53 protein-coding genes are annotated in these 56,840 nt (G+C 35.4%); 11 read left to right on the top strand and 42 right to left on the bottom strand.

Features of this window, described 5'->3' with window-relative positions:
- Positions 1–269 precede the first annotated feature (269 nt).
- Positions 270–2,888: an N-acetylmuramoyl-L-alanine amidase gene (locus tag OEV82_RS06885; protein ID WP_263061413.1), complete on the top strand. Its 2,619-nt coding sequence runs from the start codon at positions 270–272 to the stop codon at positions 2,886–2,888.
- Positions 2,889–3,074: 186 nt separating this feature from the next.
- On the opposite strand, the gene OEV82_RS06880 is transcribed toward OEV82_RS06885, so the two are convergent.
- From OEV82_RS06880 to OEV82_RS06860, 5 genes are all read right to left on the bottom strand, one after another.
- A complete protein-coding gene (locus OEV82_RS06880) occupies positions 3,075–4,046 on the bottom strand; it encodes a glycosyltransferase family 2 protein (protein WP_173661734.1) in 972 nt (323 codons plus the stop codon).
- Positions 4,043–5,497 (bottom strand): lipopolysaccharide biosynthesis protein, encoded by a 1,455-nt coding sequence (locus OEV82_RS06875; RefSeq protein ID WP_263061412.1) that lies wholly within the window; start codon positions 5,495–5,497, stop codon positions 4,043–4,045. Before OEV82_RS06875 ends, OEV82_RS06880 begins: the two co-directional genes overlap by 4 nt.
- 77 nt (positions 5,498–5,574) lie before the next feature.
- A complete protein-coding gene (locus OEV82_RS06870; protein ID WP_263061411.1) occupies positions 5,575–6,603 on the bottom strand; it encodes a glycosyltransferase family 2 protein in 1,029 nt (342 codons plus the stop codon).
- Positions 6,604–6,637: 34 nt separating this feature from the next.
- A complete protein-coding gene (locus tag OEV82_RS06865) occupies positions 6,638–7,741 on the bottom strand; it encodes a glycosyltransferase family 4 protein (RefSeq protein WP_263061410.1) in 1,104 nt (367 codons plus the stop codon).
- Between the two features lie 17 nt (positions 7,742–7,758).
- The gene (locus OEV82_RS06860) at positions 7,759–8,478 is read right to left on the bottom strand and encodes a WecB/TagA/CpsF family glycosyltransferase (protein WP_317630454.1); all 720 of its coding nucleotides are present in this window, start codon (positions 8,476–8,478) and stop codon (positions 7,759–7,761) included.
- A 264-nt stretch (positions 8,479–8,742) separates the two neighbouring features.
- On the opposite strand from OEV82_RS06860, the gene OEV82_RS06855 reads away from it, so the two are divergent.
- Positions 8,743–10,125, top strand: a complete 1,383-nt coding sequence (locus tag OEV82_RS06855; protein WP_263061409.1) for an O-antigen ligase family protein — start codon at positions 8,743–8,745, stop codon at positions 10,123–10,125.
- Positions 10,126–10,207: 82 nt separating this feature from the next.
- Here OEV82_RS06855 and OEV82_RS06850 read toward each other — a convergent pair whose 3' ends face one another.
- A complete protein-coding gene (locus OEV82_RS06850; protein WP_263061408.1) occupies positions 10,208–11,269 on the bottom strand; it encodes an MraY family glycosyltransferase in 1,062 nt (353 codons plus the stop codon).
- A 160-nt stretch (positions 11,270–11,429) separates the two neighbouring features.
- A complete protein-coding gene (locus tag OEV82_RS06845) occupies positions 11,430–12,485 on the bottom strand; it encodes a glycosyltransferase family 4 protein (RefSeq protein ID WP_263061407.1) in 1,056 nt (351 codons plus the stop codon).
- Between the two features lie 428 nt (positions 12,486–12,913).
- Between OEV82_RS06845 and galU the strand changes: the two genes are divergently transcribed.
- The 5 genes from galU to OEV82_RS06820 all read left to right on the top strand — a co-directional run bounded on the left by galU (position 12,914) and on the right by OEV82_RS06820 (position 19,635).
- Positions 12,914–13,816 (top strand): UTP--glucose-1-phosphate uridylyltransferase GalU, encoded by a 903-nt coding sequence (gene galU, locus OEV82_RS06840; RefSeq protein WP_263061406.1) that lies wholly within the window; start codon positions 12,914–12,916, stop codon positions 13,814–13,816.
- A 326-nt stretch (positions 13,817–14,142) separates the two neighbouring features.
- Positions 14,143–14,769, top strand: a complete 627-nt coding sequence (locus tag OEV82_RS06835; protein WP_263061405.1) for a stage II sporulation protein M — start codon at positions 14,143–14,145, stop codon at positions 14,767–14,769.
- A 291-nt stretch (positions 14,770–15,060) separates the two neighbouring features.
- Positions 15,061–16,341, top strand: a complete 1,281-nt coding sequence (locus OEV82_RS06830) for a hypothetical protein (RefSeq protein WP_263061404.1) — start codon at positions 15,061–15,063, stop codon at positions 16,339–16,341.
- On the top strand, positions 16,335–16,661 hold the full coding sequence (locus tag OEV82_RS06825; RefSeq protein ID WP_263061403.1) for a hypothetical protein: 327 nt from the start codon (positions 16,335–16,337) through the stop codon (positions 16,659–16,661). Before OEV82_RS06830 ends, OEV82_RS06825 begins: the two co-directional genes overlap by 7 nt.
- Complete coding sequence (locus tag OEV82_RS06820; protein WP_263061402.1) at positions 16,633–19,635, top strand: DEAD/DEAH box helicase; 3,003 nt, start codon at positions 16,633–16,635, stop codon at positions 19,633–19,635. The genes OEV82_RS06825 and OEV82_RS06820 overlap by 29 nt, the downstream gene beginning before the upstream one ends.
- Before the next feature lie 616 nt (positions 19,636–20,251).
- Here OEV82_RS06820 and OEV82_RS06815 read toward each other — a convergent pair.
- Positions 20,252–20,398, bottom strand: a complete 147-nt coding sequence (locus tag OEV82_RS06815) for a hypothetical protein (protein WP_263061401.1) — start codon at positions 20,396–20,398, stop codon at positions 20,252–20,254.
- Between the two features lie 28 nt (positions 20,399–20,426).
- On the bottom strand, positions 20,427–20,804 hold the full coding sequence (ssb, locus tag OEV82_RS06810; protein ID WP_263061400.1) for a single-stranded DNA-binding protein: 378 nt from the start codon (positions 20,802–20,804) through the stop codon (positions 20,427–20,429).
- A gap of 302 nt (positions 20,805–21,106) precedes the next feature.
- On the opposite strand from ssb, the gene OEV82_RS06805 reads away from it, so the two are divergent.
- Positions 21,107–21,538 carry a YwpF-like family protein gene (locus tag OEV82_RS06805; protein ID WP_263061399.1) on the top strand — a complete coding sequence of 144 codons (432 nt, stop codon included), beginning with the start codon at positions 21,107–21,109 and terminating at the stop codon, positions 21,536–21,538.
- 63 nt (positions 21,539–21,601) lie between these two features.
- On the opposite strand, the gene OEV82_RS06800 is transcribed toward OEV82_RS06805, so the two are convergent.
- Positions 21,602–21,931, bottom strand: a complete 330-nt coding sequence (locus OEV82_RS06800) for a hypothetical protein (RefSeq protein ID WP_263061398.1) — start codon at positions 21,929–21,931, stop codon at positions 21,602–21,604.
- A 208-nt stretch (positions 21,932–22,139) separates the two neighbouring features.
- Between OEV82_RS06800 and OEV82_RS06795 the strand changes: the two genes are divergently transcribed.
- On the top strand, positions 22,140–22,454 hold the full coding sequence (locus OEV82_RS06795; RefSeq protein WP_263061397.1) for a hypothetical protein: 315 nt from the start codon (positions 22,140–22,142) through the stop codon (positions 22,452–22,454).
- Positions 22,451–23,995, top strand: coding sequence for an LTA synthase family protein (locus OEV82_RS06790; protein ID WP_263061396.1), 1,545 nt, complete (start codon positions 22,451–22,453; stop codon positions 23,993–23,995). Before OEV82_RS06795 ends, OEV82_RS06790 begins: the two co-directional genes overlap by 4 nt.
- An 82-nt stretch (positions 23,996–24,077) precedes the next feature.
- Here OEV82_RS06790 and fabZ read toward each other — a convergent pair whose 3' ends face one another.
- The 7 genes from fabZ to OEV82_RS06755 all read right to left on the bottom strand — a co-directional run bounded on the left by fabZ (position 24,078) and on the right by OEV82_RS06755 (position 30,165).
- Positions 24,078–24,500 carry a 3-hydroxyacyl-ACP dehydratase FabZ gene (fabZ, locus tag OEV82_RS06785; RefSeq protein WP_263061395.1) on the bottom strand — a complete coding sequence of 141 codons (423 nt, stop codon included), beginning with the start codon at positions 24,498–24,500 and terminating at the stop codon, positions 24,078–24,080.
- A 131-nt stretch (positions 24,501–24,631) separates the two neighbouring features.
- Positions 24,632–24,928, bottom strand: a complete 297-nt coding sequence (locus OEV82_RS06780) for a DNA-directed RNA polymerase subunit beta (RefSeq protein ID WP_263061394.1) — start codon at positions 24,926–24,928, stop codon at positions 24,632–24,634.
- A gap of 247 nt (positions 24,929–25,175) precedes the next feature.
- A complete protein-coding gene (locus OEV82_RS06775; RefSeq protein ID WP_263061393.1) occupies positions 25,176–26,015 on the bottom strand; it encodes a flagellar hook-basal body protein in 840 nt (279 codons plus the stop codon).
- Positions 26,016–26,077: 62 nt separating this feature from the next.
- Positions 26,078–26,905 (bottom strand): flagellar hook-basal body protein, encoded by an 828-nt coding sequence (locus tag OEV82_RS06770; protein ID WP_263061392.1) that lies wholly within the window; start codon positions 26,903–26,905, stop codon positions 26,078–26,080.
- Positions 26,906–27,133: 228 nt separating this feature from the next.
- Positions 27,134–28,135, bottom strand: coding sequence for a rod shape-determining protein (mreB, locus tag OEV82_RS06765; protein ID WP_173661056.1), 1,002 nt, complete (start codon positions 28,133–28,135; stop codon positions 27,134–27,136).
- A gap of 210 nt (positions 28,136–28,345) precedes the next feature.
- On the bottom strand, positions 28,346–28,624 hold the full coding sequence (gene spoIIID / locus OEV82_RS06760; protein ID WP_263061391.1) for a sporulation transcriptional regulator SpoIIID: 279 nt from the start codon (positions 28,622–28,624) through the stop codon (positions 28,346–28,348).
- A 713-nt stretch (positions 28,625–29,337) separates the two neighbouring features.
- On the bottom strand, positions 29,338–30,165 hold the full coding sequence (locus OEV82_RS06755) for a M23 family metallopeptidase (RefSeq protein ID WP_263061390.1): 828 nt from the start codon (positions 30,163–30,165) through the stop codon (positions 29,338–29,340).
- Between the two features lie 233 nt (positions 30,166–30,398).
- Here OEV82_RS06755 and OEV82_RS06750 point away from each other — a divergent pair, with 233 nt between their 5' ends.
- Positions 30,399–30,836, top strand: coding sequence for a VanZ family protein (locus OEV82_RS06750; RefSeq protein WP_263061389.1), 438 nt, complete (start codon positions 30,399–30,401; stop codon positions 30,834–30,836).
- An 89-nt stretch (positions 30,837–30,925) separates the two neighbouring features.
- Here the strand turns inward: OEV82_RS06750 and spoIID are convergent, their stop codons facing one another.
- The 25 genes from spoIID to OEV82_RS06625 form a co-directional block, all read right to left on the bottom strand.
- Complete coding sequence (gene spoIID / locus OEV82_RS06745) at positions 30,926–31,954, bottom strand: stage II sporulation protein D (RefSeq protein ID WP_263061387.1); 1,029 nt, start codon at positions 31,952–31,954, stop codon at positions 30,926–30,928.
- A 461-nt stretch (positions 31,955–32,415) separates the two neighbouring features.
- The gene (murA, locus tag OEV82_RS06740; protein ID WP_263061386.1) at positions 32,416–33,723 is read right to left on the bottom strand and encodes a UDP-N-acetylglucosamine 1-carboxyvinyltransferase; all 1,308 of its coding nucleotides are present in this window, start codon (positions 33,721–33,723) and stop codon (positions 32,416–32,418) included.
- A 34-nt stretch (positions 33,724–33,757) separates the two neighbouring features.
- Positions 33,758–34,510, bottom strand: a complete 753-nt coding sequence (locus OEV82_RS06735) for a YwmB family TATA-box binding protein (protein ID WP_263061385.1) — start codon at positions 34,508–34,510, stop codon at positions 33,758–33,760.
- A 99-nt stretch (positions 34,511–34,609) separates the two neighbouring features.
- Positions 34,610–34,846, bottom strand: coding sequence for a DUF1146 family protein (locus OEV82_RS06730; RefSeq protein WP_173660961.1), 237 nt, complete (start codon positions 34,844–34,846; stop codon positions 34,610–34,612).
- A 567-nt stretch (positions 34,847–35,413) separates the two neighbouring features.
- Entirely contained in the window at positions 35,414–35,824 is a 411-nt protein-coding gene (locus OEV82_RS06725; protein ID WP_173660959.1) for a F0F1 ATP synthase subunit epsilon, read from the bottom strand.
- 23 nt (positions 35,825–35,847) lie between these two features.
- On the bottom strand, positions 35,848–37,269 hold the full coding sequence (gene atpD / locus OEV82_RS06720; RefSeq protein WP_173660957.1) for a F0F1 ATP synthase subunit beta: 1,422 nt from the start codon (positions 37,267–37,269) through the stop codon (positions 35,848–35,850).
- A 50-nt stretch (positions 37,270–37,319) separates the two neighbouring features.
- Positions 37,320–38,177 (bottom strand): ATP synthase F1 subunit gamma, encoded by an 858-nt coding sequence (gene atpG, locus OEV82_RS06715; RefSeq protein ID WP_173660955.1) that lies wholly within the window; start codon positions 38,175–38,177, stop codon positions 37,320–37,322.
- A gap of 48 nt (positions 38,178–38,225) precedes the next feature.
- Positions 38,226–39,740 (bottom strand): F0F1 ATP synthase subunit alpha, encoded by a 1,515-nt coding sequence (gene atpA, locus OEV82_RS06710; RefSeq protein ID WP_173660953.1) that lies wholly within the window; start codon positions 39,738–39,740, stop codon positions 38,226–38,228.
- A gap of 25 nt (positions 39,741–39,765) precedes the next feature.
- Positions 39,766–40,302 (bottom strand): F0F1 ATP synthase subunit delta, encoded by a 537-nt coding sequence (locus OEV82_RS06705; RefSeq protein ID WP_173660951.1) that lies wholly within the window; start codon positions 40,300–40,302, stop codon positions 39,766–39,768.
- On the bottom strand, positions 40,302–40,817 hold the full coding sequence (locus tag OEV82_RS06700) for a F0F1 ATP synthase subunit B (RefSeq protein ID WP_173660949.1): 516 nt from the start codon (positions 40,815–40,817) through the stop codon (positions 40,302–40,304). The genes OEV82_RS06705 and OEV82_RS06700 overlap by 1 nt, the downstream gene beginning before the upstream one ends.
- A gap of 147 nt (positions 40,818–40,964) precedes the next feature.
- A complete protein-coding gene (atpE, locus tag OEV82_RS06695; RefSeq protein ID WP_161919130.1) occupies positions 40,965–41,177 on the bottom strand; it encodes a F0F1 ATP synthase subunit C in 213 nt (70 codons plus the stop codon).
- Positions 41,178–41,257: 80 nt separating this feature from the next.
- Entirely contained in the window at positions 41,258–41,968 is a 711-nt protein-coding gene (atpB, locus tag OEV82_RS06690) for a F0F1 ATP synthase subunit A (protein WP_173660947.1), read from the bottom strand.
- Between the two features lie 5 nt (positions 41,969–41,973).
- A complete protein-coding gene (locus tag OEV82_RS06685) occupies positions 41,974–42,360 on the bottom strand; it encodes an ATP synthase subunit I (protein WP_173660945.1) in 387 nt (128 codons plus the stop codon).
- Positions 42,361–42,852: 492 nt separating this feature from the next.
- Positions 42,853–45,324, bottom strand: coding sequence for a S8 family serine peptidase (locus tag OEV82_RS06680; protein WP_317634303.1), 2,472 nt, complete (start codon positions 45,322–45,324; stop codon positions 42,853–42,855).
- Positions 45,325–45,491: 167 nt separating this feature from the next.
- Positions 45,492–46,022, bottom strand: a complete 531-nt coding sequence (locus tag OEV82_RS06675; RefSeq protein ID WP_173660941.1) for a chromate transporter — start codon at positions 46,020–46,022, stop codon at positions 45,492–45,494.
- Positions 46,019–46,591 (bottom strand): chromate transporter, encoded by a 573-nt coding sequence (locus tag OEV82_RS06670; RefSeq protein WP_173660938.1) that lies wholly within the window; start codon positions 46,589–46,591, stop codon positions 46,019–46,021. Before OEV82_RS06670 ends, OEV82_RS06675 begins: the two co-directional genes overlap by 4 nt.
- 84 nt (positions 46,592–46,675) lie before the next feature.
- The gene (locus OEV82_RS06665; protein WP_173660936.1) at positions 46,676–48,289 is read right to left on the bottom strand and encodes a gamma-glutamyltransferase family protein; all 1,614 of its coding nucleotides are present in this window, start codon (positions 48,287–48,289) and stop codon (positions 46,676–46,678) included.
- A 609-nt stretch (positions 48,290–48,898) separates the two neighbouring features.
- Positions 48,899–49,528, bottom strand: a complete 630-nt coding sequence (gene upp, locus OEV82_RS06660; RefSeq protein ID WP_263061384.1) for a uracil phosphoribosyltransferase — start codon at positions 49,526–49,528, stop codon at positions 48,899–48,901.
- Positions 49,529–50,004: 476 nt separating this feature from the next.
- On the bottom strand, positions 50,005–51,240 hold the full coding sequence (gene glyA, locus OEV82_RS06655; protein ID WP_263061383.1) for a serine hydroxymethyltransferase: 1,236 nt from the start codon (positions 51,238–51,240) through the stop codon (positions 50,005–50,007).
- Positions 51,241–51,423: 183 nt separating this feature from the next.
- Positions 51,424–51,999, bottom strand: a complete 576-nt coding sequence (locus OEV82_RS06650; RefSeq protein ID WP_263061382.1) for a TIGR01440 family protein — start codon at positions 51,997–51,999, stop codon at positions 51,424–51,426.
- Positions 52,000–52,152: 153 nt separating this feature from the next.
- The gene (rpiB, locus tag OEV82_RS06645) at positions 52,153–52,599 is read right to left on the bottom strand and encodes a ribose 5-phosphate isomerase B (protein ID WP_173658077.1); all 447 of its coding nucleotides are present in this window, start codon (positions 52,597–52,599) and stop codon (positions 52,153–52,155) included.
- 185 nt (positions 52,600–52,784) lie between these two features.
- Positions 52,785–54,080 (bottom strand): methyl-accepting chemotaxis protein, encoded by a 1,296-nt coding sequence (locus OEV82_RS06640; protein WP_173658078.1) that lies wholly within the window; start codon positions 54,078–54,080, stop codon positions 52,785–52,787.
- Between the two features lie 67 nt (positions 54,081–54,147).
- Positions 54,148–54,600, bottom strand: a complete 453-nt coding sequence (locus OEV82_RS06635) for a low molecular weight protein arginine phosphatase (protein WP_263061381.1) — start codon at positions 54,598–54,600, stop codon at positions 54,148–54,150.
- A gap of 76 nt (positions 54,601–54,676) precedes the next feature.
- Positions 54,677–55,231, bottom strand: coding sequence for a manganese efflux pump MntP (locus tag OEV82_RS06630; RefSeq protein WP_263061380.1), 555 nt, complete (start codon positions 55,229–55,231; stop codon positions 54,677–54,679).
- A 122-nt stretch (positions 55,232–55,353) separates the two neighbouring features.
- The gene (locus OEV82_RS06625; protein WP_173658080.1) at positions 55,354–56,400 is read right to left on the bottom strand and encodes an L-threonylcarbamoyladenylate synthase; all 1,047 of its coding nucleotides are present in this window, start codon (positions 56,398–56,400) and stop codon (positions 55,354–55,356) included.
- Positions 56,401–56,840: the final 440 nt, after the last annotated feature.

Genomic DNA, 56,840 nt, shown 5'->3' with positions numbered 1-56,840 from the left:
CCAGTGATGGAGATGTATTTTAATAGAATTTGTTGGATAAGAAGGGGAATTTCCAGCCCCTTCCAAATAAGAAGTGTAAAATCTTATTTATCTAAAACTGTTAATTATATTTTATCGGTTAGATCTATTTGCAATTTTTATAACTTATAATTATTTTATATAGAAAGTATCGCCAAAATTTGATAAATTTCTTATAGATGTTTTAAAATAATATTTCTCTTAGACAATAATCATATCATAAAACTTATAAAAGGAGCGGATAGATACAATTGAAAAAATTTCATTTCTCTACTACGTTTTTTATTGCAATTCTGCTTATTTTCGTATTCATTCCGAAAGATGCCGATGCAAATACTAACAAGGATTTATTTGAAGACTCTGAACAGGAACAGATAAATGGAAAATATGTTATTGATTCAGATGGGATAAACGCGGAAATTCCTCTGTATTTACATGAATCAGAAAATAGTGAAGTCATCGCAAAAATACCAATCGGAAGCTACGTAATAGTTACAGAGACTGGAGAAAATTTTAGTCAAGTTCATTTCATAGATAGTGATACTAAAGAAGAATTTATAGGATTCATAAAAAATAACAATCTAGAAGAGATATCTTTAGATGAAGAGTCAAAACAAGAAGAAAATCTTGAAGAGGAACCACAATCTGATCAAAATATAATTCATGATAATAATAAACATAGTGAGAAAATACAAGAGGATGATTTCCACAAAAAAAGTTCTACAGTCGAAGAAGAAACAGCAGATGCCGTTGAAGAAGAAGCAGCGAATAATATAATTAGTGAAAAAAACGAAAAAAATATATACAATACTATAACAAGTCTTAGTAATAAACCGACTTTAACTGGAGCGGTAATAAAACAAATAACAAATGTATATAGTGAACCAAGCACAAAAGCAAATATTCTCAAAAGTTATGAACTTGGGGCAATATTAAAATATAAAACATTCTCAGATAGTTGGTATATATGTACTATATATATAGAAGGAAAGTCCGTAACTGGATATATTCGTGCTGATGATGTTGAAACAAGTGAGCAAAATCAAAAAAATCTGCGTGGAATCGCTCTAAAGAAACAAACACATGTATACTCAAAGGCATCGACAATTTCTAACGTATTAAAATCTTATTCTGAAGGATCAATTTTAAGTTATAAGAGCTTCACTTCAAATTGGTATGAAGCAACTGTTTATATTAATGGGAAGACACAAAAAGGTTATTTACATAAAAATGATGTAGAAACGAGCGAGTCAGACCAAAATAACTTACGTGGGATTGCTTTAAATAACCCTACCAATGTTTACACAAAAGCTTCTACTAATTCAAGTGTATTAAAGTCTTATACAGAAGGTTCAATTTTAAGTTATAAAAGTTTTACCGAAAATTGGTATGAAGCGACTGTTTATATTAATGGAAAACCACAAATAGGATATATTTACAAGAATGATATTGACTCGGCAAGTACTTCGCAAAAAAGTGAAGAAGGAATTGCATATAATAATCCAACTAATGTTTATACTACAGCATCCAAAAACTCAAAAGTACTTAAATCTTATCCTATTGGAAAAGTGTTAAAATATAAAACATTTACAAATGAATGGTATGAAGCAACAGTTTACATTAATGACAAACCAGTAACTGGATATATACATGTAAATGATGTAGGAAAGGTAGAAAATAGTCCAACTTATAAAGGAATAGCTATAAAAACGACTAATATCTACGAAAAAACAGACACATCGTCAAAGATACTTAAATCTTATCCACAAGGCAAAATTTTAAAATATAAGTTATTTAATCTAAACTGGTACATTGCAACTGTTTATATTAATGGTGTAGCTAAAACTGGATATATTTATGCGAATGATGTTGAAACTGCCTTCTTGGAACAAACTCAGGTACGAGGTATAGGGAAACTAAATCCAACTCCTGTTTATGAACTAGCTAATACAGACTCAAAAGTGTTAAAGACTTATGATCAAGGATCTATTATGAGTTATAAAACATTTTCTCCAAACTGGTACCAAGCAACTATATTTATAAACGGAAAAGGAAAAACTGGTTATATACATAAAAATGATGTAGAAAATAGTGTTTCTGACCAAAAAACAATGATCGGTGTTGTAACTAGTAAAAATGGAGGTATTGTTTACTCAAAGGCAAGTACTCTATCCAAAGTTATAAAATCATATCCAACTTACAGTGTGTTAAGATTTAAAACTTTCACCTCAGATTGGTATGAAGCAGTTGTTACCATAAACGGTAAACAAAAAACGGGTTATATACATAAAAATGATGTAAATATAGGGATTTACAATAAAGTGATCGTGCTTGATGCTGGTCACGGTGGTTATGATGGTGGTGCTAGTGGTAACGGTATTATTGAAAAACAATTAAACCTAGATGTTACTCTTGCTTTGAAAGAAAAACTTGAAAATGCTGGAGCTATCGTCCATTTAACTCGTTCTTCAGATGTTTATATTAGTCTAGATGAGCGAGCAGCATTATCAAAAAAAGTAGGGGCAGATATCTTTGTAAGTATTCATGCAAATTCTGCAACACCAAGTGCACACGGGGCGGAAACTTATTATAGTGGTCAACCATATAATGGAGAAACAAATCCATTCCCAACAGAAAGTATGCTGTTAGCAACATATATTCAAAATCACCTTGTTAGTGAAACGAATATGTATGATCGTAACGCCAAACATGGAGGTTACATTGTACTAAGGAGAAATTCGGTTCCTAGCGCACTTGTTGAACTTGGATTTATTACAAATGCAAGTGATGCTGCAAAAATGAAACAATCAAATTACAAATATCAAGCTGCTGAGGGAATTTATAAAGGTATTTTGGAATACTTTAAATAATTTCTTTTTAAGTGAAAGCTATAATGCTTTCACTTTTATTATTGTTAAATAGTACTCATAGGACATTTAACAGAAGATAAACATAATCCTTGTTATATCGGAGACGAGTGCCTGCAAAATAAAAAGTAATTACCTTATTACATGTTTTATTGCATGTCTAATATTTCTAGCTTTACCATCTCATCATCAGCGAGAAACAGTCAAACGAAAATTTAATTGTTTTTTGATCCATTGTCTTGTTTGATATGTATAATACGTATAGATTTTCTCTAACGTTCCTAACCCTGATAGCTCCGACAACTTCTTTCTTTTATACTGCATATCAACATCCTTCGTCCTTAACCCAATGTATATGGATCGTAAGCGACTCTTGAGTAAATCTCTCTCTGCTTTGTTTTTATATTTGGGAAGTAGCTCTGCAATTTCTTCTGTTAAACGTACATAAGAATCAAAAGACTTTTTATTTGATTCGGCTTGAACTTGTGAAGTCATAATCGAACCCGGTCTGTATCTTCTTTTGTAATAGAAATTTCCATCATACATTGCTCGGTTTGTATTTAGATATATCAGTAATGAAAATAGTTCATCTTCATGCATCATTTTAGGCTTAAACAAAATGTTATTTTCGAGTAACAAATTTCTTTTTATAAGATATAAACATGGGCTTGGAGAAAATCCCTTTATATTTGCTTTTAAAAATTCGTCCTTCTTATATACTCTCCCACTTTCAAAAAACTTGCTGTAATCATATAGGTGCTTGTTAAAATTTTTATATTCAACGCCGTCTAAAAATGGTTCAGCCGCAAATCGAATTAAATCAAGAGAGTATTTTTCCATTGCGGTAACAAGATTGTTAATTGTTTCCCTTTCGATAAAATCATCAGAATCAAGAAAATACACATATTTTCCTTTCGCCAAATGCAATCCTTTATTACGAGCTACTGAGTTTCCTGCGTTTTCCTGATTATGTACGATAATATTATCATATTTTTTTTCATAGTTTTTTAAAATATTTGCACTCCCATCCGTACTACCATCATTGACAGCAATCACTTCAATATTTCTGTATGTTTGGTTAAACACAGAATCTAAACATTCCATTAAATATTGTTCGACATTATAAACCGGTATAATAATAGATACAAGTGGTTCTGTCATCCTGCCCCACCTCCTCTTCTTTTAAAGATTTTCAATAGGTAGCTTAAGTTTCCTGTCAATTTTAATCCAAACAAAAACATGACAAGACTGGCAAACCCTTTTACTATTATGGTTACCCATATAGATACGTTTCCTAAAAAGTATTCAATTAGGACTAACGATATAAGTACTAAAAGTGAAATGATTGATGGACTAATCAGTATTTTGTAGTACTCGATTTGTCTGGCTTGAAACACTTTCTTCATTAATAAATAGTTACATTGAATAAAGTTAATGGCAAAGGAAATGACAAGTCCTAGTGCAACGATCTCAATCTTCCCAAAAAGAATACCGATGACAATACTTGCCACATTTAATATTGTCGATAAAATGCCTGATAATAACATTAAATCTGTTCGGTTCGAAGACTGAAATATTGAACCTGTACTACTTAATATCATCTGTATCCAAATCGATAGTGCAAGAATTTGAAACGTTGGAATACTTCCAGTCCACTGTGAACCAAATAATATTAAAATTACTTCTTCTGCACTTAAAACAAGAAAAACGGTTAAGGGCATGCCCATTAAGGCTAATAATTTAGAAAGCGTCACATAGGTGTCTTTAATTACCGTTTTTTGCTCTTCATATTCAGATAAAACTGGTTGAACGACTGGTGTAATGACACTTGTTAAGATTTGGTTCGGATATAAAGAAAGGGTATAGGCTTTATCGTAGTACCCTAATTGTTTTAATGAAATATATTTACCAATTAATAAGTGATCGAGATTGCGAGAAAAGTAATTCATAATATTAAAGAGGAATTGGTTTTTTGAGAAAGTATAAAGTTCCAATAAACTACTTTTGCGAATTTCTTTCGTTATCCGTAGCCTCGATTTTGTAAACATCATTACAAACATAATGAAGTTCTTCAATATTGTGTTCATTACAAGGGCATAATAACTGAATCCTATGTAAGCCAGAAAAATAGCCACGGTGCCCGCAATCAAACTCGATACGACTTGAGCAATATTGATTTCAAGGAAACGTTTTTGTTTCGCTAAAATTGCTTGAGGAACCATATTCATCCCGGTTGTAAGGAGGGCTATCGACATCGCTAAACTTACGCCAATCAGTTTTGGATTATCATAAAAATTTGCAATAGGTTTAGACATAAAAGCAAAAATGATCGCAATTACAATTGACAGGATGATGGTGAAACTATACACACCATCAATTTGTTTTTTATTTAATGTTTTATTTTGAATGAGTGCAGGACCAATTCCCATATCAACTAACATATTGAAAAAAATAAGAAAGACATTAATAATGGAAACCACACCAAACTCTTCCGGAGTTAACAGCCTCGATAGAACCGCAAGAATAATAAATTGTATAAGAAAATAAGAATAGCGCCCAATGGCACTAATCAAAATCCCCTTTTTTAAGTCGTCATATATTTTACTGATCATTAGTCACTCCCATATGCATACCTGAATACTTCCCACTGTCTCTTACCAATTATTATAAATCTTGTAAACCTAAGATGTTATATTATTTTTTTAAGCTTATAATAATAATGACGTGTCAAAATATTGATGCGATCTTTTCCAGTTCGTTCGCTCATTGTCGAATTGTAAATCGCTAACTTTTCACGGGCAGTCAGCCCTTGATGGTTGATACCTAGTAATATACAGTAATCTAATACTTTTAGAAAATTGTTGTGATTAAACACCCGTTGTTCTAGGTTCCAGTTTTTTATTTTTTCAATAACAGTTTTCAGTTGTTCTAGGCTTTCCACACGACTTCCATAACTTTCGGTAAAAAAATTATTAAAAGTCTGTTTTTCCTCAACCGTTAATGGAATTTGATAAAAATCAATTAAATCATTATGGATCCGATCTATAAGCTGTTTTCTTTTTTCAGCCTTTTCAAGGTTTGATTTTTTTGAAATATTTTCATGACCAAACCGATAGTAAATCAAAAACTCTGGTAAAATAGTAATATTTCCAACCTTTATCAGTTGAGACCACATTTGATAATCTTGAGCAACAAAAAAATCTAGGTGATATGTTAAGTTGTGCTCTTGGAATGTTTTTTTCCGGATTGTTACTGATGGATTAGCTATTGGATTATAAAATAACAACATCATTTTTAATTGTTCTGGTGCAGTAAAGGGTGTCGTAATTTCTTTTTCTGCTCCTTCACCGAATTTATAATAAAAACTTCCAACGGCATCAATCCCCTTATTATTTTCTAAATAGGTAACTTGTCTTTCAATGCGGTTGCTACAAGCGATATCATCAGCATCCATAATCGCGATATAGTCTCCCCTTGCCTCCTGCAGACCGACATTTCTAGTATAAGGAATCCCCATGTTTTTCTCATTTTGAATGAGACGTATTCTTTGATCCTGATACTGTTGTATAATTTCAATCGAACGATCGGTTGAACCATCATCAACAATCAATACTTCTAAATTTTTATACGTTTGATTCAGAATACTGTCGATCGTTTCAGAAATATATTGCTCACTATTATATACAGGTATAAAAACTGTAACAAATGGATTAGACACGTTTCCACCTCAATTTCTCCATAAAACCACTTAATTAACTAGTTTTTTTATATGTTTTCCGAACACTATTGGCGAAAGATTCCAATGAGAAATTTGTACGAGCATGTAAATAAAGATTCTCACCCATTTCTTTTAACTTTCCTTTTTGCTTCAGTTCGTATAAATCCGATATTTGTTTCACTAAGTTTTCAACATCACCCACATTGATGATGCGTCCATAATTTTCATTCGGAATGAGCGATTGAATGCCACCAACATCAGTGGTAACAACTGTCCTTTTTGCCCTTGCCGCTTCTAATAATACTAGAGGAAAGCTTTCACTTTTTGACGTTAACAATGAAATATCACATAACTCGAGTAATTCTGGTATATCTTTACGATATCCTAAAAATTTTACATTTTTTGTCAAGCCTTTTTCTTTAACCATAGATTGCAATTCATCCATACGAGACCCATCACCAATTAAAACAAGTTGGAACTTGCTAGACAATTTGACTAACTGTTCCATTGCCTCAATAGCTGTTTCGTGATGTTTCACCGGTTCCAGTCTTGCCACCATCATGATGACAAAATCATCTTTGGAAAGTTGAAACTCTTCACGAGAGTAAGCCCGTTTCGGACATACATTAAAATCAATTCCATTTAATATAGTACAAATTTTCTTTTTATCTGCACCTAATTTAATTAAATTCGTACGGAAACGCTCGGATATTGCCAAGATTTGATCTGCAGATTTGATAGCAAACACGTTTAAACGGGTAAAAAATCTCCCCTTTAAACCATAACCGATAAAATCATCTAGCGGATTACTATGAACCGTCGTATACCAAATGAAATTCACTTTTCTTTTTAGCATATAGGAAATGACATTCGCCCTTGGCCCATGCGAATGAATAATATCGATATTATTTTTTATCACATATTGTTTAATTTGATTGATAATTGAAATATCGAATTGATGTTTCTGTTTAAAAATCACAACATGAATGTTTTTTTCACGGGCACGCTTCGCCATCTCACCTTCTGAAAAAAGCCCGAGCGTAATGTTACCAGTCTCTTTTAATTGACCTAGTAAAGACAAAATATGGAACATTCCGCCGCCAGTCTCATTACCTGCATTTAAATGTAAAACATTCATTGTCAACAGATCACCCTTTACTTTCGATTGACTAATACTTTTATAAGAAATTTTGGTAAAACTAACATTCGTTTGAAACGTCTTGGCTCTTGTATTAATCTGTATAACCATTCTAAGTTTAATTTAATCCATATTTCCGGTGCCCGTTTTACTTCACCTGCCCAAACATCAAAGCTCCCACCTAAACCGATAAAAAGTCCTTTACTGAAACGATGCATATGTTTAGTAATCCAATATTCTTGTTTCGGAAATCCTAAGGCAACAAATATGAGATCTGGCTTTAAATCCACAATTTCTGTAACTAGATCTTCATTTTCGATATCAATATAACCATGATGGCGACCAACAATATTGATCTTTGGATGTTTCGCTTTAATATTTTTATATGCTTTTTCTAACGTCGTGTCCTTCGCACCTAGTAAATACACTTTAAGATTTAGTTGTTCAGCCTTATGTAATAGTTTTCCCATTAAGTCAAATCCCGAAACCCTCTCTTTAAGAGGTGTTTTTAATATTTTTGAAGCGATGACAACGCCAATACCATCAGCTGTAATAAAGTCAGCTTTGTTAAGCGTTTCACGATAAACGGGATCTGTATTCGCCTTTGTAACAATTTCTGGGTTTGCTGTGACAACGAATGTTTTTTCTTCGTTTAATAAACGTTCTTCAAAAATTTGTAAAAATTCTTCCATCGAATAGTTATCGAATTTAACATTTTGTACATGTACCGTTTTCAAGTAAATTCCTCCGATAATAGTATAAGAAATCTCTCATATACTATTTTTTATTATAATGGAATGTCATTAATACATTTTTGTAAAAACATTAATTTTTTGTAATTTTTTATAAAGTAGTTAGACTTTCCATTTGAAATAATGTACACTTTTAACTGTTTATAATAAGTAAGTATAACACTTGCCATACTATTTTAAAGAACTACATTTGTTTCCCCTTGGTTTCATTTTGTGTAAAAGGAAATTAAGTCCATGCGAGGTGTCTTTATGTTTCAATCATTCAAATCTTATCCCTTTCATCGGCTCGTAAAACTTTTTATTGTTTTACAACCTATTCTTGATATTTTAACATATTTTTCTATTACGTATTTACAACTCAATGTGACGATTGGAATTCTTATTCGCGTGCTTTTTATGACTGTTTCCATATTTTATATCTTTTTCGGCAATGAACATCGTTATAAAAAAATGGTTACGATTTATTTGTTTGCATTGTTTATCGCGATCGGCATCAGTTTTATTTTAAACTTGTTTACAAAACCATACTTTCATTTCTTCTCAGAAGTTCAATATGTTGTAAAGGCAGTATATTTCCCTACTATGTTCTGTGCTATTATGCTAATGTTCTCTGAACAGTCAAAAAACACAGATCGTAAAAAAGAGCTTCTATCTGCTGTCACCATTGCAATGACAATCACTGCCTTGTCGCTGTTTACTTCAATTATTACAAATACCTCTAGTAATACGTATACATACGTAAAACTTGGATTCACAGGTTGGTTTTTTGCAGGAAACGAATTAAGTGCCATCGTGGCCGTCTGTTTTCCGTTACTGTTTGTGTATTCCATTATACAGACAAAGGCTTGGAAAGATTTCATTTATTGGATACCGACGATATTTTTAGCCGTCTGCGCTCTGTTAATTGGGACTAAAGTCAGCTATCTTGCTATTTTAGCTACCATTATCATTGCAGTCATTTTTACTTTTGTGTATTGGCTGATCAATTTAAAAAACGAGAAGCGAAGGACTATTTACCAACGTACTTTTATTATTTCACTATGTTTAGCCATTTTTTATATTGTGATCACCCCTATCACACCTGCTTATTTAAACTTAACAGGGGACTATCAAACAATTAATGATGCACTGCAAGCAGAAGTAAAAGAACCTGATCTTTCAAATGAAGACGTGATACAAATAGAAAACGATCAAGAAAAAGACCCTTTCCTTCAATCACCGTTGTTGAAAATTTTATTAAGCTCTCGCAACGTTTATTTCGAACAAGTATATACTGATTATGTTCATTCGAGTATGTGGCATAAATTCTTTGGTCTCGGTTACGCAGGCATTTACGAACATAGTCCCAAACTAGTTGAAATGGACTTTTTTGACTTATTCTTTTCCTTCGGAATTATTGGATTTTTGTTACTGATTGTACCGATTATGATTGTGTTCGCTTCAATGATTAAACATATGGTTACCCGTGTTAAAACATTCTTCCAGCCTGAAAACATTTTATTTATCATATCTATTGGACTTGGCCTTGGTGTTGCATTTTTTGCGGGGCATGTATTATATGCACCGGCAGTTAGTATTTACTTAGCGGTAGCTTCTGTACTCCTGATTTACAATTCACAACAGAAACAGTAAATTTTATATCATAAAGAAGGATTGTCTTTGAATTCGTGCTTTTTAAGTACAAATTTCTCAGACAATCCTTCTTGATTATTCTTTAACTAAATAACCTTCTAAAAAAATTGATAAGTGGCTGTTTTCCTCTCCCTACAATTCCAACAACCTCAGCCAATCCATAAACCAAAAACATCCAAATCGAAAATATAATCATGGAATATTCGATGGACGTGCTTGAAAAAATAATCGCTAACAAAGCAAACATGCTACTAATCCCGTATATGATGAGAACCGTGTTTCGGTGACTGAATCCAGCTGCCAAAAGTTGATGGTGAATATGCTTCTTGTCTGGTTTCATAATTTTTTCTCCATTAACCAACCTTCGTATAATGGCAAACAATGTATCAAAAATCGGAAACGCTAACAGAATGATCGGAACAATAAAGCTAAATAGGGTGATTTTTTTAAACAAACCTAATATGGAAATTAACCCAATTGAATAACCGAGAAAAAGCGATCCTGTATCTCCCATATAAATACTGGCAGGGAAAAAATTATGATATAGAAAGCCAATGTTACTTCCAATTAATACAATACATAAACATGCTACAAATAGTTGACCATCCATGATCGCCATAATAAAGATACTAAGCAACGCAATAGCTGAAGTGCCTGAAGCTAAACCATCCAATCCATCGATTAAATTAATTGCATTTATAATACCGATCATCCAAAGAAAAGTAAGGATGATGCTTAATAGGGGGCTTAGTTCAACAATCCCCAAAAATGGAAGTGTAATCTTTTCAATGATAACTCCAGCCAAAATTAAGGAAAGAATGGCTACGAATTGACCAAGTAACTTCATAACAGGTTTTAATGTAAAAATATCGTCTAAAATCCCTGTAATCAAAATGATGGTCGCTCCAACTAAATATGAATAAAAAAAAGGATGGTCTGGTTGTAGATAAAATAAACCTAAGAAAGAACCGAAGGCAATGGCCAGTCCCCCTAATAAAGGCACAGGTTCCTTTTGGATTTTCCTTTGATTCGGTACATCCATGATGTTTAATCTTACAGCGATATATTTAATTAGATAGGCAAGTAAAAATGAAATCACAGTCGACAAAGCAAATGCAATGACAAGATCAAGATAAGATATCATAATAAACCTCTGATGTTTTTTTTACTTATTATTTTGGACAAGGAGGGATCTTTTTATGAAATTTTTAAATGATACAGGTGTAAGTAATTGTCGTAAGACATTTTAAGCGTTCCTACTTTTATATTTGTATGAAAAAACCATCCTTATAACAGGATGGTCGTTAACGCTTCGTATTCTTTTTTCCATCGATCCAGTTCAGTAGTGGTCGATAATTTGAACTAATTAAACCAGTTACTTCAACGATTAATTCAATCGCGATTAACAAGATTACGATTAACACTGATGCACCCCATAGTGTTGCACGAGTAAACAAAATTGCAGCTAAACTAAATAACGCACTTAATAAGTAAATTAATACAACCGCTTGGCGATGAGAAAAGCCCAATCGTAAGATACAATGATGTAGATGGAATTTATCAGGCGCAGATATTGGTTTCTTTTGTACTAGACGGCGAATAATCGCAAACGTTGTATCAATAATTGGAACCGCTAATATGATAATTGGGATTAAAAGTGAGAAAATTGCTGCACTTTTGGTTAGTCCAATCACTGATAGCACACTAATCATATAACCGAGAAACATGGATCCGGTATCACCCATAAAAATTTTCGCCGGATAAAAATTGAAAACTAAGAAACCAAGTGTACTACCTAAAAGGATAAGACCTAATAATGCAATTATCGGATGACCTAAACTTAGCGCAAGAACTGAAATCGTAATTGTTGCGATAGAGGATATACCTGCTGCTAAACCATCTAATCCGTCAATAAAGTTGATCGCATTTGTAATCGCTACGATCCATAAGATCGTAATCGGTATTGCTGTCCAACCAAAGTGAATAATATCACTATTTGGTATAGTAATAAAATCAATTTGGATTCCGCCAATTACCGTTACAGTAGCTGCAATCAGTTGGCCGAAGAATTTGACTGGTGCAGATAATCCTTTCCAATCATCCATTATTCCGACAAATACCATAATTGATGCCCCAAAAAGAATTGGCCATAACTTAAATTGACCCGGTATAAATATGAAATAACCAATCATAAAACTTATAAAAATAGCAAATCCGCCTAAACGGGGCATAATTTTTTGATGAACTTTTCGTTTATTCGGTTTATCTACAGCGCCAATTTTAATGGCAAATTTTTTAACAAAAGGAATTAACAGGAGAGATACAATAAAACTTATTGCGATCGGTAAAATGAATACCATTACTATTGTCCTCCTAAAACTTCTATTTTCTAATAGAATAGAAGTTTTATTATATGTTTTCTAGCAAACAAATCGTACCTTCAAATTTTATTTGAATTCATCATAAGTGATTCAATTCTAAAAATCAAGACAGTTCAAATAAATGTAATATAAAGATTATATTAATAAAATGTAAATTGTATGAATGGCTTATATTTATATTGCCAATGATATTTTATCAATTTAATATTTATCTTAATGTTTTTGAATGAATTAATCAATTTTTTTCACTTTAACACTGATGCATCGTAAATTTACCTATGTTATAATACATTTAATTTAAATTAGATAACAATTTAGTTGAAAGTTTCCGAATTCTTGTTATCCTAATGATTAGACGAAATTTTTGATATTTGGTTACATCATAATTTGTTTTATGGAGGTACATAATGAAAAAAATCAGAAAAGCAATTATTCCTGCAGCAGGGCTTGGTACACGTTTTTTACCAGCAACGAAGGCAATGCCGAAAGAGATGTTACCAATCGTTGATCGACCAACAATTGAATATATTATTGAGGAAGCTGTAGAAGCTGGAATTGAGGACATTATTATTGTCACTGGTAAAGGAAAACGCGCCATCGAAGATCATTTTGACCGTGTACCGGAGTTGGAAAAGAATTTAGAGGATAAAGGAAAATGGGAATTACTTGAAAAAGTAAATTATTCTTCCAATTTAGCGAATATCCACTATATACGTCAAAAGGAACCGAAAGGGCTCGGTCATGCGGTTTGGTGTGCTCGCCACTTTATCGGTGATGAACCATTCGCTGTTTTACTTGGTGATGATATTGTTAAAAGCGAAAAACCTTGTATTAAACAATTAATGGAAAAACACGAGGAAACATATTCTTCGGTTATCGGTGTGCAACAGGTACCCGACCACGAAACACATCGTTACGGCATTATCGATCCACTCTCTAATGAAGATCGACTATATCAAGTACAAAACTTTGTTGAAAAACCTGCACCAGGAACCGCTCCTTCTAATTTAGCCATTATGGGTAGATATATTTTAACCCCACAAATCTTCCAATTTTTAGAAGAGCAAGAAGTTGGTGCCGGCGGCGAAATCCAATTAACCGATGCAATCCAAAAATTGAACCGAATCCAACGCGTATTTGCTTACGATTTTGAAGGCCGTCGTTACGATGTTGGTGAAAAAATCGGTTTTATTAAAACAACAATTGAATTTGCATTAAAAAATGACGAACTACATGATGATGTCTTACACTTTATGAAAGAATTAATTGAACAAGAAGAAAAGCAAAAAGCTGAAGTAAATGAAAAATAAATTTTAAACCACGGGACCTATTGTAAGGTCCCTAACTTTTAGATCTATAACTAAAATATTTCCATCCATTCTTCACGCAAAGATACTTTATTCTATAATAATAAACGATTATAATACTAATGATTAATAGGCAAAATTACCCAAATTATAGAATTCTTCCTTTAAAACCAATAGATAGCAAACCTTTTTGGAATCATATTTAATATAAACAACGCTTGTTTGAATAGATTAACGATTTCCTTGCACATAAGTTCATATGTAGGATAGAATTCTAATATATATAAAGTGAACCTGTAATGATAAGACGTGATTTAGGAGGTTTCATTTTGAAAAACATATACCAACAACAATGGCAATTGTTTAAGCAATCTTATTGGAAAACCTTTGTTAGCCTATTCTTGTTATTTATAATAGCAGCGTTCGTGAGTTATAATTATATGTTAAATAATCAAGCTCTCATGAATGAATTTATGTTACAAATCATGCAAATGTTTGAAGAAACGGAGTTATTAAAACCAGGTACGAGTTCACCAGAACTTGCCTTGGGATTGTTTATAAATAACACAAGAGCATCCTTATTAATTGCTTTGACTGGTTTTATTCCCATTTTCTTACCTGCCCTTTCCATTTTATTTTTTAACGGGGCCATTATGGGTGTACTGTTTGCATTTATGAGTACACATGGTGTTGAAGTGTCCATATTTTCAATGCTCATGACCGGAATCGTTCCCCATGGAGTCTTTGAAATCCCAGCCGTTATATTATCAGGAGCCATTGCTTTTTATTTATCTCTTGGCATATTCCGAAAACTGAACGATCGTCAATATTCATTTAAAACTTGTGTACTTAATGCAGGTAAGACTTTCTTATTTGTCGTTGTGCCGTTACTTATCATTGCGGCCATCGTCGAAGCCTTTATTACACCTTTAATTATGACTTCTACAGTGATTTAAAGAAGTTGAGACAATCGTTCTTTGAGTGATCGCTATAGAATAGATGATATTTCACCTTATAAAAAATCGCCTTGAATATAAAAATCCCGAACCATTCAGGTATCGGGTTTTTTTGTGCAATATTATAGAACGACTTATAGCCATTTTTCAATTGTTTCCAAATGTTAACATCCCCCTTTCAACAACCCACTAAAAAAACAAACAAATTATTGGTATAATAAAGGAATAAAATCAGGAGGTTGGCCAAGTTTGGAAACTTACGGCCAAATGATTCCAAGGAGGATTTTTTCTGTGAATTCGGTTCCATCACTGTTTTTACATAAATATAGCGATTATTTGTTGGAACAATTAGATCCACACCAAGCTGAAGATTTACAAAAGGTTGAAGACGGCTTTAGCCTATATCGGGAAGGAATGGTACAAGATTTATATGTGGAAAAGAACTTTGTCATGTCATCCGTCTTTGATGGAAAAAAATTCGATTGTTTATTCCACACCCATTTATTTTCTTTAAATACATGTAATTGTAATCAACGTCTTTGTCAGCATATGATGGCAAGCTTCTTTGCTATGTATAGCGAAACAGGAAATGCAGAAACATGGATCAACGAATGGAAGTTACACCATAATTTTGAGGATAAAGCTTCCCCTAAAACAGTTGTTTCCAATAGCAAAAAAGCAGAAATTGACTTATACAAGCAGTGGATCGATTTAACAGACCATCTTTTTGAAAAGGAGATTTTATCGAATAAATCTATGCCCCCTTATCTATTAAATTTACATGGTTTAGTATTATTAAAGAAGTTAATGAATCATTATGATGCGGGGTATGAATTTCGGAAGCTTTTCCAAATCGTTGTAAATGTGCGACTTTTAGAAAAGCTATTAGATTGGTTTATCTCAAGCCGTTATAGTTATCAAGAAATTGAGGATATGTGTAAACAACTCGTTGAAGCCATTCAAACCAATATCGAAACGGAAACGAATCATTTACCGAATCCTCTACCTTTTTCCTATGATCCCATTTGTGAAAAATTGCGAGGAAATGTTCGGGAACTCCTCTTTTTACAAGGTGCCTTTGACCACGTTGTGTTACAAATTTATCGGTTACTTTGGCAAAATTTGTTTCACCAAAAGAAGCTGCGTAAAGAAGAATTGGCATTTGCAGAAAAGACGGCGGCAAAAAGTGATACAAAGTCGTCATGGCGTGTGGCATATTCATTCCAATTACTCATCTCTGGTCAAGTAAACGATGCCGTTTCAGTCATTGAATCAAGTGGTCCGGAACATTCGATATATATTTTGGACTATATGGACTACTTTGCTAAAAAGAATGATTGGAATAGCGTTAAACGTTTAGCGCATTCTTTTGTTCAACATGTAAAAACCTATATGGAACAAGCAGACAATCCGTGGCGGTTTATCAATTATGTAGATTCAATCTTTGAACAAGTATCTGAACATACGTTATCCTTTGATTTACAGGAACAAGTACTTGTTGAGATGCTGCCATATAGCCGGAAACGTTTAGCCAATTTTTATTTTGAACGAAAAAATATAAACGGATGCTAGAATTTATACAAGTATCAGGATTTTGGGAACCGGATAGAGAACAGCTCCGTTTAATCCAAAAGGAATCACCCGAATGTTTACTGCCTTACTATCATCGTGAAGTCATGAAAGCAATTGAACGAAAAAATCGGAAAAGTTATAAAGAAGCGGTCCGATATTTGAAAAAGTTACGGACCATTTATAAAAAATTGAACAAAGAAACAACCTGGGAATATTATTTAGAAAATCTTTTAGAAGATACGAAACGGCTACGGGCCTTTCAAGAAGAATGTCAGAGGGGAAAGTTAGTACATGTTGAAAATGAAGCAATTCGCAGTTAATTGCATACCGATTAAAAAAGGATTCTTTTTTCTATTTGCCTATGACAACGAAGGTATCGCAGAATGTCACCATTGGGTTGAACCGCTCTTTCAATGGCATAAAGGGACATTCTACGGTTCAACCTTAGAGGCGAACGAGGTCGAGGTTTCCATCGGAAATCGAATGATGCGCGTTGAAGGGGTTACAATTCATACGTTAGATGCGTTAGAGTTGTTTGGCACAGAACCTTTTAATGCGTTTGTTCGTTGGGATTTTGATGACTTTTCTCAAACGTTAATGGCGATATCCCCTGTGATATACGAAAGTATAGTCAAGGGAGCATTTGGTCCGGATTTTGGTGCCTGGCAGAAAGGGATGTTCCAATGGAAAGTACCAGAACGGGTCTGGAATGAATTTTTACCTGGCTTTTGGGAAACAAAGGTTGACGGCTGGTATGATCTTGATGGTAAAACGGAACCTATTCAAATGAAAGATTTTGTTACCTTTTTATTCAATGATGGCGTGGAAATCTTTTTAACTCGGAAGCCCCTTAAAGAACGAAATTGGCAAGAGAAAAAAGAAGTGTTGGAAAATGCGCTAGAACAAGGGATGGATTTAGCTTCCTTCTTTGATGAAAAGCGCTTTTTACAATGGGTGGGAATGGAAGAAAGTCAATTCCCTTTTTCCTTTGGTTTGCAACTGGAAGAACCACAGGAAGACGGGGATATGTGGCATTTGACGACCATTTTACGTGACCGAAAAAAGCAAGATACTATCTTTGTATTAAAAAATCACGCTGGTCGTGGATCACGAATTCCGAAACGGTGGCAGCAATATGCAGATGAAATTGTAGCGGAACAAAAAAGGATTTGCCGGTTTATTCCCTGGTTGGCCAACGAGGAAGTTGATTTTACACTGGAAGATGAAATTGTGTTAGAAGATCCGGCAAGACCACCGCTCCTAATTAAAGAGGAACTTTTTGAAGATGAAGCCCTTGACTTTTTAACAGTAGAAAGTGAAAAGTTATTGCTCCTTGGTGTCGAGATTCTCTTACCATCATGGTGGGAGTCAATGAAAAACGCCAATATGCGCCTGAAAGCTCAAGTGAAGTCCGGTTCTTCGCCATCCTTTGTTGGTTTAGATGCACTGTTAAATTTCGAATGGCGCGTATCAATGAACAACGTCGATTTGTCAGAAGCAGAATTTCGAAAACTGGTGGAAGAAAATCGACGATTAGTCAATATCAATGGGCAATGGATGAAATTAGACCCTGCGTTTATCAAAAAAATGCAAACGTTGATGGAAAAAGCAGAAAAGGAAGGCATGCGGGTTCAGGACTTTATCCAGCAACAATTATTATATGGTGACGATGAATTTGATTTGGAAGATGATGTGGATGAAGACAACGATCAAAGTCTTTTTGCGAGAATTCAAATCGAACTTCATCCAAAATTGCGGGAGTTCGTTGCGAACTTAGTTGATTTGTCTGACTTGCCTGATGAAAAAGTACCAGCTGATTTACAAGGTGAACTTCGACCTTATCAACGAAAAGGGATGAATTGGCTGTACTTCTTAAGACAATACAGCTTTGGTGCTTGTTTAGCCGATGATATGGGACTTGGAAAAACCATTCAGTTGATTGCTTATTTATTGTTAGTGAAGGGACGGGAAACAGAGTCGGGACCTGCGTTAATTATATGTCCAACTTCTGTTTTAGGTAACTGGCAAAAAGAACTGGAAAAATTCGCGCCAAGTTTGAATGTGTATTTACATTATGGATCAAATCGGGCAAAAGGGAAAGAGTTTACCGGTTTGTTTCAAGAGGTTGAAAAGCAAAAAGATCCTATTAAGTTATTTGAGCCAGAACAATACGATGTTGTATTGACAACATATGGTTTGTCTCACCTTGATTTTGATGAACTGTCTACCGTTAACTGGGGAACTATTGTGCTTGACGAAGCGCAAAATATAAAAAATGCGGCAACGAAACAATCTCGTGCCATTCGCAAGTTGCGAGGTAATCATCATATTGCTTTAACTGGTACACCGATGGAAAACCGATTAACGGAATTATGGTCGATTTTTGATTTTATAAATAAAGGCTATTTAGGAAGCCTTTCCCGCTTCCAAGAACGTTTTGTTATACCCATTGAACGGGAACATGATGAGAAAAAGATTGAAGAGTTACGAAGATTAATTCGCCCATTCCTGCTCCGCCGGACGAAAAAAGATGAAGAAGTTGCACTAAACTTACCGGATAAAATTGAACAAAAGGCTTATTGTCCATTAACTGGCGAGCAGGCGGCAATATACGAGCAAATCGTGAGAGACACCTTCGATCGAATCGCAGAATTATCTGGTATACAACGTCGAGGTTTAGTATTGCAGTTGCTTGGTCGGTTGAAACAGCTTTGTGATCATCCCGCATTGTATTTAAAAGAAATGAATTGGGCATCGAGTGAAGATTTAATCAAACGTTCGACGAAATTGGAAAAACTAGTGGAGATTTTTGATACTATTTTAGCCCAACATGAAAGTGGATTAATTTTTACCCAATATATTGGGATGGGTGAAATCATCCAATCGGTTCTCGAAGAACGTTATGGGGTTCGCGTGCCATTTTTAAATGGCAGTACGAATAAACAACAAAGGGATAAAATGATTGCTGAATTTCAAAATGGCGATTTTCCTATTTTGTTATTATCCTTAAAAGCAGGTGGAACTGGTTTGAATTTAACGACGGCAAACCATGTTATTCATTATGACCGTTGGTGGAATCCTGCTGTCGAAAATCAAGCAACAGACCGAGCCTATCGAATTGGACAAACAAAATTTGTCCATGTCCATAAGTTTATTGCAACGGGCACTTTGGAAGAAAAAATAGATGCGATGCTTGAGAAAAAACAAGCATTGAACGAAGAAATTATTCAAAGTGATCAATGGATTGTCGATCTGTCTGATGATGAATTATACGATATTTTACGGTTAGACTAATAAGTAATAAGATAATGTTAGAAGACTTAGAAAGCCTTTTGTTGCTTCTTGCTTCATCATACTCGCAATTTAATGATTGTCCCTGAGAACTTCTTGGGGACAATCGTAATGGATATCAACGTTTTTTAACTCTAAGCCGTCTTAACAAGATGCTTTCCAGATTTCTATTTTCAATATTTAAAATTAACGAAAAAAGCCAGATGACTCGCACCTGGCTAGTTGGAAGGACGCTAGGGGAATATTAAGATTAAGATATTAGTGATGGGCTATTCTGATCTAGTATGATAAAAACTTACCTCATTCTTGCAGTTATCCCTTATTTTGTTTCATTTTTCCTTCAATCTTTTGTCACTCATCGTTCCTTTTCTCAACATGCTTTTGTTTTCCCAGTTTACGTTATCTTTTGATCGCCTATTGAAATCCTCATTTTTGTTTTTGTTAGATTGCCTTGTCTATTTTACCTTGCCTTTTCTACATGTCAGTTTTTTACCTTTTCTCTTTTCAGATGATATTCTGTAGTCTCTATTCACTATCCCTTCCCACAACAAATGGTTCTTCATTTTCTTTTGACTTTTCCCTACAATAATGATTCCTTTTCCTTATACTCCTCAATGGTTTACATTTCTTCCTTTTCTCTTTCAACTTCGAGCCTTCTCAACTTCTCTTCTAATTCAACGATTTTTTCATTTGTTTTGCCAAGTATTCGAATGAGAAATTGGACCATTTCTTCTAGTTGGTGGTTCTGATCAAACTTTACTTGCAACACCACCTCCTCCTTTCTTTAAGATAACTTATGCTTGACCAGCAGCGATCGGTTTTTCACTCTTTTCTTCTTTTTCTTTTTCTTGCGGTTTGCTGCTTAAAAACCGGACATTGTCTGCGACAACATCGGTTACATAAATTTTTCTTCCTTCATGGTTTTCATAACTTCTCGTTTGTATTCGGCCAGTTATGCCAATAATGGTTCCTTTACGACAATATTGGACCGTATTTTCGGCCGTTTTTCTCCAGAGGGTACATTGGACAAAGTCAGTTTCAATTTCTCCATTACTATTTCGATAATTACGGCTAACAGCTAAGGTGACATTCGCTACCGCAGTCCCGTCTTGCGTAATTTTTAGTTCAGGATCTTTCGTTAGCCTTCCAACAAGTGTCACCTGATTGATCAAATGATGTTTCCCTCCTTTCCTTTTGCTGCCTTTATTTTAGTCCAGTAACTATCATTTGTAAAATTTCGATTTTTTAGTTTTTAATGATTTTACCATGATTTTACCTACTTTTACCCATTCAAAATTTAATTTTCAATGTAAAAGTCTACTAGGAAAATCATTTTTTATAATAATTTTTTCTTTTTTTTTATGACGTTTTTATGTAAAAATAACGCTTTTTTATTAAAGAAAATGAAAAAGAATATGCAACGTGATAAAGTAATATTAAGAACAATCCGACATTTTTTGGGAAGGTGATGCGTTTGAAAACGTTTAAATTAGTATCCTTTTATTTAGTAGATAAAAAAGGGGATGTCGTTTCTATCCCGTTAATTGATGCCCTTATTATTAATAAAGAGAATGAAATCAATACGTGGATCATTGAGGTTTTTGTTGATAAAAAATATTTGGACCTATTCCAAGAATATTCATCCGAAGAGAAAATCTCAGTATATACTGTCATTACTAAAAAAGATAACGAACCGGCACCTTTTCTAGTTCAAATTATTTCTCAAAAAGTAATCGGGGAAAACGCTAGTATTTTATTTGAAGGCAAATTGAACCGAACAACGGGATACGCTGAACAGTTGTTAGAGGCACTACTGGAAACGGGGCTTGGTGGAAATGAATTACTTACGTCTTTTAAACAAAAAATGAAAGATAAAACAGAAATCATTCGCAAAAAGAAACTTTAAACCAACACTTAAAAAAATCAGGGGAAATAGTGTATCTTCCCCTGGGCATACTTAAATCATTCATTATTTATTATCTTTCCGATCTTCGTCACGTACATCATCAGGGTCTTCAATGATATCTTCACCATTATTCTTATCATCATCTAAAACGTCATCGTCTAAGTTATCCTCTAATATACCATCATCATCATTCACACCACGATCACGATCTCCATCGTCTGTATCATTATCCTCCATTAACCCATCTTTATCATTGACATCATCATTTAAATCTTGATTTTCATCTACATTATTATCTTCTGGAGGGGCAGGATCTTCCTCGTTATTTGCACAACCAAATAATAAAGCTGAAGCTAGAATTGAGCTTCCTAAAATTTTTAACCAACGATTCATTATTTTACTCCTTTCTAATACATAAGTATTGACCTTATCTACGGTCAATGTTATATTGCCCAAAATTTTAAAGAACTTGCATAGATTAAATTTTTCCTTTCAAATTTTATAACGTGAACTTGCTTGTAAGAACCCTTTCATTTTGGGCAATACTATAATTTACGTATTTATTTTTACAATATTTACCTTGAATAAGAGGAGGAAAAAGATGACTTTTAATGAAGTTATGGCTTTGATCTTACCTTCTTTGATTGGGTTGCTATTTTATTTAAAATTAACTGAGGAAAAACTTAACATTATGGAATTATTCGGAATTTTGTCTTTATTTATGTTTTTGACAAACTTTATTTGTTACACGATTGTATATTATTTTAGAGAAAAACAGCAATTTTTATTTACCCCTTCTTTTACGATTAAATACAGCATGACTGCCCTAGTTATTGTCCTCATCATTGTAATTGTTTACAGATTTTTGGAATTAAACGTAAAAGTGAAACTAAAGGTGGAGAATAAGAAAAAATGATCCATATTGTGAAAACGTTAATTTCTATTATTTTTCTTAGTTGTTCTTCACTCATTATTACCGTTACATTTTATATCCTTGTTCAATTTTCAAATCAAAATGTTGATGAAATTATTTATACGTTAGCAAATGGATTAAAAGGGGCGGCACCAGAAGTTTTCCAATCTGCAATAAAACAAAGTATTGTTCCATTTATTGCCGTTTTTTTATTACTCATCCTACCTTTAAAAAATTTTAGTAAAAGAAAATATATTATTGAGCTTCATTTTAATAAAAAAATGGTCGGTTTCAATGTCAATCCAATTGCTTGGACTTCTCAATATCGAATTTCTTACGGGATTATCTCTTTCCTTATCACGGTCCTGCTTTCATATCAAATTATTGGAATTGATGATTATATAAAAAGACTTTCCGATTATACTACGATTTATGAGGATTATTATATTGATGGTAGAAAAATTGCCATTGAATTTCCTGAGCAAAAGCAAAATCTAATTCTCCTTTATTTGGAATCAATGGAAAACACAATGATGGATCGGGGAAGCGGTGGTGGATGGGACTACAACGTTATACCTGAATTAACTGCACTTGCCGAAAATCATTTGAATTTTTCACATACAGATCAAATTGGTGGAGCATTCCCCATTTCACGTACCCAATGGACGATAGCCGGATTAGTATCTACAACGGCAGGCATACCGTTACATATACCAATCGGTGATAATAATTATACTAATTACGAAAACTTCCTAGCCGGAGCTTATACGTTAGGGGATATTTTACAAAATGAAGGTTATCAATTAGGATTTATCGCTGGTTCTGAAGCAGAATATGGCGGACGGAAAAATTATTTTACAAAACACGGTAATTACGAAATATTTGATTTGAATCGATCCATTCAGGAAGGTCGAATGAAAATTGAAGATAAAGTTTGGTGGGGATTCGATGATTCAGATCTTTTTGCATGGGCTAAAGAAATACTTATTGATTATGCGAGCCAAGATGAACCTTTTAGTTTTACGATATTAACTGTAAATACACACTTTCCTGACGGCTATTTAGAAGATGAAACAAAAGCCCCGTTTCCAACACAGTATGAAAATGTCTATGCCCATACATCTAAACAAGTGCATGAGTTTGTAGAGTGGTTTAAATCACAATCGTTTTTTGACCAAACAACCTTAGTCATACTCGGTGATCATTTAAGTATGCAATCGGATGATTTTTATAAAGTTAAATTAGCAGACAATTATGAAAGGACAACATATAATGTTTTCATTAATACGAAAGAAGAACCCGTTAAAACCAATAACAGGAAATTTACAAATTTAGATTTATATCCAACAATCCTCGCAAGTCTAGGGGTTAAAATCGAAGGGGATCGACTTGGACTAGGAACTAATCTCTTTTCCGAAAAACAAACACTTGTAGAAGAATTGGGCTATAGCTATTTGAATCGTGAATTAGACAAAAACTCACTTTTTTATAACAATTCTATCCTCCAAGATGATTATATAAAAATGTTAGAGCAGGGAAAGTAAAAACAATCATAATCAAAACAGTCCAAGAACTTGCAGTTTATAGAGCCTTGGACTGTTTGTCATACATCGAAATATACTCTTTTTATTGAATCGCAAACATAATATCTGTTTGACATGCAACTTCGCCATCAACGGTTGCAACCGCACGACCTTTCCCAATTGGTCCGCGTACCCTTGTAATTTCTACTTCTAACCGTAATGTATCACCAGGTTTTACTTGACGTTTAAAACGACAATTGTCAATACCTGCAAATAACGCCAGTTTACCACGGTTTTCTTCCTTACCGAGAATAGCAACAGCACCAACTTGTGCTAATGCTTCCACAATGAGAACACCTGGCATAACGGGATATTCTGGAAAATGACCTTGGAAAAAAGGTTCATTTGCTGTAACATTTTTGATTCCAACGGCACGCTTATCCTCTTCTATTTCTACGATTTTATCAATTAGTAAAAACGGATACCGATGGGGAATCACCTTTTTAATTTCGTTTATATCGAGCATCCTATATTTCCTCCTTCATAAATATTGACGCAACTATGTATGAATTTATTAACGCATATGAACCGTAAAAATGCAACCTTGGATAAATGTATGAATAAAAATCACTCACAAAAAATACGGAAGCTTTTTTACTATTCTGCTTCCGCTGGTGTTCCCTCATCAATAATGTCAGTAATATGTGACCATGTTGATGGTTTAAATACGTCTGACGGGCTACCCTCTCCAATGACACCATAACCGATCATTGCACCAATTAAGAAAAATACCACAACAAGAACGAGGACAATGATGATTCTAAGCCAAATCGGTATCAGTTTTACACGCAGTTTTTTCGGCTTTCTTACCCTTTGTTTTTCTTCTTTTGTATTTTCATGTTTTTGTTGACGTCGCTCTTGACGGGTTTCACTTTGAACATCTATATTTTCCACAATCGTTCAATCCCCTTTTTTCAGACTGCATGAAAGCCCACAAACTTTCATTCGAAATGATCTTATGATTTATTTCGCTACCAAACCATTTCAATCCTTTGATATATTAGGGTGTTTGTGTAGAATAACCATTCCAAATCACAGCAGTTGACTAGTATGATTTTTAAAAAGTGAATGAACTTCTAAACTTATGTTTATGATAAGTAGTAAAAATCATGCTTGTTATTATTTACTAAATGAAATGCAACTAACGTATGCCATTCACTAAACCAGACATTTGATCAGCTAAAGTAATGGCTCTTGCTTGTAATTGGTAGGCGCGCTGGGTTTGTATTAAATTCGTCATTTCTTCAATTAAATCAACGTTCGATTGTTCTAATGCTTGATGTTGCAATCCAATTTGGTCACGTGCCGCACCAACGAGTGGAACAATAAGATCATCAGCTGTTATATCATCGTTTTGGAAGTGATCAGGTATTGTTAATAAATTGTTTCCTGTTTTAACAAGGGCTTGCGGATTATGGATTTGTACAATTCCTAAAGCAAAGCTTTCCGAATCACCAGTTTCATTGGAGAACGTAACCATACCATCATCGCCTAAAGCAACTTTTTTTAAATCACCATTAAAAATAATCGGGTTGTTGTCTTGGTCTAAAACATAATGCCCTTCACTCGTAACAAGCGCAACTTCCGAATCATTTATTGGTGATAAATAAAAGGCTCCATCTCTTGTGTAATGAATGTTTAATTCATTTCCATTTGGCGCCAACACTTTAAAATATTGGTTTGGTACAGTTAAAGCAAAATCTAAAGAACGACCGGTATCTTTTAGAGAACCTTGGGTTGCTATCGTTTGAATTTGACTAACTTTTCCACCCGTACCAATGCGAACACCCTCTGGAGTTAATCGTGGGGATCGATCACTTACCGAGTGGTTATTATGTTGCTGTATGAGGAGTTCTTGGAAGCTGGCGCGCTGCTTTTTATATCCTGTTGTATCCACGTTTGCGACATTATTACTAATAATATCTAGTTGTTTTTGCAATTGGCTCATCGTATTCAGTGCTGTATATGTAATTCGACTCAATCTTATTCACCTCAATATGGAAGAGAAAATAACTGAACGCATTTTTATTGAAACCTTGAATTTTAAATTTTACCGATCTCATTAACGGCTTTATCCATACTCCGATCATAAGCTTGTAAGACCTTTTGATTGGCCTCAAACGTACGATAGGCAGCAAGCATTTCTGTCATCGATTCAGTTGCATCGACATTCGAACGTTCAAGGTATCCTTGTTGTATAGAAAAAGAAACTTGATCATTTTCATAAGCAGAAGGTAAAGCTTGTCCATCATTCCATGCGAAAAGACCTTCTCCTGTTTTCGTTAATTCGGTTGGATTTTCAGCATAGCCAATACCAAGTCGTGCTACATTTTGACCATTTTGTTGTATCCAACCATCAGTGGTAACAGTAAACTGGTCACTTGTTAATTGAATTGGATTTCCAGCCGTATCTAATATATATTGGCCGTTTGCATTAGTTAAAAACCCAAAACCGTCTAACGTAAAGTTTCCATTACGTGTATATTGCAGGCCACCATCTGGATTTTCAACGGTAAAAAAAATGCTCCCAACCATTCCGTCCGCATTTGTTGGCATTGTAATATTATTTAATGCCAAATCCGTACTTAATTCCGTCTTATTCAAGTCCCCTTGTTTAAATTTGGGCGTCAAATCTTGTACATACACTCCCGTGTTAATTGAGCCAATTCGCGACATTTTGGTTGTTACATTTCCTGTTGGCGATTTCTCTGTCTCTAACCGTTGCAGTAACATTTCTGGAAAGGCACGTACCGATGATTGATCTGCTTTGTAACCAGGTGTATGAATATTAGCTAAGTTATTGGTTAGCATTTCTACTCGTCTTTGTTGTGTAAGCATCCCAGAAGCAGCATGATAAAAGCCTCGAAACATAATTTGAACCTCTCTTCCATTGTTGCAGTAAGAATGTGATCCATGACATTCTTTTCATCAATCCAACTTCTAGCGCTTTGCCGATCAAAAATCTCTACTATTTATTATAAACGATTTCTTTGTTTTCGGCAGTACATTTTATTTATAAAAAGAAACGCAAAAATCGATTATATTTCTTTATGAAGAAAAGGCAAACTATATTTATAAAACAGCTTGCCTCACAAAACATTAAATTAAGTTCCGTTTTTCAATTTTATCTACATTTTCTAACATGATTCCTGTACCTATTGCTACACAATCCATTGGATTTTCAGCGACGACGACAGGTACTTTTAATTGTTCAGCAAGTAATGTATCAATTCCGTGCAGTAATGCTCCACCACCCGTTAAGATAACACCTCGATCAATGATATCTGCTGATAATTCAGGCGGTGTTTTCTCTAATACATTTTTTGCAGCCTGGACAATAATTTCAACTGATTCACGTAAAGCTTCCTCAATCTCTGCTGAATGAACAGTGATTGTACGTGGTAAACCAGAAACTAAGTCGCGTCCGCGAATTTCCATCGATTCATCGCGAGAATTTGGAAAAACGGTTCCAATTTTAATCTTAATACTTTCAGCTGTACGTTCCCCAATTAATAAATTATATTTCTTCTTAATAAAATTTAAAATATCTGTATCAAACTGATCCCCAGCAATTTTAACAGATTGAGAAGTAACGATGTCTCCCATCGATAATACAGCTACATCGGTTGTACCGCCGCCGATATCAACAACCATATTACCACTTGGTTGGAAAATATCCATTCCCGCTCCAATTGCTGCTACTTTCGGTTCTTCTTCAAGGTAAACTTTTTTACCACCACTTTTTGCTGCAGTTTCACGAATCGCCTTTTGTTCAACACTTGTTATATTCGTTGGACAACAAACTAAAATACGAGGCTTGGATAAAAAGCCTTTTACATTCAATTTATTAATAAAATGTTTCAGCATTTGTTCTGTTACTTCAAAATCAGCAATGACACCGTCTTTTAACGGACGAATCGCTACAATGTTACCAGGAGTACGGCCAACCATTTTTCGTGCGGCTTCACCTACAGCTAAAACTTTGTTTGTATTTGTATCAATTGCTACAACAGCAGGTTCATTCAATACAATACCTTTTCCTTTTATATTTATCACAACATTCGCAGTACCCAAGTCGATCCCAATATCTTTGGCAAACATTTCTCAATTTCCTCCTTAACCTTCCGTTCATAAACTTTACTAATTAACAATTTTAACATAATCGTAATCATTAAGGGAGAGTTTTTTGTCAATAAATTTCGTTTTTTACTAGAATATGTCAATTTTTGTAATATATTAAATTTCCATTTCAATATTTCTAGAATAAAACAAAAAACAGGTGCTATTCTATTTACACCTGTTTCGATTTTATTATTTTTTTACAACTGTTTCTTTTTTCGCTTCCCTCCTTCTATATTTCATTTTTGTGGCTTCTCCTCCACGTAAGTGACGGATCGATTTATGGTAATCTAGAATTTCCTTTACTTGATTTGCTAGTTCTGGATTAATTTCCGGTAACCTTTCCGTCAAATCTTTATGAACTGTACTTTTCGATACACCAAACTCTTTCGCAATAACGCGAACCGTTTTCCTCGTCTCCACGATATATTTCCCAATCTTGAGTGTTCTTTCTTTGATGTAATCGTGCACACCACTCGCCTCCCCTTGGATTAGAGAAGTGTGAAATGAGACACGTGGTTACATTGATGACTGCTATTACTCCGCATAAACGGTTCGGAAATATTTCTACTTACTATATGTACGGTCCTTCTAGGTATATAGTTCTAGAGTCTATGTTATATTGTATTTATGCGGCAGAAAGCGCAAGAGCTTTCTGGAGGTCGAATACTTTTTGTCTACGATTTCAACTAAGCTGCTTAAATACGAAACCTCACCTCAAACACTTTCTCTTTATGTTTTTTCTTGTTGATAAAGTGGGGAAAATTTTCCCCTTTAAGAAGAATTGGCCTTCCATCAAAAATGGTTTTCGACAGCCAAATATGTTTTCTAATTTTGTAACATTGTATTATTTCCGGGACTAGAATATGCACAAAAAAACGAATAAGGACAAGGGTTAGTGGGAAATTTCCATGGATTTGCAAAAGTTCTTATCCAAATGGACAGTCTATATTATAGAATCGTTGTTTTATAGGACAAGTTTCGATGATATTTTTATTGATCTCGGTTTTTCTTTTATGATTAGACATATTTTTTTGATATTTCCTGAGAAATATGTCAGGATTTGAAACTTCATTCATTTTTATGTATAGATTTGGAAACATCAATAAGATCCATGTGAAATAAAAAAACCCGCCAGTATATTTTCTGGCAGGTTAATTTATTTCACAAAGGGGGATTTCTATTTATTCTTGTTCATTTTCATTGGCATCGCGGTTTTCTTCATCTGAAGTGTCTTCTTCACTCGTTCCTGCTTCATCTTGATCTTTAGCCTCTTCAACGGCTTCTTCATTTGCTTGATCGTCTTCATTTAGTTCTTGGTTTTGTAATGTGGTTAAAGATTTTTTGAAGTAATCAAGCGGGTTTACCGGAACGTCGTCTTTACGGATTTCAAAATGAGCATGTACACCTGCTTCTTCATTGATTAAGCTACGGCCTGCTTTACCAAGGACATCTCCTTGTTTTACTTTGTCACCTTCAGATACATTGACTTCTTGCAATGATTGGTAAACTGTTTCAATTCCCTTTGCATGTTCAACGACAACGACATTTCCTAATACAGTATCTTCTTTCACAGATTTTACGGAACCACTCATTGCAGCTTGTACATCAAAGGTTTCTCCATTTTTTGCTGCAATCGCAATTCCTGTACTTGGATAGAAACTGTTTCCGTCATAAATGATTGCTGCTTCTTGTTCTTCTTCAGATGCTGTTGCATCATAGAAGTATGTGACAATTTCTACATCGTCCTCATTTTCAACTGGCCAAGAGAAATCTTCTACAGTTTTACCTACTTCAAGAGCATCTTCATCATCCATTTGTCTTTGTGCATTTTCTTCATAGCTAAAATCTGGTTGTTCAACATTTTCAGGTGCTCTCATTTGCCACACGAGAAATGTGGTGAGTAAAATAGCCGCAGCTCCAATATAGATTGCAGGAAATACCCATTTCTTTTTGAAGAAGTTTTTCATGCCAATTTTGCGAGAAGATTGTTTCTTTTCTTCCTCTCTCATTTTCATCACCTCAAGCATAGTTTGAACAGAAAACGAGAATTATATACTCTTAAAATTGAAATTTTTTTGTTTATTTTGTGCAATTCACGATTATTTATGCATTAACAGCTGTCTTTTTTTGTTGTTTTTCTATAATCGTGATGAATGTAAGATGAAAATGAGTTACGATTGAGCTTTTTTCTTGTAAAATATAGTAGAAACGTGCACAATGATGATGGTAAAAGGGGGTACTTATGAAATTTATTCGAATTGTTTTAAAGGTTCTTCCCTTTACATACATGAGCTTCATATGGTTGTTATCGAGTAAACCAGCCGACGCTTATATTGAATTTCGTGTTTATGATGGATTTATTAAAGAGTCGCTTCATTTAGTAGAATTCGGTATTTTATATGGGCTTTTCGTCTTATACTTTTTAGTAGATGGGAAATTAACGATGAAAACAAGTATTTTCTCTGCTATTGTAGCGAGTATGTGGGGATTGATCGATGAAATTCACCAATCCTTTGTTCCATACCGATCAGCCGATGTCATTGATTTAGTAAAGGATGTCATTGGGGTTATAGTTGGCTTTATAATTGTTCACTTTTCCTATATTAAAAGGAAAAATAGATTAGGTGCGTGGATGGATAGATTAGCATTTACTGTAAATAAAGAGCGAAAACAGTTTTAATTGAATATTTAAAAGCCTGTATGAATATCGTACAGGCTTTTTATATAGGGAATGGTTTATACGCATATTCGTTATAATTTATATAAAGTTTATTTTTTGACAACATATTGTTCAATATATTTTGTAGCGTCAGTAATTTCAACACCTTGATAGTAGTGTTTAACAATTTCATCAAACGTTTTTCCCGACTTGGCCATACCGTTTGCACCATATTGGCTCATCCCGACCCCGTGACCATATCCTTTTGTCGTAATAACGACATTTTGACCTGCAAGTTCCCAAATAAAATCTGTAGATCGTAAGCCAAGTTTATCGCGAATTTCACGACCAGTAAATTCCTTATTACCAATTCTTACCTTCTCCACACGATTACTTTCGGTACGGGATACGATTTCCCCAACATGCTTACTATCGATCTTCACACCTAATGTTGATTCAAACACATGGACAGGAATTGTCGTTTCAACAGTAAATTTTGGTGCCTCGGTATCCCATGGACTTTCAACACTCGTTAAGTAAGGAAATGCACTAGAGTAATAATCGTCACTATTTTCAGTATACCCATTACTCATCGAAAAATATGATGCTGTAATCGGTTCATTCTCATAAACGAGAATTTGCCCCCGCGTTTCATAAACGGCTTTTCTTATCTTTTTAATATTTTTTTCATAGTTTCCTTTCCACTGTTCTTTTAACTGTTCTTCATCTTTATAAACTTGATGTTCAACAGTATCGTTAATATCCGCCCCTTTTAGAATTCCCTTTTGTACGTCTGACATCATTTGTTTAATGACGTACGTTCTTGCAGCAAGAGCTTGCGCTTTTAAGGCTTCTTCATCAAATTCAACTGGCATCTCTGATGCGACGACCCCGACTATATATTGCTCGAGTGGGATCGTTTCCACCTCATCTTTTTCCTTACGGTAAACGGACACATCAATCATAGAAGCCTCTTCTAATAATTTGTTCCAATCTTTGTTTTCCTCTAATACGGCCGAACCCCCTGTTGTTGAATTTGTTTTACCTGATGCAAAAGGGAGAACTAGAATGCTTGGAATGATAATAATAGCTATTAGTAGAATACCACCCACAATCATTATTGGATTTACCTTTTTCAACCGTTTCGCCTCCCATATAAATGCTACATTTATAAATGCTACATTTTATTTATATGGGAATCCGCCCTCTTTTATACCAATCTATTATTCATTTCTATCACTTTTTTCAAAAATCTATCATTTGGAAATGAGTGTTATTTTGTTGAACGTTGGATTTCTATAATCCAAAAGGGTGTTTGTCTTATCACAATCCATTTTGTAAACTTATTTAAAAAATGAATGGTTATAACTTTATTTTTTCAGAATATTTGTTGAGGTAATGCATATTTTTTATAATAAAAATCAGGAATTTTTGGAATGATTTTTTTTAAATTGGATAACATATCATTTGCGGTATATTGATGATATGTATTCCCTTCTGCGTTGTCTTATACGGGCAAGAATATAACAGTGACACTTGTTCGAAACCGCCAAAACACCAATAAAATAAAAATGGACCAAGGGAGATTGCCCCTGACCCATTAGTTCATTGCTATAGATGTCGTTGTACTTGATTCTTCCGATTTTTCTTCAACTTTCACACGTTCAATATCAGCACCTAGGGCAGCTAACTTACCGTGGAAGTTTACGTAGCCACGGTCGATATGTTTAAGTTCAGTAACCCTAGTATAGCCATCTGCCGCAAGTCCAGCAATAACTAATGCAGCACCTGCACGTAAGTCGGTTGCTGCAACTTCAGCACCTTGTAATTCAGCTGGACCATTGACTATAACAGAACGGCCTTCAATTTTTAAATTGGCGTTCATTCGACGAAATTCTTCAACATGCATAAAGCGATTTTCAAATACAGTTTCCGTAATCATACTTGTTCCTTCAGCTGTCAAAAGCAGTGCCATCATTTGAGCTTGCATATCTGTTGGAAATCCTGGATATGGCATTGTTTTAATATCGACAGCTTTCAGTTTTTCAGGTGCAATAACACGTAAGCCATCCTTTTCCTCAACAAATTCAACGCCCATTTCTTTTAATTTAGCAATTAGGGCAGATATATGTTCAGGAACAGCACCTTTAACAAGAACATTGCCACCAGTTATAGCAGCTGCTGTTATAAATGTTCCTGCTTCAATACGGTCTGGAATAATGGTATGTTCAGCACCGTGCAGTTCATCTACACCTTCAATGCGAATTGTTTCAGTACCAGCACCAACAACGTTTGCACCCATACTATTTAAATAATTCGCTAAATCAACAATTTCAGGTTCTTTGGCACAGTTTTCAATGATGGTCGTACCTTTAGCTAATGTTGCCGCCATCATAATATTTTCAGTAGCCCCTACACTAGGGATATCTAAATATATCTTTGCTCCATGAAGTCTTCCTTCAACCTTCGCATCAATAAAGCCATTACCCACTTGAACAACTGCACCCATCGCTTCAAAACCTTTTAAGTGTTGATCGATCGGTCTTGTTCCAATGGCACATCCGCCTGGTAAGGCAACACGTGCGCGTCCTAGACGTGCAAGTAAGGAGCCCATCACAAGTACAGATGCTCTCATTTTACGAACATATTCAAATGGAGCTTCAGAGGTTAGCTCTCGTGAAGCGTCTATATAAACCGTATTATTTTCAAATTTTACTTCAGCATTTAAATAACGTAACACTTCATTAATTGTATATACATCTGAAAGTGCCGGTACATCATGAATGATACTTTTTCCATTACTAGCTAAAAGCGAAGCGGCGATTACAGGTAAAACGGCATTTTTTGCTCCCTCTACTTTTACAGTGCCGTTCAATTTCTTTCCGCCGCGGACGATGATTTTTTCCAAATGTATTCCCCTCCGCGTCCAGTATCTAATTATATTAATATTCAATCGTGATAATAGGTGTTCCAATTATATAGGTTGTTTTATTATCGATGCCGTTTTCCCTTAAAGCAATTTGCATATTAAAGGGGCCATTTTCCGTTTGTATATCATGAGAAAAAAACGGACTATGAACGGTCAACGAAGTAAAGTTTTTTTCTTCTAATTTTTCGATAATTTCCCCATTAAAGCTATCAACAATTTTTTGTGATTTTTTTACAATGACTTCATCAATATTACCATCAAACTCTCCCTTTATACAAGAGAAAAAAGTAGTTGAATCCTGGAATATTTCACCTAAAATAAGCTCTATTTTACCATGTATTTCATTTTTAACTTCATTATTCCATTTTGTTCCATTTAGTTCATACATAATAAAGCCTTGGATTATGTTTTGTTCTTTGAGGTTAGCGACGATTTGAAGGTTTTCAACATAATGAAGGGTATTATCAGAAACGGTCCCACTTATTGTCATACGATCGGAATTGACTTTCTTAGTCCACAGAAATTGAGGAAATCGTTTCTTCCATTTTTCCATCAACATTTCCAAATCATGTATGGTTTGTCCGTCTGGTAGTTCTTCTCTGGCAAATAAGGACCATCCTGTCATTTGTCCATTATGTTTCATAACTTCATTCATTATATTCAAATCAAAATCCGTTGTTACTTTAGCCTCTTTCTCAAAAATATTGAGAATAAAAACGAATAATAGCGTAAAAACTGTGACATATATTCCAAAATTTTTTACCATCTGACCTCTCCCCTTTACTAAAATTGTTGGTTAAATTGGGAGAAGTCATACATGGTAAATGTCGTCAAGTTTTGACAAACTCAAGGGATCAATAGTACTTTAGTCAAATATAAATGGTAATTGTTGGGACCAATCAAAATACTTTAAGAAGAAATCGCTAACCACTGTTCCAATCGCAATTGCCAATAAAATATAAAGCATCCGTGCTTGGCCAACGCGATTTTTTCGTAGAAACTTTTCAAAATCGAGTGCTTGTAGAGCCCACCATGCTAGTCCGATAAATACTAAGTTTGTCACAATCCCAAAGATACTATATAAACTATAATTAAAAAGCATGGTTACACTCCCTTACATACTTTTCGACGCTAACAGTATTTTAACATACCTTTTCGTTAAGTATCTTACTATTTGTTTGCAAACCCATTAAAAGGAAAATACATAATTGTCCGCACCGAAATGTGTAGACAATTCAAAAAAATAATACACAATTTATCCACACGTTGTGAATAACTTTAATCCACATTTACACATAATCGTTTATTTAAACTTCCAACAGTACATTTTATAACATAAAATGTACTTTTTCGACAGTCATTTATTCAAAAATAGGTGGTTTTTACTAACAACCTTGTAAAAATTTTCCACAATCTAACTATAGTTATCCACTTTATTCACCTGTTTATCCACAATATCCTGTTTTGTTGAAAATCAATTGCTGGGAATGGGTAAGTTGAAGTGAAAAGATTACTTTGGAGATTTCTATTTTTTGTAATAAATACGTGACCTTTAGCACTTGACTAACTTGTCATTAATGCAAAATGCCCCCTTAGCCAATTTATACTAAGAGGACATTCTTGTTTACGCTAAAACGTTTGGCACAACTCTTATTATGTTAGAAAAATTTTACTTTTTGCCAAGTTGTGCAACTTGAATTCGGTTAATTGCCCGTTTGAGTGACAATTCAGCACGTTTATGATCAATATTTGCTTCTCGTTTTTGATTCAAACGTTCTTCAGCCCGTTTTTTTGCTCTTAAAGCACGATCCACATCGATATCTTCAGCTCTTTCAGCAGCTTGTGCGAGAACCGTTACTTTATCTGGACGTACTTCAAGAAAGCCACCGGTAACAGCTACAACATCTTGTTCGTTTCCTGTTTTTACGCGTACAGATCCGATTGCTAGTGGTGCAACGAGTGGAACGTGTCCTGCCATCACACCTAGTTCTCCACTAGTTGCTTTTGCTACAACTAATTCCGCTTCCGATTCATAAACTGGGCCATCAGGAGTTACAATACTTACTGCGATTGTTCTCATTTATAATCCCCCTCGGTTCCCAATTAAACTTCAGCGCCCATTTGTTTTGCCTTTTCAACAGCATCTTCAATTGTTCCAACTAAACGGAATGCTTCCTCTGGAAGATGGTCCCATTTACCTTCTAAAATTTCTTTAAAACCGCGGATTGTTTCTTTTACTGGTACGAATGAACCTGGTTGACCAGTAAATTGTTCAGCCACGTGGAAGTTTTGTGATAGGAAGAATTGAATACGACGTGCACGGTGAACAACTAGTTTATCTTCATCATTTAATTCTTCCATACCTAAGATAGCAATAATGTCTTGTAATTCACGGTAACGTTGTAAGGTTTCTTGAACTTTACGGGCAACTTCATAATGTTCTTCTCCAACGATTTCTGGCGCTAAAGCACGAGATGTGGATGCTAATGGGTCAACCGCTGGGTAAATACCCATTTCAGAAAGTTTACGTTCTAGGTTCGTTGTTGCATCTAAGTGAGCAAATGTTGTTGCTGGAGCCGGATCTGTATAGTCATCGGCTGGTACGTAAATCGCTTGAATAGATGTTACGGAACCTTTATTAGTAGAGGTAATCCGCTCTTGTAATTGTCCCATTTCCGTTGCTAGTGTTGGTTGGTAACCAACGGCAGATGGCATACGGCCAAGAAGTGCGGAAACTTCAGAACCTGCTTGAGTAAAACGGAAAATATTATCAATAAATAGAAGTACGTCTTGTCCTTCTTTATCACGGAAATATTCAGCCATTGTAAGACCCGTTAAGGCAACACGCATACGTGCACCTGGTGGTTCGTTCATCTGACCGAATACCATGGCCGTTTTTGATAAAACTCCAGAGTCTTTCATTTCAAAATATAAGTCATTTCCTTCACGTGTGCGTTCACCAACACCAGCGAATACGGAAATACCCCCGTGTTGTTGAGCAACGTTATGAATTAATTCCTGGATTAAAACGGTTTTACCTACACCGGCACCACCGAACAGACCGATTTTACCACCTTTTATATACGGTGCAAGTAGGTCAACAACTTTAATACCTGTCTCTAAAATTTCAACTTGTGTTGATAGTTCTTCAAATTTTGGAGCTTCACGGTGAATAGGTGCTCTTTCCACATCTTTGGCGATTTCTTCATCTAAGTCGATAGGTTCACCTAATACGTTAAATACTCGACCTAATGTTGCTTCACCAACTGGTACGGAAATTGGAGCACCTGTATCAATGACTTCCATTCCACGAACCAAACCATCAGTTGAAGCCATCGCAATTGTCCGAACGGTATCGTCACCTAAGTGTGTAGCAACTTCTAGTGTTAAGTTAATGTCTACTTCAGATGCAGATTGGGCTTTATATTCTACACGTAATGCGTTGTAGATTTTTGGTAGTTGACCGTTTTCAAACTTCACGTCAACAACCGGACCCATTACTTGAAGGATGGTCCCTTTATTCATGTTTTTCCCTCCTGACTAAAAATACTCCATACTCAAGCTACTCGAGTATATTATTCTAAGGCTGCTGCACCGCTCACAATCTCGGTAATTTCTTGTGTGATCTTATCTTGACGAGCTCGGTTATAACGCAACGTAAGTTCATCGATCAGTTCCATTGCATTATCCGTAGCATTTTTCATCGCAGTCATGCCTGAAGCATATTCACTGGCTTTACTCTCTAAAATCGCACCAAAAATCAAACTTTCAGCATATTGAGGTAATAAAACGTTTAATATTTCCTCAATATTTGGTTCAAATTCATAGGATAAGTTGCTACCAGTTGATTCAATGTCTGTAAGCGGCAAAATTTTCTTAGCAATAACTTCGTGAGAAATGACAGTTTTGTAATGCGTATATATTAAGTACAGTTCATCATATGTACCGTCTGAATACATCCCTACCGCTTGGCGAGTAATATTGTTAATCTCATCATAAGTTGGATGGTCGTGTAGTCCGGCAATATCTAATAAAATGTTGTGACCTAATTTTTTAAAATAGTCACGTCCTACTTTACCAATGGCTATGATGCCATATTCATCCGGCGATTTATGACGTTTCTGTATCATTTGGTTCACTTTACGAATAACGTTACTATTGTATGCACCAACTAACCCACGATCAGCTGTAATCACAATATAACCCGTTTTTTTAACTGGACGCTGTTCTAACATTGGATGAGTAACTTCACTTGTACCTGAAGCTACACTGGAAACAACATCCTGAATCTTTTCCATATATGGTAAAAAGGATTTTGCACTTTGTTCAGCCTTACTTAATTTTGCCGTGGATACCATTTCCATCGCTTTAGTAATTTGACTTGTCTTTTGTGTTGATGTAATCCTTGATTTTATTTCTCTTAAAGATGCCACTCAATTCACCACCTTTTTTAAAGTTGGACATCCTGACTGTCAGGATGTCTATTTCGATTCAGATGTGATAAATGTTTTCTTGAAACTATTAATGGTTTCAGCCATATCATCATCTGCAGGTAGTTGTTGAGTTTTCTTAATTTCATCAACAACAGCTGGTTTGTTTTGATCAATCCAGCTATAAAACTCATTTTCAAAGCGACGGACATCTTCCACTGGAATATCATCTAAGAATCCGCGGGTTAGAGCATAAAGGATCATAACTTGTTTTTCAACAGGAATAGGTTTATTTAAATCCTGTTTTAATATTTCAACTGTACGTACACCACGAGCCAGTTTTGCTTGGGTTGCTTTATCTAGGTCTGAACCGAATTGTGCGAAGGATTCAAGTTCACGATATGATGCTAAATCTAGACGTAGTGTACCTGCAACTTTTTTCATCGCTTTAATTTGCGCGTCACCACCAACCCGTGACACAGATAACCCAGCATTGATCGCTGGTCTTACACCAGAGTGGAATAAATCAGATTGTAAGAAGATCTGACCATCTGTAATTGAGATAACGTTCGTTGGGATGTATGCAGAAATGTCCCCTGCTTGTGTTTCAACGAATGGTAATGCAGTTAAAGAACCGCCACCTTTTGCATCACTTAACTTCGCTGCCCGTTCTAGTAGACGGGAGTGTAGATAGAATACATCCCCTGGATATGCTTCACGACCTGGAGGACGACGTAGTAACAAGGACAATTCACGGTAAGCTGCAGCTTGTTTTGAAAGGTCATCATATACAACTAGAACATGTTTTCCGTTGTACATGAACTCTTCTCCCATAGAAACACCTGCATATGGAGCCATGTATAATAATGGTGCAGGTTCAGAAGCAGAAGCTGATACAACGATTGTATAATCCATTGCACCGTATCTTCTTAAAGTTTCAACTGTACCACGAACCGTTGATTCCTTTTGTCCAATTGCAACATAAATACAAATCATGTTTTCATCTTTTTGGTTAATGATGGTGTCAATCGCCACACTTGTTTTACCTGTTTGACGGTCACCGATGATTAATTCCCGTTGACCGCGACCAATTGGTACAAGAGCGTCAATCGCTTTGATTCCTGTTTGAAGTGGTTCATGAACAGATTTACGATCCATAACCCCTGGTGCTGGACTTTCGATTGGACGAGTTTTTGTTGTTTTGATTGGACCTAATCCATCAAGTGGTTGACCGAGTGGGTTTACAACACGACCAATTAATTCTTCACCAACTGGTACTTCCATAATACGTCCAGTACGACGAACTTCAGCACCTTCACGTATATCTGTGAAAGGTCCTAAAATAATTACACCGACGTTATTCTGTTCAAGGTTTTGGGCCATACCCATAACCCCGTTTTCAAATTCCAATAGCTCTCCAGCCATTGCATTATCTAAACCATGTACACGCGCGATTCCGTCACCTATTTCGATAACGGTACCGACATCGGTTACAGTCATATCAGCCTGATAATTTTCAATCTGCTTTTTTATCAGAGCGCTGATTTCTTCTGCCTTAATGCTCAATTCTTTCACCCCTCTTAAATACCATTTATCCGATTAGTTCGCGTTTGAGGCCGTCTAGTTTTCCACGCAGACTTCCATCATAGATGCGATTTCCAATTTGAATTTTTAATCCGCCAAGTAACTCTTCGTTTACGGTATTTTCTATTTCTAACGATTTTTTGTTCAATTTCTTCGCAAACACACTTACTAATGCTTCTTTTTCTTCGTCTTTTAATGGACGAACAGACTCCACATGAGCTTTCGCTATCCCCTTATTTTCATAAGAGATTTGAATAAACTCATCGATTACCGTCAGTATGTATTGTGCACGTTGACGATCTAATAAAAGTAGTAATGTATTAATAACAAATGGATTAAACTCTCCAAATGCTTCGTTTATGAGTTCACGTTTTTTGTCTTTTCCAATCTTTGGAGACGTTAGAAAGGACAGAATTTGTTTATCTTGACTAAAAATTTCTTTTACAACTTTTACTTCTTCTTCAATTTGATCAACAAGATTGTTTGCTTCGGCTAATTGGAAAAGAGCAAGCGCATACTTATGTGCTACAATCGTATCCTTCATTACTCTTCTCCTGCCTTCTTAATATACTCTTGAATAAGTGCTTCTTGATCTTTCTCATCTAATTCTTTCTCAATTACTTTAGAAGCAATTAGTACAGATAAGCTCGCCACTTGTTCACGTAACGCTTTAACTGCATTTTCTCTTTCTTGTTGAATTTCTAAGCGAGCAGATTCTTTCAAGCGCTCTGCTTCTTGCCGTGCAGCCGAGATAATTTCTTCTTTTTGGGTTTCCCCTTGAAGTTTCGCTTGTTCGATAAATTTTTGCGATTCTTGGCGTGCTTCCTTAACCATTTGTTGATGTTGAGCTAACAATTCTTCTGCTTCTTTTCTAGCTTTTTCAGCTTTATCTATTTCACTCGCGACATGTTCCTCGCGTTGTTTCATTACATTCACTAATGGACCCCAGGCAAATTTCTTTAGCAACAACATGAGGACGAGAAATGCAACTAATTGGTAAAGAGCGTCTCCCCATGTAATACCTGCAGCCGCTGCAACTACTAAACCTTCAGATAACACGCTTAGCTTCACTCCCTTCAAAGGCTGGGTTTTCTTTTAAAGAAATCTATATACACATACACTTCGTTGTTTATCGTCATAAAGGAATGGCGAAGGTACTTTTAAAAAATATCTCCGCCATTAAAAATTTATACACCGCTTCTACTATTAAGAGAATAGCGCGATAAATGCAATAACTACGGCCATAATCGGAATAGCCTCTACTAAACCTACACCGATAAACATCGTTACACGCATCATACCTGCTTGTTCAGGTTGACGTGCCATACCTTCTACTGTTTTAGAAACGATTAAACCGTTACCGATACCAGCACCTAATGCTGCTAAACCGATTGCTAATGCTGCTGCTAAAGCTCCCATTTAAAACTTCCTCCTTTTAAATTATGAAAATATATAAAAAAGTTTATGTTGTTCATAAAATGAACTTAATAGATAATATATTAATGGCTCTTGTTCACTTTATGTGACATATAAACCATTGTTAACATAGTAAAGATAAAGGCTTGAATGGAACCTACAAAAATACTGTACCCTTGCCAAGCCATCATTAGAGGGAATGCTAACACCCCAGTAATGATATGACTTATTCCAAGTCCTGCAATTAAACCAAGTAAGACTTCACCTGCATAAATGTTCCCGAATAAACGGAGACCCAGTGTTAAAGTGTTTGCAAACTCTTCAATAATATTAATAGGTGTTAAGAATTTTAATGGTTTACTATATCCCGTAATATATTCTTTTCCACCTTTTAATTTGACACCGTAATAGTGGGTCAAACCAACAACCAAACTAGCAAGTGTTAAGGTTAGTAATGGATCAGCTGTAGGCGATTTCCACCATAATTCTCCATTAACTGAAAAAGCAAATGGTAAACCTAGCATGTTTGAAACAAATATGTACATAATTAAAGTCAGTGCTAGTAGATGGAATCTAGCCCCCGTTTTCCAATCCATGTTACTGTTGATAATCCCTTTCACAAAATCTAGTACCCACTCTAAAAAGTTTTGGGCTCCAGTCGGTTTCATTTGCAGATTTCGACTACATAAAAATGCAATCAAAAACACGATTACACATGCAACAGTAATCATAAGGACATTCGATAAGTTAAAAGGAATTCCGAATAATACAGTCGTTGGGCTTCCATGACTCACTTTTCTCACCTCTCTTCCTGGCTGCGTTTAGTAATGAACATAATGAAAAACTCTGCAAAGACGACACCAACAGATGCCAATAAACCAATGACAGTAGCAATTATATTAAAATAATTTGGAAATTTCATCGCTATAAGTATAGCAAGGGCAGCATAAGCAAATCTGCTCAGCGTCCCAATGGAATAAATTTTTTTACCATATTTAACAGCTTCACTAAATTTAATGGTTTTTTTATAAAGTAACCATAAATTAATGAAACTTACGGTGGTTCCTAGAATTAATCCAAGAAAAATCGTTTTATAAGGAGTAAATCCCCAGCCTAAGACTAATAGGGCAAGTAAGTAAAATAAGAATTGCTTGTATTTCTTAAATAAATTTCCTATATCTGGCATAAGCTCTAGTTCCCCTAAAAAAAATCATATTTCCATTATACAATAGGACCTTGTTACGTTTGTGACTAATTTTTTAATCATATATGTCGTTATGTAATAGAACACTTCAACATTTAGACATATTTTCATAATTTAGTTTAGTCCGATTATTTACACAATTTTTTTGGAAATTACGAGATCAAATCCATTTTTTCTTTTTATCACCGGAATGGAAACCCTATCATTTCCCTACTTTAGGGTACAACAGTAAGCTTTTTCTGTCAATTTATTAAACGTAAAAAAGTAAAAGATAACGTGAAACAGCATTTCCATTTTCATATTTTTGTCACAAATCGTATTTTCCTGTCTATTTTTAAAAAAATTTTGTTAAGTTCTTGAAATTTCATTCACATTTTTCATTCTAACAAAACTTTGCTAGGAAAAACTAGCAAATTGTGAACATTTTATGACCACAAAAAAGCCGTTGCTGTTGCGAAAATAATTAACCATAAATTATTGTGGCTGATTGATTTCAACTACCTGTTCTACATAATCTTCTTTACCTTCCTTTTTCGCAAAAGCAACAGCGATATATACACCAGAATGTATTTTTCTCTTTAGCTTAGCTTTTTTCGTTACAAGCCCTCGTTTCATATTCTTTACGACATCTAGAAACTCGACAAATTGAAACGTGTCCGCCTCAAACAAGGCAATTCCAAATTCATCCGCACCACCAGGTAAATAGACTTCATATTTAACCACATCTGTTTGCTTCGTTGTTTCTAGTGAAAATGCCATAATTCTTGGGTAATTCGGTTCGTTGACAACATATAAATATGGAATTTGAATGGTTTGTGAATTAGCATGCATTGTTAAATAGCCATTAAATATTTGATTTTGCTTATGTTCGTCTTTTACCTCCAAACCGATTTTGATTTTTGTTTTTTGTTTTGGTCCTAATGTAAAAGGCATCGGTAAGTCCCAATTGATCGCATCAGAACGAGGGGGTGTTGAAAATGTATAGTGAACTGGTTCATCACTAATATTTTCTACCGTAATCAGTTTCGTTTTTTCTTCGAATTTTGAACCACTTATCTTACCATACTTTAATGAAGCTGGCTGGATGATAGAATTTGAATGAAATGCTCTTACAAGGTCAATTCGTCCTGCTCCTTGTTCAAACGGTTTATAGGTTTGTGAGTCTTCATCTTGTAAAAGAATACTTGTATTCATAAGTAACGCTTTAATTTGTGCTGGTGAAAAGTCGGGATTCGCTTGTTTTAACAATGCTGCAGCCCCAGCCACATGGGGAGCAGACATACTTGTCCCTTGTAAGGCAAGGTAACCGCCAGGAACGGTACTTTCAATGGCAACTCCTGGTGCGAGTAAGTCTGGTTTAATATCCCATGTGTATGTCACAGGACCACGCGAACTAAAATCAGCTAATAAATCTTCTTCTTTTTTTTGAATAATCTTTGCCAAAGTCTGTTTATCCTTTATTAATCGTAAAAGCCGTTCACCTTCTGCTTTTGTTAGAATAGCTGCAGGAATATCAATTTCTGTTTCCAGTTGAGCTGTAATCTCGATATCTTCATTATTAAAAATTAAAACGGCTCTTGCACCTTGATTTTTTGCATTCATCACTTTCTCTGTAAAGGTGATATCCCCTCTTTTCATAAGTACAATTTTTCCATCGACTGACAAATTTGCTAGGTCCTCTTTCTTGCCATGTTTACCATCGATGATGTCATATGAACGAGTTAAGTTCCACGGAGCAGAGCCGACAATCGGTTTTAAGCGGAATAGTTGTCTATCATATTGAAGGTACGGGATTTCCAATTCTGGTGTACTGGCACCTACTGATATCGCACGCTCAGATGTACCAGGTGAACCGACCGTCCAAATTTCTGGGCCAGCGTTTCCATTGGAAGTTACGGCTACTATCCCGCTTTCCACAGCCTTATCAAGAGCTAAACTTGTTGGTAAATCAGGCCCATTAATGCTAACACCGAGGGATAGATTAAGAATATCAACGTTATCTTTCATTGCTTGTTCAATAGCAGTAATAATCGTTTCCGTCGTACCAATCCCGCCCGGTCCAAGCGCTCGATAGACATATATTTCAGCATCAGGTGCAATGCCTGTCATCTTTCCGTTCGCCGCAATGACACCAGCGACGTGAGTACCATGGAAGGTGCTTAATGGTCCTAAACCTTTCGTTTCCATCGGATCTTGATCTTGATCGATAAAATCGAAGCCCTTTACATAAGCTTTCCTTAAGTCAACATGGTTGTAATCAATTCCTGTATCAATAATGCCGACTTTAATCCCTTTTCCTGTCAGCCTATTACCATTTTTATCTTTTATATGCCGTATTGCATCCGTACCAATATAATTAATACTGTTCGGTTTGTGAAGTTGTTTAACTTTTATCGGATTCACTTCTAACTCATATGTATAAGAAGGAAAAAGTTGACATGTATTCAGAAGTTGTTGAGTTTGTGCTCCATTGTTTTGAGTTATTTTGTTCTTAGATTTCATGTTAAGGTTCATCGAACGTTTGTTTAAAAACTTCTCTACTTCCTCTAGTTTGTCTGTTTTCCCTTTTAGTGATAGTCCGTTAAAAACATGTTTAAACTGATGACGAATCTCTAGTTCAGGAAACTGATTTTTTAATTGTTCGATGAACTCATCGGTAATGGGCTCTTGACTAACTAATATTGCTACTTGGTCCTCTGTTTCTTTTGGAAGGGGTGGGAATTTATATGGACGAGTCATTGTTTTTCTAGAAAATTCTTGTAGTACTTGTTTTTCATTTACTTGCTTATCGGCTTTACTCAGGTGTGTTAGACATTCATTTAATCGAGCGTTTGATTGACTTTGAAATGAAAAAAAGAAGAGGATTAAGCATACGAAGAGGAATAAGGTTTTATTTCGCTTACGGTAAGTTTGAGGGGATCTTTTCGGTTGAAATTTTTCCTTCATCGTAACCTCTCCTTTTAATTGTTATTTATTAGTATTGGAGAGGGTAATTCGTTTTATTGAAGTTAAATATTGGATATCAGCGAAATCTACCCAGGACATTTTTTAAAATATTAAAAATGCAACCTTGGGACACACACGAACCCACTGTTGCATCTTTTTATTTTGATCTATGCTAAGAAAAAGCCACCATAGACAAACGCAACAACAATAACAAAGGCAGGATGGACTTTTAATTTTTCCATGAGGAACCAACTACAAACTGCTATGAATATTGTTTGCCAAAGACCAATACCCACATAAGATGTTGCAAAAAATTCATATGCCATAATCCCTAGTAAAACAGCAATGGCTGGGCGTATGTATAACGTAAGTCGTTTTACTTTCGGAGAGTCTTTGTATTTTAATAAGATACTTAAAAGTACAATCATTAAAATGAGTGTAGGCGCTATGTTCGCAAAAATCGCCACCATTGCACCAAGTACACCACCAACTTCATACCCGATATAACCTGCCAATTTCGTTGCAATTGGTCCTGGAAGGGAGTTACCAATCGCTAGTATTTCACTAAACTTATCAACTGTAACCCACTCGTAACGATCCACGACTTCATGTTCGACAAGTGGTATGGATGCAGGTCCTCCGCCGAAACCTAATACACCTGGGAGTAAAAACGCTAAAAAGAGTTGCCAATAAATCATGATACCTTACCTTCATTCTCTTTTTGTTCTGATTTTTTATCTTTTTGTGTAAGAGCAATGGATAACAATATTACAATGATGACAGCAGGATGGATATCAATCACTTGTAATAAAATAAAGATGGTAACGAGTAACAAGGTTGTTGTGGTCCATCCTAACCCTTTTCCAGCTTTACTTACAAAAGTCCAAGCCATTTGGGTTAACAAGACACCAACAACAGGTATTACGGCAGCAATCATCCCACTTACCCAATCAAATTCTTTTATGTTGGATAACGACTTTAATAAGACAATCATTAAAATAACGGTAGGGAGAATACTTGCAATAAGTGAAATAATTAATCCGATTATACCGCCGACTCGATACCCGACAAACCCTGCCAGTTTTGTAATTATCGGACCCGGTAGTGCGTTCCCAAGTGCAATCACATCACCGAATTCATCCGCATCCATCCATTTATATCGTTCTACAGCTTCTTTATAAACAAGCGGAATGGAAGCTGGTCCACCCCCGTACCCTAATAATCCGACTCGTAGAAATGCTAGAAAAAGATTCCAATGTCGTTTCATTTCGTTACATCCTTTATAAAGGTATTCGTTCCATATTTTTATTCAAAAGTAATTTCTATCATTCGTCAACTTTGTATTCATATTTTACCATGCAGCCACAGTTCCATCCGTCCGTGACTCACTGCCACCGATAAGTACGCCTGTTTCTGGGTCCCGCCAAATAATTTGCCCACGTCCAAAGCTATTCGGCTCAAGTTGTATAGATATTTTATGCCCGCGTTGTGCCAGTCCTACAGCTATATGGTGTGGGAACCGATGTTCAACTTCGACTTGTTTTTCTTTTAACCACTGCCATCTTGGAGCATCTAAGGCTGCTTGCGGATGCATGCCAAAATCGACTGTATTCATAATGACTTGAACATGGCCTTGAGGCTGCATAAAGCCACCCATTACACCAAATGGCCCAATTGGTACATGACCTTTTGTTAAAAATCCAGGTATTATCGTATGATATGTCCTTTTGCCACCCACTAACTTGTTAGCATGATTGGAATCAAGTGAAAAATTGTGACCGCGATTTTGTAGGGCAATTCCTGTATCTGGTACTACAATTCCAGAACCAAATCCCATATAATTACTTTGAATAAAGGATACCATATTCCCTTCTTTATCAGCGGTAGCTAAATAAACTGTACCACTTCTTGAAGGATCACCAGCTTCAGGCATCATTGCCTGATCCGTAATGAGACTTCTTCTTGTTTCAGCATAATTTTCACTTAGTAGTTGTTCGGTCGTATACGGCATCTTTTCACGTTCAGTAACATATTTCAGCGCGTCGCTAAAACCAAGCTTTATCGCCTCAATTTGTTTATGGTATGTATCAATCGAATCTTTTTCTGAAAATGTAAATCCTTTTAAAACGTTTAAAGCAAGAAGGGCGACAATCCCTTGACCGTTCGGTGGTATTTCCCAAACGTCATATCCTCTGTAATTTACATGAATCGGGTCTACCCACTCTGGATAAAAGGCAGTTAAATCATCCATATGTAAAAATCCGCCAGTTTGTTCAGAGAAATTGGCGATTTTTTCTGCAATTTCTCCCCGATAAAAAGTTTCACCGTTCGTTTCCGCAATTAATTTTAATGTTTTCGCATGATCTTTTGATGCCCAAACTTCACCAACCTTTGGAGCTCTTCCCTTCGGTGCAAAGGTCGTAAACCAATGCTTGTATTCCTCACTTATCAGTTTTTCTTTATATTGTGTGTAAGCATAATTCCAATATTTTGCTAGAGTCGTAGATACGGGATATCCTTCTTCTGCATATTGTATAGCCGGTTGTAACACTTCTTTCAGCGAAAGGCTACCAAATCGTTTCGAAAGTTCTGCCCATGTACCAGGTGCACCGGGTACTGTAACTGGAATCCAACCGTGGGCTGGCATCGTTTCATAACCACGTTCTTTCACTACATCGATGGAAATGGATTTAGGTGCTGGACCACTACCGTTTAAACCGTACAATTTCCCCTTTGTCCAAACAAGGGCAAATGCATCACCACCAATACCGTTGGATGTAGGTTCGACAACTGTTAAACAAGCTGCTGTTGCAATTGCAGCATCAATGGCATTTCCCCCTTTTCTTAATATGTCGAGTCCTGCTTGTGCAGCTAACGGTTGTGATGTGGCAACCATGCCATTTTTTGCATATGTGGAATGTCGTCCAACCGGGTAAGGACTGCTGTGATGGTCAATAGAAAACATTTGCATCCCCCTTTCATGCGTCGAATTATAGGAATAGTACAAATTTATTTAATTTTTGTCAATGTTTGTGTTGTTTAAAAAGAGAAATAATGGGTAAAAAATTAAATTGTTGCATTCAGATAAGAGAAGCAGTTTTTTGGACAATTACGTTGTGGGGTATTGACTCGGATTGAATATGAATTTTCGGGTTCATCAAACATATGATCCATTTCATTCAATAAGTTGACAAGTGAAGGATGGTTCAAACGTTTGTTATACCTAATTTTTTGGAATATGTTCATCTCGGTAAATTTATCAAAACGTTTGATTGAAAGGGTTTTGATCATAAGCGACAAATCAAACGATTGATTAACTTTTTATAAAATGATAAGAAAACAAGTGTTAAATAAAAAGGGCCAGTCCAGAATGTCTTATTTCAGGATTATTTGATAGGTACGGCGGCGGTCACGCATCCAGTGGCACGACCACCAGCAATGCGTTTGCGGGCGGCTTTTGTGCCTACGCTTACGTTTTTGGCACAAAAGATTTTGTAGTTCCCGCTAGTGTCACCGCCAAACTCTCCCTTCAAAAATCCGCTTTTTATGACTTGGACAGCCCTATTATGTACAATTACTTAGTACCAAATAACCGGTCACCAGCGTCACCAAGACCTGGTACAATATAGCCATTTTCATCTAATTTATCATCTAAAGCCGCAATGTAAATATCAACATCTGGATGTGCTTCTTCTAAAGCTTTTAATCCCTCTGGCGCAGCAATTAAACATAGGAATTTAATACGCTTTGCACCACGTTTTTTCAAACTATGAATTGCTTCGATTGCAGAACCACCTGTTGCAAGCATTGGATCGACGACGAAAATGTCACGTTCTGTTATATCGGATGGGAGCTTAACATAATATTCAACTGGTTTTAATGTTTCTGGATCACGGTATAATCCTATATGGCCTACTTTGGCTGCTGGAATTAATTTCACAATTCCGTCAACCATTCCAATACCTGCACGAAGAATTGGTACGATACCTAATTTTTTACCGGATAAAACTTTTGATTTCATTCTAGAAACTGGGGTTTCGATTTCCACTTCGTCTAACGGCAAGTCTCTTGTTGCTTCAAATGCCATTAATGTTGCAATTTCATCAACTAATTCGCGAAATTCCTTTGTGCCTGTTTCTTTTTTACGAATATGTGTAAGTTTGTGCTGAATTAATGGATGATCAAATACGTATACTTTTCCCATGTGTATCGCCTCTTTCATCTTATTAATCGGTTACTAGATTGTTCAACTGTATACATTTTTAGTTTGGCAGTGTTGTATTTGTGTATTGAGGATAAATGGATACTTAACCATTATCATAGAATAAAAATTTTCACTTCGATTTATTTTACAAAAAATCATATATTTCGGCAATAGTCTACACGTATTATAACAAAACTTTCAAATCCCCTGACATTTATTTTTATTATGGGAACTCGGCTTGGGATTAGTACATAGGTTTTTATAGTTATACTTTCTTTGTTCTTTTGTCTATTCATACAATCCTTATCTTTTCCAATTGTAAAAGGAAATATTGTCTATATCGAAGTTGAAATTTATTGAAGCGAAAAATTTTGACGAATGAAAAAAGCCCACATAGGGTGCCCTTAAAAGTTTATTTTGATTAACCTTTAAAGAGCATAACCATAGTGAGCCTTTATAAAGAGAAAGGATAAATCTTATGCATATAATGGATATTTATCTGTTAAAGCTTTAACACGAGCACGGGCTTGCTCTAATGCTGCTTCATCTTCATGATTCTTAAGCGTATAAGCAATAATTTTACCAACCTCAATCATGTCTTCTTTAGTAAAGCCACGTGTTGTCGTCGCTGCCGTACCAATACGAATACCGCTCGTGACAAAAGGCGTTTCTGGATCAAATGGGATCGTATTTTTGTTTACCGTAATGTGAACTTCATCTAATACTTTTTCCGCCACTTTTCCAGTTATACCGAGCGGACGTAAGTCAACTAACAATAAATGGTTATCTGTTCCGCCACTGACAAGATCCAAACCTTCTTCTACAAGTGATTCACCAAGAGCTTTCGCGTTGTCAACAACGTTTTGGATGTATGATTTAAATTCTGGTTGCATTGCTTCACCAAGGGCGACAGCTTTTGCAGCAATCACATGCATTAATGGACCACCTTGAATACCAGGGAAGATGGCTTTATCGATTTTTTTCGCATATTTTTCTTTGCATAAAATCATGCCACCCCGTGGACCGCGTAATGTTTTATGTGTTGTAGTCGTAACAAAGTCTGCATATGGAACAGGATTTGGGTGAAGGCCAACAGCGACAAGTCCGGCAATATGGGCCATATCCACCATAAGGTAAGCACCAACTTCGTCTGCTATTTCACGGAATTTTTTGAAATCAATAATCCGTGGATAAGCACTGGCTCCTGCTACAATTAATTTTGGTTTATGTGTACGCGCTTTTTCTAATACATCGTCATAATTAATCGTTTGAGTTTTTTCGTCTACACCATAATCAACAAAATTGTATTGCACACCACTAAAGTTCACTGGACTACCATGGGTTAAATGACCACCATGGGATAAGTTCATACCGAGAACGGTATCACCAGGCTCTAATACAGAAAAGTAAACTGCCATATTCGCTTGTGCACCGGAATGTGGTTGAACGTTCGCATGTTCGGCACCAAAAATCTGTTTTGCCCGGTCACGAGCAATATCTTCTGCAACATCAACAAATTCACATCCGCCATAGTAACGTCTTCCAGGATAACCTTCCGCATATTTATTCGTTAAAACGGACCCTTGTGCTTCCATAACAGCTTTTGTGACAAAGTTTTCAGAAGCGATTAATTCAATATTTGTTTGTTGTCTTTTTCGTTCGTCCTGTATAGCTTTGTATAGTGTAGGATCTTGTTTCGCAATATAACTCATCAGTCAGCCTTCCCCTTTCATCTTTCAACGATTAATTTATATTCATCTTCATTGTAACATGATTTCGATTGTTCGGAAACGATAAATTATTTTTTCTTGTATCTTTTATTAATGTTCGTATTTTATTGAATATCATCTATTAATTACAATATTTTTTTTAAAAAAATTATGAAACACATATTTTTAACGGCAGGAGGTATTGTCCTCTGTTACTTGATATACTGCCCGCTCGCCCCCTATTAATTTTGGACGTGTTTTGGCTAAAGTGACATGAGCTTCACCAATACGGTCTAAAGATACCCGGACGGGTACAGCAACATGTTTTAAATGCATACCAATAAAGGTGTCACCAATATCCACCCCATAGTCAGCTTTTACAAATTCAACGACGACCGGATCAGACATATTCCGATAGGCGTAAGTTGCCATTGAACCACCTGCACTTGGTGCTGGCACAACAGTTACTTCTTCTAAATTTAATCGCTCTTGAACATGGCGTTCCATGACTAGCGCGCGATTTAAATGTTCACAACATTGGAATACCGGTTGAATGCCTGTTTCCGTGCAGAATTTTTCAACGGCATTAAAAATTATTTGAGCAACCTCTGTCGATCCTGCAGTACCAATCTTTTTACCAATAATTTCTGATGTTGAACAGCCGATAACAATTAGTTGATTTTGTTTTGGTTCAATTTGCTTTCTAAACGCTTGAAATATTGATTCTGTTTCCTGGCGCCATTTTTGTAAATCTTGGTTCACTTGCCACCCTCCACTTTTTTGCATACGATTGTGATAAAAAAGGCCGACCGTTTCACAATAACCCATCATCTAGTTGTAAAATTCATCCCTAGATCAATCGTATTGTGTTGGTCAGACCCATATGTTGTTAAATTCGTTTAGGTAAATCTACCCTTACTCGTTTTTTGCTTCATAATCTGTAATTTTACCGACCCTTCGTTCATGACGTCCTCCGGTAAATTCCGTCGTTAGCCACGTTTGTGCAATTTCTCTTGCAAGACCCGGCCCGATAACACGCTCACCCATCGCTAAAATATTTGTATCATTATGTTCCCTAGTTGCCTTTGCACTAAATACATCATGGCAGAGAGCACAACGGATGCCTTTTACTTTATTGGCTGCGATACTCATACCAATGCCAGTCCCACAAATTAAAATACCACGGTCAAATTCACCATTTGCCACTTTTTCTGCAACAGGTAATGCATAATCTGGATAGTCAACCGAACAATCGCCTTCACAACCAAAATCTTCAAATTCAATATTAAGTTCTTCTAACAGTGACACTATTTCATTTTTTAAATTAACTCCACCATGATCGCAAGCTATAGCTACTTTCATGTTGTCCACCTCTATATTTTTTAATATGTACCTACTAATAGATATGAAGGTTGGAAATCCTCTTATATTATGTACATAAAACAATAATTTAAGCCGATAATTCCCTAACCTAGATTCATCGTTTAATAGAATGAATTACATATATTTTAGCATACATATGATAACGAAACTATCATACTGATGGATTAGTTAACCTTAAACTTTGTAATCGTTTGTTTTAAATTATCGGCAAGTTCCTTTAGTTCATTAACATGCTGTTCTACCGTTTCAATACCCACTGTCTGTTCTTGTGCTGCAGCCGCAACTTCTTGTGCCCCAGCTGAAGTTTCTTCAGAAATGGCAGAAACTTCTTGTGATTGAGTAGATGTATTATGAATGGACTCCATTTGTTTATCTACTAATAATGATATCTCTTTTACAGCATCTGCAACTTGATAAATCGTTTGTGTCATTTGTTCCATCATTTCACGTGTCGTTGCACCTTTTTTCACTTCTTGATTAACCGATTCAACTTGATGATTGATTAAATTTGAAACTTGTTTCACTTCATTTTGCATGTTTCGAATCAATTCTGCTATACCACTAACAGCTTTAGCACTTTCATCAGCCAGTTTTCGAACTTCTTCTGCAACTACAGCAAAACCTTTCCCATGTTCACCAGCTCGAGCTGCTTCAATGGAAGCATTCAAAGCGAGTAAGTTCGTTTGCTCAGCAATATCCCCAACAAGTTGAATGATTTGCTCAATTTGGTTTGCATTGTCCGTTAAATGATTCACAGACTTGATCGTTTCCCGATTTGAATTCGAAACGTTTTCAATCCCGTTGACAAGGGAAGAAATCACTTTTTGACTGTCCTGTAAGACATCAAGCATTTCCTTCGACTTTTCTTCAGAATCTTTTGCTTTTATTTGTACTTGATTTGCCATTTCGGTAACATCCTCAATCGATTCCGCGATGGATTGAATGGATTCTGCTGAGTTTTCAGCTCCTTGGGAAATTTCCGTAATGGTGATCCCAATATTTTCAGCTTGTTCTGACGCCTTTGTTGCTTCAGCTGAAATGATATTCACCTTTTCATTAGTCGCTGTAAAGTTCTTATTAATGAGTTGTACCATTTGGCGAAGATTATCCAACATATAGTTAAAGGCTAAGCCAACGGCACGTATTTCATCATCGGATTTAGATACCTTTACATCGACCGTCAAATTACCTTCAGCTGCTTGAATTGCTGCTTTTTCTAAGTCTTGTAAAGGCTTAACAATTATAGTTGCAGCAAAAAATGCTAAAATTCCCATCCACATAGCGCCTGCTGCTAACACTAAAATGACATACAAAGTTTGGTTTTCAAAAAAGTTCTCAAAAAAAACGGGATAAAGTACATATATGAAAAAACCACTAGTAGAATAAGTTATGATTCCGAGAATTAACGTAAACCAAACTAACTTTTTACGAATCCCAAACTTATACTTTTTCTTCGTCACATCACTTCTCCCCTTTTGTAAATGCTATCAACTATGTCATTAGATAAAAAACAAGATTAGATTCAATTTATTCACATTCAGATCGATCTGAAAATTGTTTTAATAATTCATCTATCATGGATTGAAGCTCGTTAAAAGTTTCACGATAAGTTTCTAACGTTCCGCCAAAAGGATCTGAAACATCTCCATTACTTTTTAAAGCAAATTCCTTTAACGTATATATTTTCTCTTTGCTCGTTGGAAATTGTTGCTGAATCATCAGTTTATGGGCATTTGTCATCGTGAGAATGTAATCAGCCCAATCCACAGTTTCCTCTTGAAGCTGTGTCGCTTGATGTTGAATGGATATATTATTTTCCTTTAATACTTGTTTAGCCAGTGGAGAAGCATCAACACCTGGTGCAGCAAATACACCTGCTGATTTCACTTCTATATTTGGTATATTTTTACTTTTTACAATGGCTTCTGCCATAGGACTTCGGCACGTATTTCCTGTACAAACAAACAATATTCTAGTCATTTTTTACCTCCTACCTTTATTATAATCGATTCAAAAAATTCTTGAAAGTGTTACTATAAATATTCACTCAATGTTACTAAAAAAATAAAATCAGTTTTATTCCAAAAAATAACAAAATCGACCCACCAAAGGCTTCACTATATTGGCCAAAAATTCCTTTCATTTTTTTACCGAAAAACAGACCGAACCAAGTTAAAATTGTAGCAAATAGACCAAACAATAAGACAGCAGTAATCATTCGCGTACCAAATATCCCTAGACTTAAACCAAGAGAAAAACTGTCTATGCTGACACTGAAGGCGAATAAAAAAATGCCAATACCACTTAGTTTTAGACTTGGCGTGTCGTCATCTTTAAAACTTGAGACAAACATATGAATACCGATGAAAATAAGTAATGTTCCGCCGATATAAGTTGCCACAATTCCGAGCGTCTCCGATAATAACTTTCCAAGTATTATTCCTAAAAGCGGCATCCAAATATGGAAGGCACCCACCGTTAATCCGATTTGGAAAATTTGTTTAAGCCGCATCGGAACCATTCCCATGCCAAGCCCTACAGAAAAAGCATCCATTCCAACCGCAATCGCAATGAGTGACAATGTAAACAGTTCATTTAACGCTTGAGACAAAATAAATTCCCCCTATTGGCAGGATTCGTAAAAGTTGGACTAGCTTTTATAACATATGCACAAAATAGGGGGAATAGAATTATGGTTATTTAAAAAGGTATCGTAAACATTTTACGGACGTTTTAGTTTTCATATATGACAGTATGACCGGCTGCTTTTATTAAACGGTTCATGATGGCAATACCGATTCCCTCAGCTGGAAATGTTTCACTAATGATCATGTCAATTTTTTCTTGATCGAAGGCACGTAATGTTTTAAACAACGATCGGGCAACCGTGGACAAGTCTTTACGGTTTCCACAAGTTAAAATTTTCTCTGCTTGATAAAAATCCTTCCGTTCTTCCGTTGTTAGAACACCTACTTTTTTACCTTCTTGACGTTTTTCATCAATTATTTTTTGTAAAAATTCAGGACTGCCATCGACAAGCACCATCGGTACGTTTGGTGAATAATGTTTATATTTCATTCCGGGTGATCGCGGGTTTTCCACTTCTTCTTTAATTTGAATATCCATATCAACCGGCCCAACTATAGTTTCAATTTCCTCTTTTGTTATACCACCCGGTCGCAAAATAATCGGGATTTCTCCCGTACAATCGATTACCGTTGATTCAACGCCAACACCGGTTTCCCCGCCATCAACAATTCCAGCAATTTTCCCATTCATATCTTGGTATACGTGACTGAAGCTTGTCGGACTTGGCTTTCCTGAAAGATTCGCACTTGGTGCCGCAATTGGTAATCCGCTTGCCTTTATGAGTGCTAATGCAACTGGGTGATTCGGCATACGTATCCCCACTGTGGATAATCCTGCTGTTGTTTTTTCCGAAATAATACCAGGTTTTGTGTTTAAAATAATGGTTAAAGGGCCTGGCCAAAAAGCCTCCATAAGTTTTTCCGCTTTTTCTGGAATATTTTCCGCAAATCGTTCAACTTCTTTCCTTTCACTAATATGGACAATTAGTGGATTATCACTTGGCCTTCCTTTTGCTTGGAATATTTTTTCAACCGCTTCATTACTCAACGCATTCGCACCAAGGCCATAGACTGTTTCTGTAGGAAAAGCAACTATTTCATTTTGTTGTAACAATTCCGCAGCTTCTTTTATTTGTGGATATGTGTATAAATTATCCCCATACTTATCCACTTTCCATACTTTTGTTTCCATATTTTACTCCTTCTTTAAGATAAAATAAAAAAGTAAATTAAATCAAATTTAAACATGACTTCTTAATTAGATTTTAAATGATTTATCATTGTTTTTTTGTGAGTTATTAACAAAATGTGGATAAATTGTTTAATTTTGTGAATAACTCTGTTGATAAATGTGTGTTATACACAATTTTATTAACTTTAGTTTGCTTCCATCTTAGATCTTATGACTCGTTGTCAGAGGTTTTAATTATTTGTGGGTAGTTTAAATACACTTTCAACATTCAAACTATACCGCTAATTATCGATGATTTCAAATCTTGTATTGACTTAGATTGAGTCAAGTATTTGTGGGCAGTTTTTTTCTCCCTAACAATGAAAGCGAATTCACTATTTTAGGGTACTCTCTTGATAAAAAATTTATCTTTTTTAAAATCCGGCCAACTCCTTTAAAGT

It is taken from the genome of Pallidibacillus thermolactis (assembly GCF_025660415.1).
In the GTDB taxonomy this organism is placed as follows: domain Bacteria; phylum Bacillota; class Bacilli; order Bacillales; family Caldibacillaceae; genus Pallidibacillus; species Pallidibacillus thermolactis.
This window is presented reverse-complemented; position numbering and strand designations above follow the sequence as displayed.

What these genes read in the sequence shown, in the direction of transcription:
- mreB (WP_173661056.1), bottom strand. Translation starts at nt 28,135, where the DNA reads ATGTTTGCCAAAGATATTGGGATCGACTTGGGTACTGCGAATGTTGTG.
- rpiB (WP_173658077.1), bottom strand. Translation starts at nt 52,599, where the DNA reads ATGAAAGTAGCTATAGCTTGCGATCATGGTGGAGTTAATTTAAAAAAT.
- OEV82_RS06880 (WP_173661734.1), bottom strand. Translation starts at nt 4,046, where the DNA reads ATGACAGAACCACTTGTATCTATTATTATACCGGTTTATAATGTCGAA.
- OEV82_RS06755 (WP_263061390.1), bottom strand. Translation starts at nt 30,165, where the DNA reads ATGAGAGAGGAAGAAAAGAAACAATCTTCTCGCAAAATTGGCATGAAA.
- OEV82_RS06705 (WP_173660951.1), bottom strand. Translation starts at nt 40,302, where the DNA reads ATGAAGGATACGATTGTAGCACATAAGTATGCGCTTGCTCTTTTCCAA.
- OEV82_RS06790 (WP_263061396.1), top strand. Translation starts at nt 22,451, where the DNA reads ATGATCCATATTGTGAAAACGTTAATTTCTATTATTTTTCTTAGTTGT.
- OEV82_RS06875 (WP_263061412.1), bottom strand. Translation starts at nt 5,497, where the DNA reads ATGATCAGTAAAATATATGACGACTTAAAAAAGGGGATTTTGATTAGT.
- OEV82_RS06820 (WP_263061402.1), top strand. Translation starts at nt 16,633, where the DNA reads ATGTTGAAAATGAAGCAATTCGCAGTTAATTGCATACCGATTAAAAAA.
- OEV82_RS06680 (WP_317634303.1), bottom strand. Translation starts at nt 45,324, where the DNA reads ATGAAGGAAAAATTTCAACCGAAAAGATCCCCTCAAACTTACCGTAAG.
- OEV82_RS06635 (WP_263061381.1), bottom strand. Translation starts at nt 54,600, where the DNA reads ATGACTAGAATATTGTTTGTTTGTACAGGAAATACGTGCCGAAGTCCT.
- galU (WP_263061406.1), top strand. Translation starts at nt 12,914, where the DNA reads ATGAAAAAAATCAGAAAAGCAATTATTCCTGCAGCAGGGCTTGGTACA.
- OEV82_RS06675 (WP_173660941.1), bottom strand. Translation starts at nt 46,022, where the DNA reads ATGATTTATTGGCAACTCTTTTTAGCGTTTTTACTCCCAGGTGTATTA.
- atpD (WP_173660957.1), bottom strand. Translation starts at nt 37,269, where the DNA reads ATGAATAAAGGGACCATCCTTCAAGTAATGGGTCCGGTTGTTGACGTG.
- atpE (WP_161919130.1), bottom strand. Translation starts at nt 41,177, where the DNA reads ATGGGAGCTTTAGCAGCAGCATTAGCAATCGGTTTAGCAGCATTAGGT.
- OEV82_RS06685 (WP_173660945.1), bottom strand. Translation starts at nt 42,360, where the DNA reads ATGCCAGATATAGGAAATTTATTTAAGAAATACAAGCAATTCTTATTT.
- OEV82_RS06795 (WP_263061397.1), top strand. Translation starts at nt 22,140, where the DNA reads ATGACTTTTAATGAAGTTATGGCTTTGATCTTACCTTCTTTGATTGGG.
- upp (WP_263061384.1), bottom strand. Translation starts at nt 49,528, where the DNA reads ATGGGAAAAGTATACGTATTTGATCATCCATTAATTCAGCACAAACTT.
- OEV82_RS06825 (WP_263061403.1), top strand. Translation starts at nt 16,335, where the DNA reads ATGCTAGAATTTATACAAGTATCAGGATTTTGGGAACCGGATAGAGAA.
- OEV82_RS06735 (WP_263061385.1), bottom strand. Translation starts at nt 34,510, where the DNA reads ATGGTAAAAAATTTTGGAATATATGTCACAGTTTTTACGCTATTATTC.
- OEV82_RS06865 (WP_263061410.1), bottom strand. Translation starts at nt 7,741, where the DNA reads ATGAATGTTTTACATTTAAATGCAGGTAATGAGACTGGCGGCGGAATG.
- OEV82_RS06730 (WP_173660961.1), bottom strand. Translation starts at nt 34,846, where the DNA reads ATGCTTTTTAATTATAGTTTATATAGTATCTTTGGGATTGTGACAAAC.
- OEV82_RS06725 (WP_173660959.1), bottom strand. Translation starts at nt 35,824, where the DNA reads ATGAGAACAATCGCAGTAAGTATTGTAACTCCTGATGGCCCAGTTTAT.
- OEV82_RS06750 (WP_263061389.1), top strand. Translation starts at nt 30,399, where the DNA reads ATGAAATTTATTCGAATTGTTTTAAAGGTTCTTCCCTTTACATACATG.
- fabZ (WP_263061395.1), bottom strand. Translation starts at nt 24,500, where the DNA reads ATGCTCGATATAAACGAAATTAAAAAGGTGATTCCCCATCGGTATCCG.
- OEV82_RS06770 (WP_263061392.1), bottom strand. Translation starts at nt 26,905, where the DNA reads ATGTTTCGAGGCTTTTATCATGCTGCTTCTGGGATGCTTACACAACAA.
- OEV82_RS06800 (WP_263061398.1), bottom strand. Translation starts at nt 21,931, where the DNA reads ATGAATCGTTGGTTAAAAATTTTAGGAAGCTCAATTCTAGCTTCAGCT.
- OEV82_RS06670 (WP_173660938.1), bottom strand. Translation starts at nt 46,591, where the DNA reads ATGAAACGACATTGGAATCTTTTTCTAGCATTTCTACGAGTCGGATTA.
- glyA (WP_263061383.1), bottom strand. Translation starts at nt 51,240, where the DNA reads ATGAGTTATATTGCGAAACAAGATCCTACACTATACAAAGCTATACAG.
- OEV82_RS06855 (WP_263061409.1), top strand. Translation starts at nt 8,743, where the DNA reads ATGTTTCAATCATTCAAATCTTATCCCTTTCATCGGCTCGTAAAACTT.
- OEV82_RS06625 (WP_173658080.1), bottom strand. Translation starts at nt 56,400, where the DNA reads ATGGAAACAAAAGTATGGAAAGTGGATAAGTATGGGGATAATTTATAC.
- OEV82_RS06845 (WP_263061407.1), bottom strand. Translation starts at nt 12,485, where the DNA reads ATGGTATTCATTTTACCGATCGCAATAAGTTTTATTGTATCTCTCCTG.
- OEV82_RS06850 (WP_263061408.1), bottom strand. Translation starts at nt 11,269, where the DNA reads ATGATATCTTATCTTGATCTTGTCATTGCATTTGCTTTGTCGACTGTG.
- OEV82_RS06665 (WP_173660936.1), bottom strand. Translation starts at nt 48,289, where the DNA reads ATGTTTTCTATTGACCATCACAGCAGTCCTTACCCGGTTGGACGACAT.